The sequence below is a fragment of the Mycoavidus cysteinexigens genome (assembly GCF_003966915.1).
GTDB classification, from domain to species: domain Bacteria; phylum Pseudomonadota; class Gammaproteobacteria; order Burkholderiales; family Burkholderiaceae; genus Mycoavidus; species Mycoavidus cysteinexigens.
Genome location: NZ_AP018150.1, coordinates 2,306,860 through 2,364,530, shown reverse-complemented (window position 1 = coordinate 2,364,530; position 57,671 = coordinate 2,306,860). Strand labels below are relative to the sequence as shown.

At 51.0% G+C, this 57,671-nt stretch carries 44 protein-coding genes, 1 tRNA gene and 1 pseudogene (1 of these 46 running past the window's edge); 21 read left to right on the top strand and 25 right to left on the bottom strand.

Annotated features, from left to right (window positions below):
- Positions 1-6,050 precede the first annotated feature (6,050 nt).
- A tRNA-Thr gene (locus MCB1EB_RS10000) sits at positions 6,051-6,126 on the bottom strand.
- An 11-nt stretch (positions 6,127-6,137) separates the two neighbouring features.
- A complete protein-coding gene (locus tag MCB1EB_RS09995; protein ID WP_045364662.1) occupies positions 6,138-6,662 on the bottom strand; it encodes a disulfide bond formation protein B in 525 nt (174 codons plus the stop codon).
- A gap of 161 nt (positions 6,663-6,823) precedes the next feature.
- Here MCB1EB_RS09995 and MCB1EB_RS09990 point away from each other — a divergent pair, with 161 nt between their 5' ends.
- A complete protein-coding gene (locus MCB1EB_RS09990) occupies positions 6,824-8,584 on the top strand; it encodes a cation:proton antiporter (protein ID WP_045364665.1) in 1,761 nt (586 codons plus the stop codon).
- Positions 8,585-8,777: 193 nt separating this feature from the next.
- Positions 8,778-9,641, top strand: a pseudogene (locus MCB1EB_RS09985) (gamma-glutamyl-gamma-aminobutyrate hydrolase family protein); the annotation flags it as partial.
- 101 nt (positions 9,642-9,742) lie between these two features.
- On the opposite strand, the gene MCB1EB_RS09980 reads toward MCB1EB_RS09985, so the two are convergent.
- Positions 9,743-9,925: a hypothetical protein gene (locus tag MCB1EB_RS09980; protein ID WP_045364668.1), complete on the bottom strand. Its 183-nt coding sequence runs from the start codon at positions 9,923-9,925 to the stop codon at positions 9,743-9,745.
- 116 nt (positions 9,926-10,041) lie between these two features.
- On the opposite strand from MCB1EB_RS09980, the gene gcvT reads away from it, so the two are divergent.
- The 3 genes from gcvT (at position 10,042) to gcvP (ending at position 14,724) form a co-directional block, all read left to right on the top strand.
- Positions 10,042-11,166 (top strand): glycine cleavage system aminomethyltransferase GcvT, encoded by a 1,125-nt coding sequence (gene gcvT, locus MCB1EB_RS09975; RefSeq protein WP_045364672.1) that lies wholly within the window; start codon positions 10,042-10,044, stop codon positions 11,164-11,166.
- 39 nt (positions 11,167-11,205) lie between these two features.
- On the top strand, positions 11,206-11,586 hold the full coding sequence (gene gcvH / locus MCB1EB_RS09970) for a glycine cleavage system protein GcvH (protein WP_045364673.1): 381 nt from the start codon (positions 11,206-11,208) through the stop codon (positions 11,584-11,586).
- Positions 11,587-11,721: 135 nt separating this feature from the next.
- Positions 11,722-14,724, top strand: coding sequence for an aminomethyl-transferring glycine dehydrogenase (gene gcvP, locus MCB1EB_RS09965; protein WP_045364677.1), 3,003 nt, complete (start codon positions 11,722-11,724; stop codon positions 14,722-14,724).
- Between the two features lie 36 nt (positions 14,725-14,760).
- Here the strand turns inward: gcvP and MCB1EB_RS09960 are convergent, their stop codons facing one another.
- Positions 14,761-15,882 (bottom strand): anhydro-N-acetylmuramic acid kinase, encoded by a 1,122-nt coding sequence (locus tag MCB1EB_RS09960; protein ID WP_045364679.1) that lies wholly within the window; start codon positions 15,880-15,882, stop codon positions 14,761-14,763.
- An 84-nt stretch (positions 15,883-15,966) separates the two neighbouring features.
- Here MCB1EB_RS09960 and tyrS point away from each other — a divergent pair, with 84 nt between their 5' ends.
- Positions 15,967-17,217, top strand: a complete 1,251-nt coding sequence (gene tyrS, locus MCB1EB_RS09955; protein ID WP_026921411.1) for a tyrosine--tRNA ligase — start codon at positions 15,967-15,969, stop codon at positions 17,215-17,217.
- Between the two features lie 173 nt (positions 17,218-17,390).
- Here the strand turns inward: tyrS and ruvB are convergent, their stop codons facing one another.
- From ruvB to murU, 7 genes are all read right to left on the bottom strand, one after another.
- Positions 17,391-18,452 (bottom strand): Holliday junction branch migration DNA helicase RuvB, encoded by a 1,062-nt coding sequence (ruvB, locus tag MCB1EB_RS09950; RefSeq protein WP_026921410.1) that lies wholly within the window; start codon positions 18,450-18,452, stop codon positions 17,391-17,393.
- Between the two features lie 37 nt (positions 18,453-18,489).
- Positions 18,490-19,068: a Holliday junction branch migration protein RuvA gene (gene ruvA, locus MCB1EB_RS09945; RefSeq protein ID WP_045366300.1), complete on the bottom strand. Its 579-nt coding sequence runs from the start codon at positions 19,066-19,068 to the stop codon at positions 18,490-18,492.
- Between the two features lie 107 nt (positions 19,069-19,175).
- On the bottom strand, positions 19,176-19,718 hold the full coding sequence (gene ruvC, locus MCB1EB_RS09940) for a crossover junction endodeoxyribonuclease RuvC (RefSeq protein ID WP_045366303.1): 543 nt from the start codon (positions 19,716-19,718) through the stop codon (positions 19,176-19,178).
- A 72-nt stretch (positions 19,719-19,790) separates the two neighbouring features.
- A complete protein-coding gene (gene purH / locus MCB1EB_RS09935) occupies positions 19,791-21,374 on the bottom strand; it encodes a bifunctional phosphoribosylaminoimidazolecarboxamide formyltransferase/IMP cyclohydrolase (RefSeq protein ID WP_045364682.1) in 1,584 nt (527 codons plus the stop codon).
- A gap of 51 nt (positions 21,375-21,425) precedes the next feature.
- On the bottom strand, positions 21,426-21,659 hold the full coding sequence (locus MCB1EB_RS09930; RefSeq protein WP_026921406.1) for a Fis family transcriptional regulator: 234 nt from the start codon (positions 21,657-21,659) through the stop codon (positions 21,426-21,428).
- 423 nt (positions 21,660-22,082) lie between these two features.
- Entirely contained in the window at positions 22,083-23,294 is a 1,212-nt protein-coding gene (locus MCB1EB_RS09925; RefSeq protein ID WP_045364685.1) for a UbiH/UbiF/VisC/COQ6 family ubiquinone biosynthesis hydroxylase, read from the bottom strand.
- Positions 23,295-23,347: 53 nt separating this feature from the next.
- Positions 23,348-24,046, bottom strand: coding sequence for an N-acetylmuramate alpha-1-phosphate uridylyltransferase MurU (gene murU / locus MCB1EB_RS09920; RefSeq protein WP_081953555.1), 699 nt, complete (start codon positions 24,044-24,046; stop codon positions 23,348-23,350).
- Positions 24,047-24,291: 245 nt separating this feature from the next.
- Between murU and MCB1EB_RS12445 the strand changes: the two genes are divergently transcribed.
- On the top strand, positions 24,292-24,546 hold the full coding sequence (locus MCB1EB_RS12445) for a GNAT family N-acetyltransferase (RefSeq protein ID WP_232034107.1): 255 nt from the start codon (positions 24,292-24,294) through the stop codon (positions 24,544-24,546).
- Entirely contained in the window at positions 24,476-24,751 is a 276-nt protein-coding gene (locus tag MCB1EB_RS12440; protein WP_232034106.1) for a GNAT family N-acetyltransferase, read from the top strand. The genes MCB1EB_RS12445 and MCB1EB_RS12440 overlap by 71 nt, the downstream gene beginning before the upstream one ends.
- A gap of 37 nt (positions 24,752-24,788) precedes the next feature.
- On the opposite strand, the gene MCB1EB_RS09910 is transcribed toward MCB1EB_RS12440, so the two are convergent.
- A complete protein-coding gene (locus tag MCB1EB_RS09910; RefSeq protein WP_045364687.1) occupies positions 24,789-25,817 on the bottom strand; it encodes an aminoglycoside phosphotransferase family protein in 1,029 nt (342 codons plus the stop codon).
- 138 nt (positions 25,818-25,955) lie between these two features.
- On the opposite strand from MCB1EB_RS09910, the gene MCB1EB_RS09905 reads away from it, so the two are divergent.
- The 4 genes from MCB1EB_RS09905 to rsmA are packed head-to-tail and all read left to right on the top strand — an operon-like array spanning position 25,956 to position 30,970.
- A complete protein-coding gene (locus MCB1EB_RS09905; RefSeq protein ID WP_232034105.1) occupies positions 25,956-28,277 on the top strand; it encodes an LPS-assembly protein LptD in 2,322 nt (773 codons plus the stop codon).
- Positions 28,278-28,288: 11 nt separating this feature from the next.
- Positions 28,289-28,981: a SurA N-terminal domain-containing protein gene (locus tag MCB1EB_RS09900; RefSeq protein ID WP_052393975.1), complete on the top strand. Its 693-nt coding sequence runs from the start codon at positions 28,289-28,291 to the stop codon at positions 28,979-28,981.
- Positions 28,982-29,009: 28 nt separating this feature from the next.
- Positions 29,010-30,131, top strand: coding sequence for a 4-hydroxythreonine-4-phosphate dehydrogenase PdxA (gene pdxA, locus MCB1EB_RS09895; RefSeq protein WP_045364692.1), 1,122 nt, complete (start codon positions 29,010-29,012; stop codon positions 30,129-30,131).
- Positions 30,131-30,970, top strand: coding sequence for a 16S rRNA (adenine(1518)-N(6)/adenine(1519)-N(6))-dimethyltransferase RsmA (gene rsmA, locus MCB1EB_RS09890; RefSeq protein ID WP_045364695.1), 840 nt, complete (start codon positions 30,131-30,133; stop codon positions 30,968-30,970). The genes pdxA and rsmA overlap by 1 nt, the downstream gene beginning before the upstream one ends.
- 40 nt (positions 30,971-31,010) lie before the next feature.
- Here rsmA and MCB1EB_RS09885 read toward each other — a convergent pair whose 3' ends face one another.
- The 4 genes from MCB1EB_RS09885 to glyQ form a co-directional block, all read right to left on the bottom strand.
- Positions 31,011-31,760, bottom strand: a complete 750-nt coding sequence (locus tag MCB1EB_RS09885; RefSeq protein ID WP_045364698.1) for a lysophospholipid acyltransferase family protein — start codon at positions 31,758-31,760, stop codon at positions 31,011-31,013.
- A gap of 6 nt (positions 31,761-31,766) precedes the next feature.
- Positions 31,767-32,324 (bottom strand): D-glycero-beta-D-manno-heptose 1,7-bisphosphate 7-phosphatase, encoded by a 558-nt coding sequence (gene gmhB, locus MCB1EB_RS09880; protein WP_026921398.1) that lies wholly within the window; start codon positions 32,322-32,324, stop codon positions 31,767-31,769.
- Between the two features lie 85 nt (positions 32,325-32,409).
- Positions 32,410-34,509, bottom strand: coding sequence for a glycine--tRNA ligase subunit beta (gene glyS / locus MCB1EB_RS09875; RefSeq protein WP_045364701.1), 2,100 nt, complete (start codon positions 34,507-34,509; stop codon positions 32,410-32,412).
- 27 nt (positions 34,510-34,536) lie between these two features.
- Positions 34,537-35,478, bottom strand: a complete 942-nt coding sequence (gene glyQ, locus MCB1EB_RS09870) for a glycine--tRNA ligase subunit alpha (protein ID WP_045364706.1) — start codon at positions 35,476-35,478, stop codon at positions 34,537-34,539.
- 367 nt (positions 35,479-35,845) lie between these two features.
- Here glyQ and MCB1EB_RS09865 point away from each other — a divergent pair, with 367 nt between their 5' ends.
- Complete coding sequence (locus MCB1EB_RS09865) at positions 35,846-36,820, top strand: RpnC/YadD family protein (RefSeq protein ID WP_126354018.1); 975 nt, start codon at positions 35,846-35,848, stop codon at positions 36,818-36,820.
- A gap of 15 nt (positions 36,821-36,835) precedes the next feature.
- Here the strand turns inward: MCB1EB_RS09865 and lnt are convergent, their stop codons facing one another.
- The 5 genes from lnt to miaB form a co-directional block, all read right to left on the bottom strand.
- The gene (lnt, locus tag MCB1EB_RS09860; RefSeq protein WP_045364709.1) at positions 36,836-38,461 is read right to left on the bottom strand and encodes an apolipoprotein N-acyltransferase; all 1,626 of its coding nucleotides are present in this window, start codon (positions 38,459-38,461) and stop codon (positions 36,836-36,838) included.
- A 7-nt stretch (positions 38,462-38,468) separates the two neighbouring features.
- Positions 38,469-39,341, bottom strand: coding sequence for a CorC family transporter (locus tag MCB1EB_RS09855; RefSeq protein ID WP_045364711.1), 873 nt, complete (start codon positions 39,339-39,341; stop codon positions 38,469-38,471).
- A gap of 69 nt (positions 39,342-39,410) precedes the next feature.
- Positions 39,411-40,067, bottom strand: coding sequence for a gamma-glutamylcyclotransferase (locus tag MCB1EB_RS09850; RefSeq protein ID WP_045364713.1), 657 nt, complete (start codon positions 40,065-40,067; stop codon positions 39,411-39,413).
- A gap of 15 nt (positions 40,068-40,082) precedes the next feature.
- On the bottom strand, positions 40,083-40,541 hold the full coding sequence (gene ybeY, locus MCB1EB_RS09845; RefSeq protein ID WP_045364715.1) for an rRNA maturation RNase YbeY: 459 nt from the start codon (positions 40,539-40,541) through the stop codon (positions 40,083-40,085).
- A complete protein-coding gene (miaB, locus tag MCB1EB_RS09840; RefSeq protein ID WP_045364718.1) occupies positions 40,538-41,938 on the bottom strand; it encodes a tRNA (N6-isopentenyl adenosine(37)-C2)-methylthiotransferase MiaB in 1,401 nt (466 codons plus the stop codon). The genes ybeY and miaB overlap by 4 nt, the downstream gene beginning before the upstream one ends.
- Positions 41,939-42,123: 185 nt before the next feature.
- Here miaB and MCB1EB_RS09835 point away from each other — a divergent pair, with 185 nt between their 5' ends.
- Positions 42,124-42,957 (top strand): ferritin-like domain-containing protein, encoded by an 834-nt coding sequence (locus tag MCB1EB_RS09835; RefSeq protein ID WP_081953604.1) that lies wholly within the window; start codon positions 42,124-42,126, stop codon positions 42,955-42,957.
- Positions 42,958-42,965: 8 nt separating this feature from the next.
- Here the strand turns inward: MCB1EB_RS09835 and MCB1EB_RS09830 are convergent, their stop codons facing one another.
- Complete coding sequence (locus tag MCB1EB_RS09830; protein WP_045364721.1) at positions 42,966-44,279, bottom strand: c-type cytochrome; 1,314 nt, start codon at positions 44,277-44,279, stop codon at positions 42,966-42,968.
- 37 nt (positions 44,280-44,316) lie between these two features.
- Positions 44,317-45,051 carry a c-type cytochrome gene (locus tag MCB1EB_RS09825; RefSeq protein WP_026921390.1) on the bottom strand — a complete coding sequence of 245 codons (735 nt, stop codon included), beginning with the start codon at positions 45,049-45,051 and terminating at the stop codon, positions 44,317-44,319.
- 280 nt (positions 45,052-45,331) lie between these two features.
- On the opposite strand from MCB1EB_RS09825, the gene rplU reads away from it, so the two are divergent.
- The 4 genes from rplU (at position 45,332) to proB (ending at position 48,396) form a co-directional block, all read left to right on the top strand.
- Positions 45,332-45,643, top strand: coding sequence for a 50S ribosomal protein L21 (rplU, locus tag MCB1EB_RS09820; RefSeq protein ID WP_026921389.1), 312 nt, complete (start codon positions 45,332-45,334; stop codon positions 45,641-45,643).
- A 20-nt stretch (positions 45,644-45,663) separates the two neighbouring features.
- Positions 45,664-45,927: a 50S ribosomal protein L27 gene (gene rpmA / locus MCB1EB_RS09815; RefSeq protein ID WP_026921388.1), complete on the top strand. Its 264-nt coding sequence runs from the start codon at positions 45,664-45,666 to the stop codon at positions 45,925-45,927.
- A gap of 236 nt (positions 45,928-46,163) precedes the next feature.
- Positions 46,164-47,270, top strand: a complete 1,107-nt coding sequence (obgE, locus tag MCB1EB_RS09810) for a GTPase ObgE (RefSeq protein WP_045364724.1) — start codon at positions 46,164-46,166, stop codon at positions 47,268-47,270.
- Positions 47,254-48,396, top strand: coding sequence for a glutamate 5-kinase (proB, locus tag MCB1EB_RS09805; protein ID WP_045364727.1), 1,143 nt, complete (start codon positions 47,254-47,256; stop codon positions 48,394-48,396). The genes obgE and proB overlap by 17 nt, the downstream gene beginning before the upstream one ends.
- Here the strand turns inward: proB and MCB1EB_RS09800 are convergent.
- Positions 48,393-48,956, bottom strand: a complete 564-nt coding sequence (locus tag MCB1EB_RS09800) for an RNA pyrophosphohydrolase (RefSeq protein WP_081953557.1) — start codon at positions 48,954-48,956, stop codon at positions 48,393-48,395. The two genes, proB and MCB1EB_RS09800, sit on opposite strands and share 4 nt — an antisense overlap.
- Before the next feature lie 109 nt (positions 48,957-49,065).
- On the opposite strand from MCB1EB_RS09800, the gene MCB1EB_RS09795 reads away from it, so the two are divergent.
- The 3 genes from MCB1EB_RS09795 (at position 49,066) to MCB1EB_RS12130 (ending at position 56,727) form a co-directional block, all read left to right on the top strand.
- Positions 49,066-50,844, top strand: a complete 1,779-nt coding sequence (locus MCB1EB_RS09795; RefSeq protein ID WP_045364728.1) for a proline--tRNA ligase — start codon at positions 49,066-49,068, stop codon at positions 50,842-50,844.
- A gap of 12 nt (positions 50,845-50,856) precedes the next feature.
- The gene (locus MCB1EB_RS09790) at positions 50,857-51,453 is read left to right on the top strand and encodes a MarC family protein (protein WP_045364730.1); all 597 of its coding nucleotides are present in this window, start codon (positions 50,857-50,859) and stop codon (positions 51,451-51,453) included.
- A 5,121-nt stretch (positions 51,454-56,574) separates the two neighbouring features.
- Positions 56,575-56,727 (top strand): hypothetical protein, encoded by a 153-nt coding sequence (locus MCB1EB_RS12130; protein WP_161566219.1) that lies wholly within the window; start codon positions 56,575-56,577, stop codon positions 56,725-56,727.
- Here MCB1EB_RS12130 and ffh read toward each other — a convergent pair.
- Positions 56,724-57,671 carry the 3' portion of a signal recognition particle protein gene (gene ffh, locus MCB1EB_RS09780; protein WP_045364734.1) on the bottom strand. The gene runs 417 nt beyond the window's last position, so only the last 948 of its 1,365 coding nucleotides appear in the window; the start codon falls outside the window, past its right edge — the gene reads right to left on this strand; the stop codon is at positions 56,724-56,726. The two genes, MCB1EB_RS12130 and ffh, sit on opposite strands and share 4 nt — an antisense overlap.

Genomic DNA, 57,671 nt, shown 5'->3' with positions numbered 1-57,671 from the left:
CAAATGGTGCCGGAAAGAGGAGCCACATACCAAGTATCTATAAAGGTTAAACGCGTACTTAAATTTTGATACCTACTGAAATGCCTACATTGAGCTTGTGGCACTCGTTATGCTGTCAGTGAAAATTATTCTATTTAAGTGTTTGTTATTGTCCATGTCGATAGGTACTAGATGACTTCAATAAATAGATACTTAAACCAGCGATCAACGGATTAAAAGGCTCTCGCTAAATATAGAAAAATCAAAGAGTTAAGCAAAAATCTGTTCCGCAATTAGCTCGTAAACAGGCGATTTAGGCCTTTAATGGATTTGAATGTCGTCTTTTTTGCGGAACGTAAAAATGGAGCTTTACATGATTACTTGGTTAATTTTTTATGCCGCTATACGGCCATCCATAGCGACCCCGAAATACACTTAACTTACCGTGTAACTCCCCAGGTACCTTTGTCTACTATATTTTGTTAAATTTTTTTTGCCTATATATTGAAAATACAGCACGAAAAATGGCAGTGCAACTGCAGCATAAGCGTTGACCAAACATCTTAGCCAACAATATATTGTGCAAATCTTCCTTCCGGTGACAATATGTTGTACCTGGGGAATTATAAAAACGTTTTTCTTGTTTTTCTAGAGCATTTACACTAGCATCCGTTAAATTTTATTTACTCCGGTTGATATGTTAGGCCGGCCGGACTCAGCTTCAATTTAGCTTTTGCGCAATTTGTATCGACCATAGGCGATGGCAAAATCGCGCTAGCGGTGCACACTCAAGTAGCTTCGATCCGATCTAATGAAATCACATTAAAGAAAATGGAGAATAAATATGTTAGGGAAAGTATCTCACTCAGCGTTACCAGAAACTTTCACGCGGAATGTCGCTGAACTTTATTTAGGCCAAGCTCGCACTGAGAGGGAAAAAGGACACTTGGATGCAGCGCTGCCCCTATACAATCAGGTGAAAGATACATTGAAGTCGCTTGGAAGCGTAAAAGAGGCCTTGAGGAAAGCGCGAGATCCCCAAACATTAGTAGATGAGACATTGCGAACCATGATGGCCGATGCTTATTTCGAACGTGGGGAAGTGCTAGAGGGCTTAAATTTATTTGAAAAAGCAAGAATTAGCTATATCAAGGCTGGAATATGGGGGCGCGCTGAAGCCAAACATCGTGTGGAAGTTTCGCAATCCTTTCCATCAGGACATAGCGCTTACTCAAGCGTGTCGGCTTTGGCTCAGGCTGTCCCGGCTGCCTCAATGCTTTTGCAGCAACCTGTTGCCTCTGCCCAAGAAAAAAGTGAGTTGGTGGATTACCTTTTTAAAAAGGCGCTATTGACGCTAAGCTCCTTAGAGGTTTCCAAGAAACCTAGCTTGTTTCTAGTGTATGCCCATGACAATGCAGCGCACGGAGAAGCGAAGGCCTCTACGTCTAAATATTTAATCAATCATTTATCAAAAATCCGAGGCGTAACGCTCTATTCGGATCAAACGCCGATAGGGCAAGCGTATTCAAACTCGGATGAAAATCTGAAAGAGGATGGCAAGCTAGAAGACATCTTAACCAATCAGCTCTGTTTACTGCCCCATCAGTTGCGAGCGGATGTGAAGCCGGTCGATAAGGTGATCGTGTGTTGTTCTGATGTCTTAGGAAGCTACCTAAAAGGACAATCCTATAAAGAGTTTTGCGATGAGCTTAAAATAGCCTATGAAAAAGATCGAGAAGCCTATCATCAAGACAACCAACAAAAGGGTACTACAGCTTTACGTGAGGTAGTCAAAAAATTTTCCGAAGAGGAAAAATATATGGTGGATTTTCATCATGTATTGACGGAAATGGCCTTTTTGGAAATTCGCGCAAAGTATCGCGAAGGTCAGCACGGGATTATCCCGGTTTCATTAACGCCCAATAGCTATGACTACTGCCTGAAAGATTTTATTAGATCGACGACGGTGCGGATGGAAGATCCTCTGCGCTTTGATTGGCAAGTCCAAAAGGGGGAAGAAGTTTATCTGAACCAAGGTTCACATGGTGTGCTGTTTAAGGTGATCGAGCGGCTGTTAGCGGGTAGCGATGAAGCTAAAACGTTTCTGGACAAATTTTGGACGGGACACAGCAATGTTATATCCCGTTTAAAGAGTGATTTAAATTTTGGCAAGCTAGAATTTGCGGAACTCTTAGACGGTATCTTCGACGACATACGGACAACGCTGCACAAGCAACTGGCCTCCACCGTGCAGCAAGAACATGAACAGTTGCAGGTGTTCCGTGCCGACCCTAGAGCCGCGCTGAAGGAACAGTATTCGGTAGCTTTAACACAAAATGAGGCATTTCAAGAGACCCTAAAGCTTTATGTTGAACCGCGCTGCCAAGCGAGTATTAATGGGGAGAGCACAACCTTTGGCCTCTTACCCCAAGTTCAAGCCTTTCTAAAAGATAAAAAAGTGATCTTGTTGACGGGAGACTCTGGGGCGGGCAAAACCACCTTTAACCGCTGCTTAGAAAAGGAATTATGGGAGCACAAAAAAGAAGACGATGCGATTCCGCTGTTTATATCTCTGCCGAGTATTGACAAGCCTGAGCACGATCTCATCGCCAAAGCGTTAAAGAAAAGAGGGCTGTCAGAATTACAGATTCAGAAATTAAAGAAAGAAAAGTTTGTCTTTATTTTAGACGGTTATGATGAGATACGTCAGACGCAGAATCTGTATGTGAGCAATTCCATCAACCAGTCTGACGGCTGGCAGGGTCAGATGGTGATCAGTTGTCGCAGCGAATATCTGGGCCGGGACTATCAAAGCCGCTTTCAACCAAATCCGATTGAGAAGGACAAAGACACGGCGTTTCAAGAAGTCGTGGTTCTGCCGTTTTCAAAAGAAGAGAGCGATCGATATCTAAAAAAATATGTGGCACACACTCCGAAGGGCTGGACGGCGCAAGCCTACCAAGAAGCTTTCTCCCAACAATCTAATTTAAAAGACTTAATTAGCAACCCATTTTTGCTGCGGGTGGTGCTCGAAGCGTTGCCGTACGTTGAAAAAAAGGGGAAAGCGGGATCGGCGATCCAGTTACGGATGAACCTGTATGACCAGTTTGTCAAACAATGGTTCGAGCGTAACCAGCAGCGCTTAAGCACGCAAGGATTAACGGGAACCAAAAGAGAGATTTTTAGAGAATTGTCCGATGATGATTTTGCCGAGCATGGTATCGCGTTTGCGCAAGAGTTGGCGGTGCACCTATATACAGAGAATGCAGGTAAACCGGTTGTTGAGTATTCATTGCGTAAAGACAAGGGAAGTTGGAAGGATACCTTTTTCGGTCGAGAAGAAGAAAATCAACTGCTACGGGAAGCGTGGCCGTTGATCCGAAGTGGCACTGAATACCGTTTTATCCATAAATCGCTGCTGGAATATTTTGTAGCGCGAGAGTTGCTTGAGTCGTTTGATGAATGCATAGCATCGACCTCTAGTTCCCGCCGTGGTAGCAACGCTTCCGTCTATAGTTTTGAAAACCAACGGATTCTGCCGCGTCGAATGGTGCGAGACGTATCGTTAGCACCCAAGGATTGGATCGGGGATCTGGGTGTTGTGCGCTTGTTGACTGATCGCGTTCAGCAAGAGTCAACGTTTAAGGAACAGCTGTTAGCGATAATCGAGCGTTCCAAAACCGACGCAAGGATGCGCAAGGCGGCGGCCAATGCGATCACAATATTAGTCAGAGCGGGGGTGCAGTTCAATGGCGCCGATCTGAAAGGCATCCAAATTCCTGGTGCGGATCTGAGTGAGGGGGTCTTCGATTCAGCTCAGTTGCAAGGGGCAGATTTAAGAAAGACGACTCTTAGGGCGAGCTGGCTGCGCGAGGCGAATTTAAGCGGCGCGCAGATGACTGGAGTGCAGTTTGGCGAATGGCCGACTCTTCATGAAGAGAGCGAGGTATGGTCCTGCGCATATTCACCGGATGGAAAAAACTGCACGGTAGGGCTTCAAAGCGGTAAGATCAGCGTGTATATGACCTCGAATTGGGAAAAAATCTACACCTTACAAGGGCATACCTCCTCTGTTAGGAGCGTGGTGTATTCGCCGAGCGGATTGCAGATCGCCTCGGGGAGTTATGACAATACGGTGCGTCTGTGGGACGCGGAAAGCGGAGCGGCTGTGCACACCTTAGAAGGACATACCTCCGCTGTTAGAAGCGTGGTGTATTCGCCGAGCGGTTCGCAGATCGCCTCGGGGAGTGATGACAAGACGGTGCGTCTATGGGACGCGCAAAGCGGTGCGGCTGTGCACACCTTAGAAGGACATACCTGGGATGTTACTAGCGTGATGTATTCGCCGAGTGGTTTGCAGATCGTCTCGGGCAGTCAGGACAATACGGTACGTCTGTGGGACGCACAGAGCGGAGTCCTTGTGCGCACCTTAAAAGGACATGCAAACTGGGTTACTAGCGTGGTGTATTCGCCAAGCGGAACGCAGATCGCATCGGGCAGTAAGGACAATACGGTTCGGCTGTGGGACGCGCACAGTGGAGTCCTTGAGCACACCTTAAAAGGACATACCTTCAATGTTAATAGCGTAGTGTATTCGCCGAGCGGCCTGCAGATCGCCTCGGGCAGTGATGACAAGACGGTGCGGCTGTGGGATGCACATAGCGGAGCCCTTGAGCACACCTTAAAAGGACATACCTCCGGTGTTTTGAGCATGGTGTATTCGCCGAGCGGAACGCAGATCGCTTCGGGTAGTTATGACCAGACGGTTCGGCTGTGGGACGCGTACAGCAGAGCCCTTGGGCACACCTTAGAAGGACATACAGACAGGGTTACTAGCGTGGTGTATTCGCCGAGCGGTTCGCAGATCGCTTCAGGCAGTGATGACAAGACGGTGCGGTTGTGGGACGCGCACAGCGGAGTCCTTGGGCACACCTTAGAAGGACATACCAGGAATGTTAGTAGCGTGGTGTATTCGCCGAGCGGCAGGCAGATCGCTTCGGGCAGTTATGACCATACGGTGCGGCTGTGGGACGCGCACAGCGGAGCCCTTGAGCACACCTTAGAAGGACATGCAAACTGGGTTACTAGCGTGGTGTATTCGCCGAGCGGAACGCAGATCGCATCGAGCAATTCTGACCATACGGTGCGGCTGTGGGACGCGCACAGCGGAGCCCCTGGGCACAACTTAGAAGGACATACCTGGGATGTTACTAGCGTGATGTATTCGCCGAGTGGTTTGCAGATCGCCTCGGGCAGTCAGGACCATACGGTTCGTCTGTGGGACACGCACAGTGGAGCCCTTGTGCACACCTTAAAAGGACATACCTCCATTATTTATAGCGTGGTGTATTCGTCGAACGGGAAGCAGATCGTCTCGGGCAGTCAGGACAAGACAGTGCGGCTGTGGGACGCGGAAAGAGGAACTCTCGGGCACACTTTAGAAGGACATACCGGCTCTGTTATGAGCGTGGTGTATTCGCCGAGCGGTTTGCAGATCGCTTCGGGCAGTTGGGACAATACGGTGCGGCTGTGGGACTTGTCCTCGGGTAAATGTCTCAAGGTGATTCAAGGATTTGCCGGGGCGGTCAATAGCGTTGCGTGGAAAGCGACGCCCGACGGCACCTATCTAGTGACCGGTAGCGCAGATAAGTCCGTGCGGACGTGGGCAGTGAAACAAGACCCAGCAGGCTATAAAGTGGTGCTGCACTGGAGTTCAGGGCATGACGTTCTGACCGTGCAGGGGGCATTATTGGACAGAGTGAAAGGCTTAAGCGAGGTGAATCGAGCGCTGTTGACTCAGAGGCGCGCAGTATGCTTTGAGTGAGCCTGAGCCGACCGTCGGGCATCGACCGGTCGGCGCGAAAGACCGTTGGAAGGCCTTCCGCGCCAAATTGTCCGTCGCCGATTAAACATAATGCCCGATTATCGACAGTTTTAAAAAATTTACTCTTTATGCACCTTTAGCAGACGTTAAGACACGTACGCGTTAATAGGCCGACATTCGAGTCAACTCGTATCGTATTGTCTGTTTGGTTTTGCAGGGGAGTTTGGTGATTATTGCTGAGGATAAATGGTGCCGGAAAGAGGAGTCGAACCCCCGACCTTCGCATTACGAATGCGCTGCTCTACCAACTGAGCTATTCCGGCAAGAGCGGCGATTATAACGAGCTTTTTGCCGCTCTGCCAAGTTTGCGTGATGAAAAAAGGCTAAGACTCACCAGCGCAAAGATCGACAAATAGCCGATTAACGACCAAGTTGGCAGCGAAAGCCCGAGAATCGGCGCATAGGGCACCTCGCATAACCGGCTGGCGGTAAACGCTGATGGTAGAATCCAGGCCAGCGGAAGGTTATCGACAAGCGGGCGTAAAATATCGAAACCACAGCTAAAAAATGGATGTTTAAGTACCCAGATTTGGCGCACGGCCGCAACGATGCCGCCGATAGTTGCAATGAGCGTGAGTACGTGGAGCGCTAAGTTCAGACGGCGCTGGCGTACGCTAGCGCCGGTTAGCGCAAAAAGTGCAATCAATATATATGCATAGCGCTGCAAGATACATAACGGGCACGGGGCCTCGTTTTCAAAAAATTGAAGATAAAATGCGCCGCTTAGAAATGCGATACTGATTAGGCCGCCTAGCCCGAGTAAACGTGGTGAACGGAGCCAATCGAATCTTGGATTCATGAAAATGGATAAAATGGAATCGCTAAATTAAAAACTATTGTAACGCGAAGTGGCCACAATCACTGTTCGCTTAAGCTATAGTTCGGGAATGAGCGCTGTTTTTTAGCGCTGTGGCTTAATCTGATTACATTATTGTATCTGCCTTCAAGGACATATACTGCATGCAGCATACCATTGGTTTTATTCATGATCTGGCTGTGATCATGTTGATCGCGGGGATCGTCACCGTGCTTTTCCATCGTTTTAAGCAGCCGGTGGTGTTGGGTTACATTGCCGCGGGGGTCATTATTGGGCCCCACACGCCACCGTTTGAGTTAATTGGCGATGAGACCTCGATTCATACGCTAGGCGAGCTTGGCGTGGTCTTCCTGATGTTTTCGCTCGGGCTTGAATTCAGTTTGCGCAAGCTGGTTAAAGTTGGCGCAACCGCGATTGTTGCCGCATTGTCGGAGATTGTTTTGATGCTATGGCTCGGCTATGAAATAGGCCGTGCTTTTGGCTGGAAAACCATGGATGCGCTTTTTCTTGGCGCCATGCTGGCCATTTCGTCTACGACCATTATTGTCAAAGCGCTGGATGAGCTGGGTTTAAAGCGTGAGCGTTTTGCGCAAACGGTATTTGGTATCTTAATTGTTGAAGATATCCTTGCCATAGCGATGATTGCGTTGCTTTCAGGGATTGCGAGCAGTGGTTCGGTGGATGCGGGCAGTGTGGTGATCACGCTTGCGCGTCTCATGTTGTTTATGGTCGTATCATTGGTGCTTGGGCTACTGCTCGTGCCGCGCTTATTGCAATATGTGGCGCGTTTTAAACGCGATGAAATGTTGCTGATTACAGTGCTTGGCTTGTGCTTTGGGTTTTGCTTAATCGTCGTTAAACTGGATTATAGTATTGCGCTTGGGGCCTTCTTAATCGGCGCAATTATGGCTGAATCTCGTCCGCTACATTCGATTGAGCGGGTGGTGGCGCCGCTCCGCGATATGTTTAGCGCAATCTTCTTCGTGACGATCGGGCTGATGTTGGATTTGCGCGCGCTGGTGGATCATGCGGGGCCGATTGCGGTAATTACGGTGGCGGTGGTATTCGGCAAAATTCTCACCTGCGGGCTCGGCACCTTCGTCGCGGGATGCGATGGCCGCACGTCAATGAGAGTCGGGATGAGCGTGGCGCAAATTGGCGAGTTTTCGTTCATTATTGCGGCGTTGGGTGTGTCTTTGCATGTGACCAGTGATTTTCTTTATCCGGTTGCAGTTGCGGTTTCTGCGCTGACAACTCTGTTTACGCCTTATCTGATTCGGGCTGCCGATCCGTTGACGCAACGCATCGCAAATATTTTGCCGCGCCCAGTTGTCAGCTTGTTTTCTAATTACTCGCAATGGTTATCCAACTTGCAGCCCACGGGCGATAATGCCGCGGTGTTTAGGGTGGTGCGTAATATCGTGCTACAGATTGCGATTAACCTCGCGCTGGTTGCAGCCATATTTATTGGCGTTTCTTATTTTGCGATCCGTATTGACGACTGGGTGAACGCTCGAGTGCCGGATGAGCGTATTCAAAATGTCTTGTGGTGGAGCGCCGCGCTTGCGATCTCAATGCCTTTTTTGGTTGCCATCTACCGCAAACTTAAATCGCTGGCGCTTTTATTAGCTGAAATAAGCGTGCGGCCAGCGGTCACGGGGCGTTTTACAACCAGTATTCGCTATGCGCTGGCTGAACTTGTGCCAGCGATCGCGATGTTTGGCGTATTTTTGTGGGTGGTGGCTTTAAGCGGACGGATTCTGCCTCCGGTCGATTTATTGATTGCCGTTTTAGCCTGCGCCGCGCTTTTACTTGTGGTACTGTGGCGCTGGTTTGTGCGGGTTCACGCTAGATTGCAAATCGTGTTGCGTGAAACTTTTGATCATAATCAAGACCATGGTTAGCGTGTGGTTTTTTCCACCGGCCGCTAGAAAATAGAGAAAGCTCATTTGAATAGGCAATTTTGTAATGAACGAAAACTCAAAATCGACCGTAGTTGAACCTTCTGCGACCACCGTTGAGTCAGCTAAACCTGTGTCTGCGGCGGCTGAGTTGCCCGTCCTGGCGGTAGACGGTTCTGCGGCAGCTTCTTATGCAAAAGACAATGATTCAGCCTGGTCGGTCTTTGGACGTAGTGTCGTCGCGCGTTTGCGTATGTTATATGGCCGCGCCACGCAGCAGATTACACAACGGACTTTGCGTATCGGTATCTCGGCGCGGATTTTTCATCCAGAACCCGGCGGCAAGGGGCTACGCGGTAAAACCTTGCAATATTTAGAAGAGTCTATTGCGCACTGGGTGATGTCGCGTGATGTATTAGTGTTTATGATTCCGACCGTGGGCCAGCAGGGCATGTTACATCCTAGCAATATCCGGCTACGCGATTACGCTAAGCAATTGGATGGACTGGTGTTGCAAGGGGGCGCTGATGTTTCGCCGCAATCGTACTCGCCTGAGGCGACGCGCCCTGAGTGGCCAGGGGATCGCGTGCGCGATATGTATGAGCTGGAGCTATTGCACGAATTTATTGAGGCCGGCAAGCCTGTACTAGGTATCTGCCGCGGTTGTCAGTTGATTAATGTTGCCTTTGGCGGGACTTTATATCAAGACATTGCAAGCGATGTCCCTGCGGCTGGCGTGCATGTGAGCGATCGATACGATTTGCATCATCATACGGTTAATTTTCCGACTGGCTCATCCTTTTCTAAGCTATTTTCAGCGGGTGATGCAACCGTCAATTCAATTCATCATCAGGCGGTGAAAACGCTGGGGCGCGATCTATCGGCTGAAGCCATCTCAGCGGGCGACGATATCATTGAAGCGGTGCGTTACAACAAAGCGCCATTTGTCGTAGGGGTGCAATGGCATCCTGAGTTTCATCGTGCTTTGGGGCCGGAGTTACTTGATTGCACGCCGCTGCTGGATAGTTTTTTACGGGCTGCCCGCGAGACGCGTTTTTAGCGGCGTGCCATTTTCTGGCAGATCCAGATCGTCTTCTTCAAAACACCACATCTCTGTCTTGTGGGCATATAAATAGCAATCACGCAAAGCGTTTTCTGGCGTTAGAGCCGATAGTCCATAAAATTTTCTCTCCATGGAGAAAATTTTGCATACCAAGTGCGGGGGCGGCCAAAGGCTAGTACCCCTTCCATTTCCAGTTGAGAAGGGATTTTCAGTACTGCGATATAAAGATAGCGCGGAATCTGCGTGATCCAGCCGTGACGATGGAATGTGGTTGCGTCCATGACTGCGGCAGAAGGAAAAGGTCATAAGTAAGGATGTGAGCACAGATCATTTCTTTGGTCAGCCCTCAGCGGTATAATATTGCATACTGAATTTAAATATTCTTAGGCTGTGCTGAATGACCGATTTAAGAAAAACGCCTCTTTACGCCATGCATTGCGCCTCTAACGCCCGTATCGTTGATTTTGGGGGGTGGGCCATGCCTTTGCATTATGGTTCTCAGCTTGATGAACATCATGCGGTGCGTGCGACGGCGGGCATGTTCGATGTCTCGCATATGTGCGTGGTCGATATCGGCGGTACGGTCGGCAGTGATGATGTGCGCGTTTTTTTGCGCTATGCGCTCGCCAATAATATTGACAAACTCAAAATCCCGGGGCGCGCGCTTTATTCGTGCATGCTCAATGCACGGGGTGGTGTAGTCGACGATTTAATCGTTTACTATATTCGTGAAGATCTGTTTCGTATCGTTGTGAATGCGGCGACGGCCGAAGCAGATATAGTCTGGCTTAACCAATTAAACGCTGAAGGTGAATTTGGCGTGACGCTGATGCCGCGGCGCGATTTGGCGATGATCGCTGTGCAAGGTCCACACGCCAGTGAGAAAGTTCTGAATTTAGTGCCTGCTGTGCGTGCTGCGGCCGCAGCGCTAAAACCTTTTGGGTTTGCGCTTGCGCCAACTACGCCATATGGCGAAATGTTGCTGGCGCGCACGGGTTATACCGGCGAGGATGGTTTTGAGCTGATGCTTGCGGCGGAGGCGGCAAGCGCTGTGTGGTCGAAGCTGATTGAGGCTGGTACGCGTCCTTGTGGCTTGGGCGCGCGCGATATGCTGCGGCTTGAAGCGGGCATGAATTTATATGGCCAAGATATGGACATGGATACCTCGCCGCTGGATGCTGGCTTAGAGTGGACCGTTGATCTAGTAACAGCGCGAGATTTTGTGGGTAAAAGAGCTCTATTACACGCGGGTTGCCAGGCGGTTTTTGCCGGGCTCATACTGTGCGAGTCCGGCGGTGTTTTGCGGGCGCAGCAGACGGTGTTGACGGCAGCTGGGCCGGGGCAAATTACAAGCGGTACATTTTCACCCCTATTGCAACGGTCGATTGCTTTTGCGCGTTTGCCGTTAGGCGTGCAGGTAGGGGATACGGTGCAGGTCCAAATTCGTAACAAACCATGCGCTGCGCGGGTTGTGAAACTGCCTTTCGTACGTCACGGCAAAGCGTTAGTTAATGGATGTTAAATTTTCCGATGACGCATATTTAAGCAAAAGGAATAACAGATGAAACTCCCAGCAGATTTAAAATACACGGCATCGCATGAATGGGTGCGGGTTGAGCCTGATGGCGTTATCACTATCGGGATTACTGACCATGCGCAAGAAGCGTTGGGCGATATCGTTTTTTTAGAATTGCCGACTGAAGGCACAGAAATTGCTGCTGGCAAAGCATTAGCGGTGATTGAATCGGTTAAAGCTGCCTCAGATATTTACGCGCCTATATCTGGCGAGGTACTTGAAATAAATGAGCAGTTGGCTGATGAACCTGGCGCTGTGAATGCTGATCCGTATGCGGCTTGGCTATTAAAAATGAAGCCTTCTAGCGAGGCAGAATTTGCCTCACTCATGGATGCTGAAGCATACCGTCAATCGATTGGCGGTTAGTTGCTAGAAAATTGAACTGACTTTAAGCGTTAAAGTCAGTTTTTAAATTCGCATAGCGAGTCCCGCGTAGGATTCGCTTAATTAGTTCTGCGATAGCCTCCATCAAGCAGAATCTGAAACTCAATTCAACTCCCGATGCAACCTCTTTCCCTTAATTTAATCGACTCTTCTACTTCTCTTCAGGCGTGCGAAGCTTACGACAGCTTTGCCAAACGGCATCTTGGCTTAAGTGACGCCGAGCAACAGCAAATGCTGGCTGAGCTTGGTTTTACTTCACGTAAAGCCTTGATCGACGTGGTCGTCCCCGCTGATATCCGTCGCCATGACGCATTGCCATTAGGCGCTTTCAGCGAAGCCAAAAGCGAAGCACAGGCATTGGCTGCACTGCGCGCATTGGCGGCGCAAAATCAGGTATTGCGTTCTTTTATTGGTCAGGGTTATTACGGCACGCATACCCCCAGCGTGATTTTGCGCAATGTGCTAGAAAATCCGGCTTGGTACACGGCTTATACGCCGTATCAACCCGAAATTTCACAAGGGCGCTTAACGGCCTTGCTGAATTTTCAGCAGATGGTCACCGATTTAACCGGCCTGGCATTGGCGAATGCATCGATGCTTGACGAAGCGACTGCGGCGGCTGAGGCAATGGGCTTGTTGTGGCGTGTTAGTACAACCCAATCGAAAATATTCTACGTGGCTGAAGACGTGTTGCCGCAAACCATTGCGGTTGTGCAAACGCGAGCGCAGGCGTTAGGCATTGACGTCGTCGTCGGACCTGCCGCGGCGGCTATGCAAGCCCAAGCGTTCGGCGTATTGCTGCAATATCCAGGGGTGGATGGCGCAGTGCGTGATGATCAAGCGCTGGTGAAGGCGCTCCAGGCGGCCGGAACGCGGGTCGCCGTCGCCGCGGATTTGCTGGCTTTAACATTATTAACGCCACCGGGTGAATGGGGGGCCGATATTGCGCTCGGCAATACACAGCGTTTTGGCGTACCGATGGGGTTTGGGGGCCCGCACGCGGCCTATTTTGCCGTGCGCGATGAATATAAACGTCATTTACCTGGGCGTTTAGTCGGTGTCACGGTGGATGCGCAAGGCAACCCCGCGTTGCGGCTTGCGCTGCAAACCCGCGAGCAGCATATCCGCCGTGAGAAGGCTACCTCAAATATTTGCACGGCGCAGGCGCTGCTCGCCATTATTGCAAGTATGTATGCGCTCTACCATGGTCCATCAGGTCTGCGCGCGATTGCTTTGCGCGTGCACCGCTTAACTGACATTCTGGCCGCGGGGCTCGAGCAACTCGGGTTCGAGATGGTGAATCAGACCTCTTTTGATACTCTGACGATTAAGACGGATGCTTTAACGGAGAAAATGCATGCGCAAGCGGAGCGGCATGGAATCAATCTGCGGCGGATAAATGCAACGCAAGTCGGGGTATCACTCGATGAAACCACAACGCGTGCGGATTTGATTGAGCTATGGACGGTATTTGGCTTAGTCAGTCGAGCCGCAGAGGGTTTAGTTAAGCCCTTGAGTGCAGCAGTTAAAGACGACACAGTAGGGACCGTAGCACGATTTTCTTTACCCGAGATTGAGGCGCTGGACGCTACCACGGGTTCGCGCCTACCGACCTCGTTGCTGCGCCAAAGCAATTACTTAACGCATCCGGTCTTTAACAGCTACCATACTGAACATGAAATGCTGCGCTATCTACGGAACTTAGCGGATCAAGATTTAGCGCTTGATCGCACGATGATTCCGCTGGGTTCCTGTACGATGAAGCTGAATGCAAGCTCGGAAATGCTACCCCTGAGTTGGCCTGAATTTGCGCAGATACATCCGTTTGCGCCTGCGCCACAAACGGTAGGTTATCGGACGATGATTGAGCAATTAGAGCAAATGCTGATTGCTTGCACTGGCTATGCCGCAGTCTCGTTGCAGCCCAATGCGGGCTCGCAAGGCGAATATGCGGGGTTACTTGCGATTCGCGCATATCATGCGTCGCGTGGGCAAGCGCAGCGTGATGTTTGCCTGATTCCGGCCTCCGCGCATGGCACTAATCCAGCTTCGGCGCAAATGGCGGGGATGCGGGTGGTGGTGGTGCGCTGCGCGGCAAATGGCGATATTGATCTGGCCGATCTACGCGCGCAAGCCGCACAATACGCACAGCAGTTGGCTGCGATTATGATTACCTATCCATCCACGCATGGCGTATTTGAGCGTAATGTGCGGGAAATTTGTGAGATTGTGCATACTCATGGCGGCCAAGTTTATATCGATGGTGCGAATATGAATGCGATGGTTGGTTTATGCGCTCCCGGCCAGTTTGGCGGTGACGTTTCGCACCTTAATTTGCATAAAACTTTCTGTATTCCGCATGGCGGCGGTGGACCTGGCGTGGGACCGGTGGCCGTGGCGGCGCATCTCGTCCCATTTTTACCGGGCCATGTTACGACTCCAAGCCAGGCCGGTGAAGTAGGCGCCGTTTCAGCTGCGCCCTATGGCTCGGCATCGATTTTGCCTATTTCATGGATGTATATCGCCATGATGGGCGCAGCAGGTCTGACTGCGGCGACTGAATGCGCGATCTTGGCGGCAAATTATTTGGCGCATAAGCTGGGTGCGCACTATCCGCTGCTGTATAGTGGCCCGCAAGCAAAAGTGGCGCACGAATGTATTCTTGATCTACGGCCTTTGAAGGAGGCCACCGGCATTACGGTGGAAGATGTGGCTAAGCGCTTGATTGACTATGGTTTTCATGCGCCGACGATGAGTTTTCCGGTACCTGGTACGCTCATGATCGAGCCCACCGAATCGGAATCTAAAGCTGAACTGGATCGTTTTATCGATGCGATGATTGCAATTCGCGCTGAAATCCGTGAGATTGAAGAAGGTGGGGCTGATCGCGTAGATAACCTGCTTAAAAATGCGCCGCATACGGCTCAAGTGGCGACCGCAAGCGCTTGGGCGCATACTTACTCGCGTGAAGCAGCGGTGTGGCCGCAGCCGATAGTGTTAAAGCGTAAATATTGGCCACCTGTTGGCCGGGCGGACAATGCTTATGGCGATCGGAACCTATTTTGCTCCTGTATGCCCGTCGAAGAGAGTCTCTCTGCGGAACATAAAGAAGATGTATAGAACGGAATAAACTGCGAGTTGTTTCGCATACGCAGCCTAGCGTGGGTAAAGCGCACCCAGTACTCGCGGCCCGGCTGCGCCAGTCACTGAGGGTAAGTTGCCTGGGGCGCGTGTGACACAGCGCATGGCAAGCCATGCAAAGGCGCAGGCTTCAACCTGTTGCGCAGGTACGCCAAGCGTATCGGTGGTAGAAAGGGTGGCATGCGCCAGGCCTGCGGTGCTCAGGGCGGCGCCTAGCATTTGCATCAACGCGGGATTGCGCGCACCACCGCCACAGACGTAAATGGCTTGGCATCTACTGGCAAACTGCGCGATGGCCCGCGCAATGCTATGTGCAGTCAAGGCAGTGAGCGTGGCCTGTACGTCTTGAGGCGGCAAAGTATCGAATTTTTCTAAGCGGATATTCAGCCAAGCGGAGTTAAACAGCTCACGTCCCGTACTTTTCGGGGGCGGGAGAGCAAAATAGTGCCCAGCCAGCAAAGTGTGCAGCAAATTCTCATTGACCTTTCCGCTTAAGGCAAAACAGCCATTGGTGTCGTAGGGGGTGCCGAGATGCAAATTCGCCCAATAATCAAGGAGGGCATTGCCTGGGCCACAGTCAAAGCCACCAGTGGTTTCCTCTGCTGCGAGAATTGTGATATTACTGATGCCGCCAATATTGCAAATCACGCGAGTTTCATCAGGAGCGCCAAACTGTACTGCATGAAAGGCGCAAACGAGGGGTGCGCCCTGTCCGCCTGCGGCAATATCTCGGCTACGGAAATCGGCCACTACATCGATTGAGGTTAATTCTGCGAGCCGCGCTGGGTTATTAATTTGCCGGGTATAGCCTAAGGTAGGCTGATGGCGGATAGTCTGTCCATGCACGCCAAGCGCTTGCACTTGGCTAGGCTTTAGCGCGGCTTGTTGGAGCAGTTCGTTGGTGGTTAGCGCGTAGTCATGGGCTAATTGATTGGCGATCTGTGCTTCTCGCTCGATTTCATTATGCCCAGGAGTTTGCAGGGCAAAAAGCGCTTCACGTAACGCTGGTTCAAAACTGCGCGCTGAAGCAGCGAGTACCTGTAGGGGCTGGCCTGGTACAAACTGCACGGCTACCCCGTCCACGCCATCAAAACTTGTGCCAGACATTAGGCCCAAATAAATACTTTGTGCCAAAATGCACTCCTTAAAAAATTTGTGTCACTATACTCGATTTGGTCTATTTGGTTTTTCAATAACTTTCACTAACCCATTTGATTTAGCGTGAAGACTCAGCATTCTCCTACCCAATCCACACTTTCCGCGCCTCTTACTGATGAAGTAAAAGCCGCACTGGCTATTACGCAACGCGGTTGCGATGAACTCTTGATCGAAGCCGAGTTTATCCAAAAGCTTGCGCGTAGCGCCGCCACTGGCATACCTTTGCGGATTAAACTCGGACTTGATCCGACGGCGCCAGATATCCATTTAGGGCATACGGTGGTGCTTAATAAAATGCGCCAATTGCAGGACTTGGGGCATACCGTGATTTTTCTCATTGGCGATTTTACTTCACTCATTGGCGACCCGTCCGGGCGCAATGTGACTCGCCCACCGCTTACGCGCGAGCAAATCGAAGCCAACGCAAAAACTTACTTTGAGCAAGCCTCGTTGGTATTAGATCGAGCTAAGACTGAAATTCGCTTTAACAGTGAATGGTCAATGGCGCTCGGAGCGGATGGCATGATTAAGCTTGCCTCGCGTTATACCCTGGCGCGAATGCTTGAGCGCGATGATTTTACGCAGCGTTTTCAAGGTAATACGCCGATTTCGATTCATGAACTCTTATATCCGTTGATGCAAGGATACGATTCCGTGGCTTTAAAAGCAGATCTTGAACTAGGCGGCACGGATCAGAAATTTAATCTGCTGGTTGGGCGTGAATTGCAAAAACAATATGGACAGGATCCTCAATGCATTTTAACCATGCCTCTTCTAGAAGGATTAGATGGGGTTGAAAAAATGTCGAAGTCCAAAGGCAACTATATTGGCATTCAAGAAAAACCAGCTGATATGTTTGGTAAATTGATGAGCCTTTCAGATGACTTGATGTGGCGCTATTACGAGTTGCTGTCATTTCGCAGCTTAGCTGAGATTGAAGGGTTTCAAGGTGAAGCCAGTGCGGGACGCAATCCACGCGACTTTAAAGTTTTGCTCGCGCAAGAAATAGTCACCCGCTTTCATTCAGCAACCGCCGCTGAGCGCGCCTTGGAAGAGTTTAATCACCGCGCGCGGGGTGGCGTGCCGGACGATATTCCGGCGCTCACGCTAAACGGTGCGCCGCTGGCCATTGGCGCGTTGTTAAAACAAGCAGGCTTAGCGCCGTCAACGACAGAAGCCATGCGTAATATTGAGCAAGGCGGGGTGCGAATTGACGGCGCAGTGGTGTCTGATAAAGCGCTTAAAGTAGAGGCTGGGACCTATGTTGTGCAGGTCGGCAAGCGGCGCTTTGCGCGCGTGACAGTGTTAGCCTAAAAGGAGAAAAGCAAACCGCACGCATACGGCATCCGCGCGCTCCAGCCACCTCATGCATGCGGTGGCTTTCCGCGCCTTCGGGTAAAAAGTATTCGGATACGATTACCCGTAGCATAATCTGCGAGATGGTTTGTTTACCGCATCCTAGTACCACTTCTAAAAGTGTTAAACGGCTAAATCTTTTGTGTGTCCCAAAATTCTCGAATGGGTCCGCCGTCAGGCGCAGCGAGCCCAAAATGCCGGTAGGTGAGTAAGGTCGCAATGCGCCCACGCGGCGTCCGCTGTAAAAAGCCTTGTTGGATTAAATAAGGTTCAAGCACGTCTTCGATCGTATCGCGCTCTTCGCCGATTGCCGCGGCCAGATTATCCACGCCGACGGGCCCGCCATCGAATTTATGTAAAATGGCTTCAAGTAATTTGCGATCCATCAGATCAAAGCCCACTGGGTCGACATCTAGCATGGAAAGGGCGGCATCCGCGATAGCAGCGGTAATCTCGCCGTCTGCTTTGACTTGCGCATAGTCGCGCACGCGGCGCAGGAGACGGTTTGCGATACGCGGTGTGCCGCGCGCGCGCCGCGCGATTTCAAGTGCGCCATCGTCGGCGATGGTCACCTCGAGCAATTGCGCTGAGCGACGGACAATTTGCGTAAGTTCCGCCGCATCATAGAATTCAAGCCGCGCCACAATGCCAAAACGGTCGCGGAGCGGGTTAGTCAACATGCCCGCGCGCGTTGTTGCGCCAATCAACGTAAAAGGCTGTAAATCCAGTTTTAAGCTGCGCGCCGCAGGGCCCTCGCCGATCATAATATCAATTTGATAATCTTCGAGTGCGGGATACAAAATTTCTTCGACGACGGGAGAAAGCCGGTGGATTTCATCGATAAAAAGCACGTCATTGGCTTCGAGATTGGTGAGCAAAGCGGCTAAATCGCCCGCGCGTTCAAGCACTGGCCCCGAAGTTTGCCGCAAATTGACGCCCATTTCGCGCGCGATGATATGAGCTAGCGTGGTTTTGCCTAGTCCTGGCGGCCCAAAGAGCAACACATGATCAAGTGCTTCAGCGCGTTTTCTGGCGGCTTGAACAAAAATCTCCAATTGCGCGCGCACTTTTTGCTGACCTATATAGTCATTGAGTTGGCGTGGCCTGAGCGCGCGTTCATAGACCTCTTCATGAGGTGAGGTAGAGGTTGTAGCGACTAGGCGGGGGCCTGAAAGAGCGTCAGTTTCGATCATGATTGAGCAGGTGGTAAGCGGTTAAGGCGGATCTAAACTAGGTTTTTGAGAGCGCTTTCAAGGCAAGTTTAATGCCGTCCGACACGCTGGCGCCAGCGGGTACGTTCTTAATTGCCAGCAGTGCTTCTTTTTCCGAATAGCCTAGCGCCAGCAAGGCGTTAAGAGTATCAGCAGCGTTTGCGCCGAGCGCGTGGCCTGCTACAGCGCCTAGCTCAACGCCCAGTTTACCCTTTAATTCAAGCAGCAGCCGCTCAGCGGTTTTTTTGCCAATGCCTGGTATGCGAGTGAACAGAGCTGTATCTTGCGCGGTTACGGCTTGCGCTAAATCGTTCACACTCATGCCTGAAAGTACTGCAAGCGCCATACGCGCGCCGATACCACTGATTTTAAGCAATTCACGAAAAGTCGAGCGTTCTGGCGCAGTCGCAAAACCATACAATAAATGCGCGTCTTCGCGCACCAACAATTGCGTGAGCAATACCACTGACTCGCCTGCTGCGGGTAAAGTGTAAAAAGTGCTCATCGGCACATCGATTTCATAGCCGATGCCGTGGCAATCGATCAGTAGATGCGGTGGATTTTTTTCCAGCAAAATGCCGGCGATGCGACCAATCATGACAACAATAAAAGCGGATTTAAAAAGTAAGTGTAGCGCATTCGGGTTGAACCGTTCGCGCAGACTGAGCAATTTCTGTGACGAACGGGCTAAAAAGAACGATCTTCTCAACCGATAAGCCGACCGCGGCGTAGACGATATCCCTTTTGCGTCAATGCCGGCGCAAGCCCGCCCAGCACACTCAGCGCGCCGCTGCTATGCGCATGGCAAATGGCAACGCCAAGCGCATCAGCCGCATCCGTGCCAGGTAAGCTATTTAACTGCAAGAGTCGGGCAATCATTTGTTGTACTTGCTCTTTGCTGGCGCGCCCATAGCCCACAACCGCCTGTTTTAGCTGAAGCGCGGTATATTCATAAACCGGCATGCCCCCCGCCACCAGGGAGCAAATTGCTGCGCCACGCGCCTGGCCGAGCAGTAATGTCGATTGCGGATTCACATTGACAAAGACTTTCTCAATGGCGGCTTGCATCGGGGCATGCTCGCCAAGCAGAGTGGCGATGCCCTTAAAAATTGTGCCGAGCCGTTGTGGCAGATCGGCATTGGGGGTTTTGATAACGCCGCTGGCGATATAACTTAAGCGCTGACCGTTTTGTTCGATCACGCCAAAACCCGTAACCCGTAAGCCGGGATCAATGCCGATGATTTTTATGCTGTTCATTCAATTGCATGTTTTGCATAAAAAGAGGATGCGCCCAAAATCAGCCCGACCCGCTTGCATCCGTCAATGCCGAAAGTGGCGGGTGCCGGTAAATACCATAGCGATGTTATGTTCATCTGCTGCGGCGATCACCTCATCATCCCGTACTGAGCCGCCTGGTTGAATAACGCAGGTTGCGCCAGCGGCAACAATCACATCCAGTCCATCACGAAACGGAAAAAACGCATCTGAAGCGGCCGCGCAACCGGCTAGGCTTAGACCGGCGTTTTCTGCTTTAATGCGGGCAATGCGAGCGGCGTCAATGCGGCTCATTTGACCCGCGCCAATGCCAAGCGTCATACGCTGCGCACAAAACACGATGGTATTCGATTTAACAAACTTAGCAACCTGCCAGGCGAATAACGCATCTTCCATTTCTTTGGGCGTTGGATGGCGTTTGGTGACTACGTGTAATTCATGCAATTGAATGTTTTTTGCATCTGGCGATTGCACTAATAGACCGCCGCCAATGCGCTTCAAATCAAAGGCATGGAGTGTCTGACCCAGCGGAATTTCAAGTACTCGCAGGTTGTGTTTGGCGCTCAGCAATTCTTTCGCGCCCTCGCTAAAGGCCGGTGCAATTAGCACTTCAACAAATTGTTGCAACACCGCTTGCGCGGTTGCGGTATCGACTTCGCGATTAAATGCGATGATGCCGCCAAAAGCTGACGCTGGGTCAGTTTGGAAGGCTTTGGCGTAGGCGGCGGCGGCGCTGTCTGCAAGCGCTGCACCACACGGGTTTGCATGCTTAACGATGACACAAGAATGGGCTTCGGCGGCGTTGGCGGTAAAACTTCTAACGCATTCCCAGGCGGCGTCGGCATCGGCGAGATTATTATAAGAAAGTTCTTTGCCTTGTAATTGACGATAATTTGCGAGGGTACAGTTAGGAGGATTATGGTCTCGGTAAAACGCAGCCTGTTGATGTGGATTTTCGCCATAGCGTAGATCTTGCACTTTCTCAAAGGCTAAATTGAGCACCGCTGGGTATGGGTTACGTGTGGTATGCGTTAAATCATCGCCCAAGCTGCTCAAATAATTTGTAATCGCCCCATCGTATTGAGCGGTATGTGCAAAGGCTTTGGCAGCAAGCCGAAAATTCGTGGCGTAACTCACCGTATGCGTGTTTTGCGCGCGTATTTCATCAAGCACTATGCTGTAATCAGCCGGGTCAACGATAACGGTGACATTCTGATGATTTTTAGCAGCCGAGCGCAACATTGCTGGACCGCCAATGTCAATATTTTCAATCGCCTCGGCGAGCGTGCAATCGCCACGCGCAATGGTTTGGGCGAATGGATAAAGATTCACCACCAGTAAATCAATGGTTCCGATCTCGTGCTCTTGCAATGAAGCCATATGGGCCGGGAGATCGCGCCGCGCGAGTAAGCCGCCGTGTATTTTAGGATGCAAAGTTTTGACGCGCCCATCAAGCATTTCGGGAAAGCCTGTGTAATGAGCAACCTCAGTAACGGCTATGCCTGCTTCCGTTAAGTGTTTAGCGGTACCGCCGGTTGATAGAATGGCGACGCCAAGTGAAGAAAGTGCGCGCGCAAATTCAATAATGCCGGATTTGTCCGAAACAGAAAGGAGTGCTTGTTTGATCATTATTTATTAGAAATAGAAAGTCTAGCCGCTCAAACAGGAGCGGCTGAATGACTACAACAAATCGTGCTGTTGCAGCTTCTTGCGCAAAGTATTACGGTTCATGCCAAGGTATTTGGCTGCTAGCAACTGTTTTCCTCCTGCCCGAGCGATAATATACTCAAAAAGGGGTTTCTCGACGCATGTAATCACCATTTTATAGAGGTCATGCGGGTCTGAGCCGTCCAGATCTGCAAAGTAGCTATCTAGACTTTTGTGGACGCATCGTTCGATTTCACCTTTGCTCATACAATTCGCCACTGGGTTTGAGGAAGTAACGTGATAGGAGATGCAGCGCAACGATGCTGAGAGTGGTTAAAAGGACGCTTGAGATTGGCGCAGAGCGGGTAAAACGACATCAACGAAACAGGATTCAGCATCATATATTCAAACTTACAGCAGAAGGAGGGGCGCGGAGAAAAAAGGGGTACATTCTAACTTAACCTGCTGGCTATTTTGCATTCCTGCGCTTGAAATCTTCTATAAAAAAAATATATTGATAGTAAAGTTGAGGCGGGCCGGTGAGTGTGAAATGGCCCGCTGGATCCCCGTAAAGTGCAAGCTAGCCTCGTGAGCTTAAAGCTTGGAGTTTGGCAGATATTTTTTGTGCGGAAGCTTCGCTTAAAAACGACTTCAAGGTAAATCAGTTAAAAATTTGGCTGGGAGATTCAATTAATCCCGTTGGCCAAACATCATGTGGTGCGCCAATTTACGCTTAAATAGCGGCAAACAATTCAGTGCGGTCAGAGCGAGTCCATAACTGGGTGCAAGTAATGCGCCAAACGGAGGTGCAAAACTATGCGTGAAAATGCGCGCCAGTAGATCGGTCGCCGTGACAGTTAATTTTCGATCCGCGCGGCGGCGTTGTGCGAAGCAAGTCAGAGCAGCAGGGGTTGGACCCAGGTCAGACAGAGCCTCCGCTAACGTATAAGCGTCGCGTAAACCTAAGTTTAACCCTTGCCCGGCAACTGGATGCAAAGTCTGGGCCGCATTTCCAATGACGGCAATGCGATGGTCAGCGAGCGCTGCCGCTGTGTTTAAATTCAGAGCAAAGGAAGCACGGCCATTGATTTCGGTAAAACGTCCGAGACGCGAGCCAAATCGCGAACCTAGTTCGGTTAAGAAGTCGGCTGGGTTTGCGTGCAGCCGACGTTGTGTATTGTCGGGACGGCCACACCAAACCAGCGCATAGCTTGCGTTGCTCTCGCCCCCTAAAGGAAGCAGGGCGAGCGGGCCTTCGTCAGTAAAACGTTCCCACGCGATATAAGACTGTGGGGTGTCGACGCTGATGACGCCGACCAACGCAACTTGCTGATAAGCACGAGTATTGCCGGATGGGGCGTTGAGTGTAGCAGAGGATTGAGCGTGATATTGACCGCCCTCGGCGTGGACTAAAAGCTGAGCGCGTAGCGTGCGCGCCCCGCTGGGGGTTTCAATCGGCAGCGTGACGCCATATGCATCTTGCATAGGTGTACCGGCTTTGGTTTGGGTAAAGCGTTGTAGCGTGTGGTGCGGCAGTGCGTTTTCTAGCGTAGAGAGAAGCGCGCCGTAACGGACAACATAGCCAAGTGCTGGCAGATGATGTTCACGGCAGTCGATCAGCGTACGTCCAAAAGATCCACATTGCGAGATATGTACCTGTTTAATCGGTACCGCTGTCGTTGGCCAGCCTAATGCTGCAAGTAGGCTGCGACTTCCCTGCGAGAGCGCAAAAGCACGCGGATCGTGCTGCGCTGCGGCGGGTTGCTTTGCATCAATCAGCGCAATAGACATGGTGCGGGTTGCGCTGCGGCGCATAAGCCAGCCCGCTAGGGCAAGGCCAACTGGCCCGGCGCCAATAATGGCGAGATCGAAATCAAAGGGGATACTGAGCGAGGGGGGCATGGTTGGTTTGTTTTAGCGCGTGTTTTCAGAATAAACTGTTGGCCGGGTTTTTGTCATTCGGCGTTGAGCAGTTGGAGTTGAGCGGGCGTACCCACATTCGCCCAATTACCCTGATGCAGTTCGCCGCTTGCACGTTGTGCTTTAATCGCAGCTAAATAGTAAGGGGTGAGCGCACAACGTTTACCGGGCTTGAGGTCATAAAACATCCGAGTATCGTACACGCCGATATTGCCGAAGGTCAAACGTGCAGCATCGTGCAGCGATAGCAGGCCATTTGCAAGGGCAAAATCGCCATTCGGATGATATTCAGGGTTCTGGACCATCACTAGATGCATATGAGGTTCAGACAAATTTTGCAGCCGTTGCAGGTGTTGGTGCAGGGCACGATAGTCATAATCGGTAAAAATATCGGCGCTCACTGCAACGAAGGCGCAAGGCTGTTGTTGCGCTTCGAGCAAAGGGAGGGCCTGAGCAATCGCACCGGCTGTTTCTAGCAGCTCGGCTTCAGCGGAATAGCGGATATGTACGCCCCAGTGGGCGCCATCACCAAGCGCTGCCTCAATTTGTTCGCCCAGCCAATGATGGTTGATGATGATGGTCGTGAACCCGGCCCGCGCCAAGCGCTCAATTTGCCATACGATAAGTGGTTTGCCTCGCGCCGTGAGTAAGGGTTTGGGGCAAAAATCGGAGAGCGGGCTCATGCGTTCGCCGCGTCCAGCAGCGAAGATCATAGCGGTTTGAGAAGAGATCATTATAGAAAAAATAGCATTGTGCTTGAGGAATCGACGAACCCGTAATATTAAAGCTATGCGCCTGCTTTGGCGTTGAGAGTTATTTTATTCATGAAGCTCATATTGTAAGGTCGACGCGTGGCTTGAACAATCATCGGCGGATAGGCTTATAACTCAGGAAAAATTCGGCGCTATTTTTAAATTTGGTCGGTAACTTCAAAGTTCTGCGGAGTATTATTGATCAAGATGTCAAAGCAAGAATGAACATGAATATTACTATCCGCCATGAGCAGGCTGCCGACATCGCCACCATCACACGGCTTACCGAGTCTGCATTTCGAAGCGAGCCACACGCAAGCCATACTGAGCAATTTATCGTCAATGCCTTACGGCATTATGATCAACTGACGATCTCTCTGGTGGCAGTAGCGGGCGATGCTATCGTAGGCCATGTCGCCCGTTACCCTTTCGTCGGGCGCAACTGGATGGTACGGCCTTGGGCCAATCTCCGTACGGCCTGAACGCCAGGGCCAAGGTATCGGCTCGAAGTTGATGAAGGTGGCTCTCGCTGAATTGCAACGCCTAGGCGGCCTCGGCTGCGTAGTTCTGGGAAACCTTGCCTACTACGGTCGCTTCGGATTCAAAGCCCATCCTGGCCTGGTTTATGATAATTATATTTCTTTGCTTTATTGCTTTCAGTCAAACTTTAGACCCTGTTTTCATTAATCATTAAGTGGTGCGCTTTGCCTCTAAGTATATAAAATTATCGATTAACCTTTGCACCCTCGATTTTGTCTAAGATCTGCAACAATGGTGCTAATTCACGATAGCGTTGTGCGACATTACGCACATAAATGATAAACCTTGGTGTGTCGGCTAAATAGTTTGCTTTCCCATCCAAATAGTAAAGTCGCGCAAAAAGTCCTAAGATTTTTAAATGTCGTTGCAAGCCCATCCATTCAAGCTCACGGTAAAATTGCGCAAAATCGGTGCGCACCGGCAAGCCGGCTTTTTTTGCTCGCTCCCAATATTGGGCTATGCAATCTAACTCAAATGATTCATCCCAGCTAATAAATGCATCTCGGAATAAAGAGACGACATCATAGGTAATGGGGCCCAGCACTGCATCTTGAAAATCAATGACTCCTGGGTTGGGAGGAGATGCCATGAGATTGCGCGGCATATAGTCTCGATGCATAAAGACCTTGGGTTGCGTGAGTGCGTTTTCAACCAAAATCGTAAAAATGGAATCGAGCGTTGTGCGCAGAGTCTGATCCACCGTGATTCCCAAGTGGCGCTCAAGATACCAGGTGGGAAATAACTCAAGTTCTCGCCGCACAAAGGCTTCATCGTAAATCGGTAAAACCTCTGCGCGCGTCGCGCATTGCCAGCGGATCAGTGCATTGAGTGCAGCGTCAAATAAGGGGTAAGCTTCTAGAGGATCGGATGCGCTTAAAATAACCTTAAGGTAAGTGGCGCGGCCAAGGTCAGTGATGAGCATAAAACCATGGGTAAAATCGCTTTCATAGACCTGAGGTGCATGGATGCCTGTTTGGGCTAAGATTAACGCAATCGTGGCGAATTCAACGCATTTTTGTGGTGGTGGCGCGTCCACGGCAAGCAGGGTTGGGCCATATGATCCGGCACTGGCAAGTCGGAAATAACGGCGTGCTCCCGCGTCTGCGCTAGCGGATTCAAGTGACGTTAAATCTAATTGATAATGCTTAGGTAAAGTTGCTAGCCAATCTGAAAGGAGCGTTAGGCGAGTATCAACCAGGGAAGGGTGTGTCATCAAAATATAACGAAGAGAGAGCGATCTTGCTTATATAATACCCGATTATTTTCTGCGTTCTGTTCGGCTAAGACCTGTTTGAAACTCACCTTTAGACATTTGACTAAGCTGTAACGGCTATTAATTTCTTTGTTAACTTTGCCTCGATCTACTCATCCGCGTCTCTCGTCTTTGTTGGTTGCCTTGCTGGCGTTGCCAGCTAGCGTGCCGCTTGTTGCTTTTAGCCAGCCACTCGAGCCGGTGATCAGTGCAGGCGCGCCTATCTCGGGGCTGACGCTAGCGCCGCAGCTTGAAGAGCATCCGTTGTCTCCAGGTCAGGGTACGGCAAGATTTGTGTTGGGCGATCAAGTCGAAGCGCAGGGCGAGCAAGAGGTGACTGTTTCGGGCTCGGCTGAGGTGCGTACTTCAACTACAGTGATCAAAGGTGATCGGTTGCATTATGATGCGACCACAGATCAAGCTGATGCTTACGGTAATGTGCGGATTATCAATAAAGGGAATACTTTTAGCGGACCTGAAGCGCACTTAAAGGTCAAGGCAAATGAGGGCTATATGCTTTCGCCTAGCTATCGCTTTATTGCTGGCGGTTCAGGGAGCGCGCAACGGATTGATGTGCTGGATCCAGAGCGCACAGTCATTACGCGCGGCACCTATACGGGATGCCCATGTTCGCAGCCGGCATGGAATATCAAGGCGAGCCGCGTTGAATTTGATAAAGCGAATAACTTAGGCGTGGCGCGTAATGGTGTGCTGTTCTTTCAGCAAGTCCCGCTTTTTGCGAGTCCTTATTTGTCATTTCCATTGTCCAATCAGCGGGTTTCTGGTTTGTTGCCGCCAGTGGTTGCATTGGGTTCGACGGCGGGGGTTGATGCGACGCTACCGTATTACTTTAATATTGCGCCAAACCGTGATTTGACGCTTTATCCACGTTATATGTCACGCCGCGGCATGCAGCTTGGCGCAGATTATCGTTATTTGTCCCCCACTTATTCAGGCTCGCTCAACGTTGAATATTTGCCTCATGATGAAGTCATGCAGAGCCGGCGTTATGCGATTCATGCGCAACACGCCCAAGAGTTGGGTAATAGCTTAGGGGCTTATTTCAACTACAATCGCGTATCGGATAATACTTATCCAGAGGACTTAACCGCCGGTAATATGTTTATGAACGGCATGCAGTTGCTTTATCAACAAGAAGCTGGCTTGACGTATAATCGCGGGCCTTGGTCCGCGCTGGCGCGTGTGCAGCGTTGGCAGACCTTGCCGCCATCGGCCGCACCGTATGGGCGGGAACCCGAATTAGATGTTAAATATGAGCGTTATGACGCATATGGCTTTGATTTTGGCGCGCAAGCGAATTATTCGCGGTTTAAAATCACGACGGCAGATTTAACGGAAGGTGATCGGGTTTTTTTGAAGCCCTATCTAAGCTATCCGTTGCTTAGCTCAGCTTATTTTATTGTGCCAAAACTGCAATATCATTTGGCTGCGTATAACCTGAACACGATTGCGTCGACGGCTAGCGCGTCCCAACCGCGCCATATTAATACGGCAATTCCAACCTTGAGCTTAGATAGCGGACTGATTTTTGAGCGTCCGGTACGCTTTTTCGGAAAAGAATATATTCAGACCCTTGAGCCACGACTATATTATGTGTATACGCCTTATCGGGAGCAAAGTTTTATGCCGCTCTTTGATAGCGCGGAGTCTGATTTTGGCTTAGCTGAAATTTATACCGAAAACTCCTTTGTAGGAAATGATCGGATTGCTGACGCCAATCGCTTGACGGCAGGTATAACCACGCGTTTTACTGATTCAGTAACGGGTGATGAGCGCGCGCGTTTAGTGGCGGCGCAGCAGTATTATTTTCAGCAACAGCGCGTGGCCCTGCTGCCCAATCAACCGAATATGCGGGCCAATCATTCTGATTTATTATTAGGCGCGGCGTTTAAATTAGGGGCGGGTTTCAGTTCGGAAACCGCTGTGCAATTTAATGCGGATGATAATGAGCTGATCCGTTCCAACCTTGGCTTTGGCTGGAGTCCAGCCGATCGCAAGGTGTTTAATCTGGCGTATCGTTATACGCGTGCTAATCCAACGCTCAATTATCAGCCGATTAAACAAGCAGTGATCTCTGCGCAGTGGCCATTGAGCCGGCGTTTATATGGAGTGGGGCGGCTTAATTATGGTCTCGATAGCCACCGTGTAGTCGATAGTCTATTAGGTTTTCAGTATGATGCGGATTGTTGGGCGTTTGGCTTGGCGATTCAGCGCTTTGCTAATGGGATTGATCCAAGTGGCGCGAATGCGACCGGCACACGCGTGCTAGCGCAGCTTGAGTTTAAAGGGTTGTCGAGAATTGACAATGGGTTAATTGAGCAATTGCGCGCGAGTGTGCCGGGATATGTTGGACTGCCACCGCCACTGCCACCGCCCTCGCGTTTTTCAAATTATGAGTAAGTGAATTGTTTATGCGAATTTTTGATTGGGTTAAACCATCTGTTGTAGTGCTTTTGACGGTTTTGTCTGTATTTCCTTCGCTTACTGTAGCGAAAACACAAAAGCCTTTATCTTCTGCGGTTCAGGAAGTGGATCGGGTGCTGGTGGTTGTAAACCATGAAGTGATTACCCAACGCGAGTTAGCGGCCCGCTTGGAGCTCGTGACACGCCGCCTACAGCAGACTAAGGCGCCGATTCCGCCTGCTGCACATTTAAAACTCCAGGTGCTTGAGCAGATGGTGCTAGAGCGCATGCAATTGCAAACGGCAAACCAGGAAAGGATTACGGTTAATGATGAAACCATTGATCGTACGCTTGAACAAATCGCGCAGGCCAATCGATTATCGCTTGAACAGTATCGTGAGTGGTTAAAAAAACAGGGCGTAGCCTGGTCTGTTTTTGTCACGGATGTAAAGAATGAGCTGATTCTCAGTCGTTTACGCCAGAAAGAGGTGGAGCAAAAAATCACTGTCTCGGATGCGGAGGTGGCTAATTATCTGGCTAATCACCAAGGCACTGAGGGCGCTGAAAAATCTCTCGCCCAGCCAGAACAGGTGCGGCAAGCTCTGGGCATGCGCAAAGCTGAACAAGCCTATGCCGATTGGTTGCGGGAGTTGCGAGACAGCAGTTTTATTTTATATAAAACGGATAGCGCAGCGTTTTAATTGGATCCGCTTGGTTTCGGCTTAACTCATGCATACAGACGCTGCGCTTAAAATTGCAATTACCACGGGTGAACCAGCCGGAGTCGGCCCAGAACTCACCCTGTTGGCTCTGGCTCATGCGCTGTTAGTTGAGCCCCCTATCTGGCCTGATGTGTATTTTACTGTGCTGGGCGATAGCCCATTACTGGAAATGCGCGCCAAGGTGGTTGGCGTTGACTGGTTAGCGCTCTTAGCGACTGGGCGGATCGCGTTGCGCCATGAGGCACTGAGCGCGCCGGTCACAGCCGGCCAGCTCAATGCAGCGAATAGTCGTTATGTACTTGCGTTGCTTGATGTGGCTATCGCAGGTGCCTTGGCCAAGTCCTTCGATGCGATCGTGACAGCTCCGCTACAAAAAAGCGTGATCAATGAGGCGGGTATTCCCTTCACTGGCCATACTGAATATTTGGCGGTTCGCACGGGGACTGAGCAGGTGGTGATGATGCTCGCGGGCCAGCCCAATGCACGGGCGGAATCCGCTGCACTGACCACATCAATCACCTCAACTTCAACCCAGCATAGATACCACCCGTTTAAAAGCTCGTGTCGGCCAGGCCAGGCTTTTCGGGTGGCGCTGGCAACCACCCATCTGCCGCTCAAAGAGGTGGCTGCAGCGTTAACGACAGACAAATTGATTAGCACGCTACGCATTATGGATGCCCATTTGCGCCGTGACTTTGGCATTAAAAAACCACGCATTTTAGTGACCGGATTGAATCCACATGCGGGTGAGCAGGGCCATCTGGGGCGTGAGGAAATTGAGATTATTATCCCAGCGCTAGAGTATGTGCAGGGCTTAGGAATTGATGCGCGTGGTCCTTATCCGGCAGACACATTGTTTCAGCCGCGTTATTTAGATCAGGCAGATTGCGTACTTGCGATGTATCATGATCAAGGGCTACCGGTGCTGAAATATGCAACCTTCGGCACAGGCATTAATGTGACGCTTGGTTTGCCCATTATACGAACTTCAGTCGACCATGGCACGGCCTTAGATTTGGCCGGTACCGGTCGGGCTGATCCGGCGAGTTTGCTAGAGGCGATTGACGCTGCGGTTACAATGGCGCGATATCGCCGTTTCCCGGAGTCCAACTTGGGTATTTCAGTTTGATGCAGAAGAACCGCGCTTGCGCAGAGAATAATCAGAGGTATCAAGGGCATACTGCTCGTAAACGCTTTGGGCAGAATTTTCTGGTAGACACCGGCATTATCGAAAGGATTGCGGCGGCCATTGCGCCGCAGCCAGATCAACGCTTGGTCGAGATTGGCCCTGGTTTAGGGGCTTTGACCGCACCTTTGTTGGCGCGCTTAGGCCAAAGCGGCATTTTGCATGCGATTGAGCTGGATCGCGATCTTATTGTGCGTTTGCAAAAACGTTTTGGCGCTAGACTAATCTTGCATTCGGCGGACGCCTTGACGTTTGATTTCCAAGCTTTCGCAATGGCGCAGACGGTCGCGCCGGCCCTGCTGCGGATTGTGGGGAATTTGCCCTATAACATCTCAACCCCATTATTATTTCATTTACTGAGTTGTGCGGACTGGGTGGCGGATCAGCATTTTATGTTGCAAAGCGAATTGGTTGAACGTTTAGTTGCCAGTCCAGGGAGTAAAGCGTATGGGCGTCTTTCTGTCATGTTGCAGTACCGTTATGAGGTCGATAAGCTGATTGACGTTCCTCCTACTGCGTTTGCGCCCGCTCCCAAAGTAGATTCCGCCGTCATTAGAATGGTGCCGCGCCCGTTAAATGCTTTGCCTGCAGTGGATTGGGTCTGTTTTTCGGAGCTGGTGGCGGCGGCTTTTTCGCAGCGGCGCAAGATGTTGCGGAATGCGTTGGCGGCTTATCGCGCGCGGATTGATTTTGATGCCGTGGGTTTTGATCTTGCGCGTCGTGCAGAAGAGGTTGCCGTGCCTGAATATGTAGCGCTTGCGCAGCACTTATCTGCCGCTTGAACTGTGGCGGATGTAGCCGCTTAAATGCGCAGGCGCCGATTTATGACCGAGGGGCCATAGGGGCAAGGCGCAGCATCTCGGTTTCAATCCAAGTTTCAACTTCTGCGTTGACCTCGGCTGGTGTACGGCCTGTGGTCTGGATTGGTTTGCCAATTGAGACCGTGACGACGCCTGGATATTTTATGAAAGAATTGCGAGGCCATACATAGCCGGCATTATGCGCAATTGGAATCACAGGAACGCCGGCGCTTACGGCAAAATGTGCGCCGCCTACTTTATATTGACCTCGCGTGCCAACTGGGGTGCGGGTGCCTTCTGGAAACATAATAACCCATGCGCCTTCGGCCAGCCGCGCACGTCCTTGGCGGAGCATCGAAGCAAATGCGCTATGGCCTTTGCGGCGATCAATTTGCACCATCTTTAACATGCCTAGCGTCCAGCCAAAAAAAGGTATAAATACCAACTCTCGCTTAAAAACAAAGCATAGCGGACGTGGTAAGAGAGCGGGAAAAGCGAGCGTTTCCCAGGCGGATTGGTGCTTTGATAATAATACGGCAGGGCCGTTAGGCAAGTTATCAAGGCCTTCTAAATGGTAGCTAATGCCGTTCAAAATACGCAGCATCCACAGGGTCACGCGGCACCAAGCGGCAATCATTGCGTAACGACACTGCGTATTCATCAAAGGGAAGGCTAAAAAGCACGCTAGTGCGTACGGAATAGTGAAAAGAACCAAATAAAGCGAGAAAAATAATGAGCGCAGCAAGATGCTGAACGGTTGAGCAGGCCACATAGTGATTTAAACGGTAGAGTTGGCTAGAAAATCAAGCGTAAAAGCCCATAGATCTTGATGGACTTTGGTGCCGCTGGGTAGCGCGCCCGCCTCATAAGTTGCGCGCCCTTTTCCGGTTAAAACCAGATGCACGGGAAAACCGAGCGCGGCCCCAGCCGCTAGATCGCGTTGCGCATCGCCCACTACAGGGGTAACTGCGGGTTCAATATTAAAGCGCTCGATAATCATTTGCAGCATACCGGGTTTGGGTTTGCGGCAATTGCAATTGTCATGAGCGGTATGGGCGCAAAAGAATACGGCATCGATGCGGGCGCCAAACGCAGCAGCGGCTTGATGCATTTTAAGATGAATTGCATTTAAAGTCGCCATATCAAACAGACCGCGGCCAACGCCTGATTGATTGGTCGCGACGACGACTCGATAGCCGGCTTGATTAAGCCGGGCAATGGCCTCAAGGCTACCCGTGATCGCGTGCCATTCGTCAGGTGATTTGATAAATTCATCGGCGTCATGATTAATCACGCCGTCACGATCGAGGATAACGAGTTTTTTAGCTGTGCTCATGGTTAGACGGAGTGATTTCTCATTTTGTGACGGAGTTAGGCTGCGCTAGGTGGCTTGGCGTTAAAGGCCAATAGATATTCATCGACTACCCGGTCGCCAGTTTTGCAAGATCCGCCACGCAATTCATTAGGGCCCAGAGCTGTGCCAGCAGAGCGAGTCGGTTCGTCCGCAAAGCGTTATCTTCTGCGTTCACCATCACCTCATCAAAAAATGTATCGACGTTGGTGCGCAATTGCGCCAGCGTTATCAGTACTTGAGTGTACTGTTGGGCGCTCAATTGGGTTTGTACCACGGGTGCGAGGGTTTCGAGCTGCGCATAGAGGGCTTTTTCGACGGCTTCAATGAGTAAGGCCGGCTGTACTGTGGTAGGGGTCTCGGCGGATTTTTTTAAAATATTCGTAATGCGTTTATTAGCCGCAGCAAGCGCCTGTGCTTCCGGCAGTGCAGCGAATACGCGCACGGCTTCAAGCCGCGCCGGCAGGTCGTCAATTCGCGTTGGCGCATGGCTAAGTACCGCTTCGATTTGATTGGCGTGATAGCCGCGCTCGCGTAATAAACCGCGTAGCCGGTCTAGCAAGAAAACCAATAGCGCAGCAGTTGGATCGGTGACTTCGGGCACAGCAGAAAATGGTGCAAAACCCATGCGTAAAAGTTGCGCCAGATCAAGTGGTAAGGCTTTTTCCAGTACGATGCGCAAGATACCCAGTGCGTGACGGCGTAATGCAAATGGGTCTTTGTCGCCACTCGGCGCAAGCCCAATGCCCCAGATGCCAACCAAGGTTTCAAGTTTGTCGGCAAGCGCTACAATGGTGCTCGTGATTGAGGTTGGCAAGGTGTCGCCGGCAAAGCGCGGCTGATAATGCTCGGCGCAGGCAAGCGCTACTTCCATAGGTTCGCCGTCGTGGCGCGCATAATATTGCCCCATGGTACCTTGCAGCTCGGGAAATTCATTCACCATCGCGGTTAATAAATCCGCTTTTGCCAAACGCGCAGCGCGCGCCACCTGTGTCGGGTCGGCTTTAAGTTGAGAGGCAAGGGCTGTGGCGATGGTTTCGATGCGCTCTACGCGCTGTAATTGCGAGCCCAGCTTATGATGGTAGATAACGTTAGCAAGCTGCGCTACCTTCTCGCTAAGCGGCTTTTTGCAGTCTTGCTCAAAGAAGAATTTTGCATCTGCTAAGCGTGCCTGCACCACGCGCTCATTGCCTTTAATAATTCTCTCAGGAGTGGCAGTTTCAAGATTTGAAACCACTAAAAAACGTGCCTGTAGAGTACCGTTGGCATCGGTGAGGGCAAAATATTTTTGATTTGTTTGCATGGTCAAAATCAGGCATTCTTGCGGCACTGCAAGAAAAGCCGGATCGAACTGGCATAAATACACGGCAGGCCATTCGACGAGTGCGGTGACTTCATCCAATAAAGCCTCGGGTAAGTTAATGTGTGCAGGGCCAGCTTGTTTAAAAAGTTGGCTGTGGATGGTTGCGCGCCGGGTTTCAAAGTGGGTCAGTACGCGACCCTTTTGTTTGAGGGTATCGCTATAGGCATCCGCGTCCATCAGAGTGATTTCATGCGTGGACAAAAAGCGATGCCCTAACGTTGTGCGTCCGGCGTTAAGCCCGAGTGCGCTGACTGGTACCACGGTTGCGCCATGTAAAGCCAGTAGCTTATGCGCGGGCCGCACGAATTGTACGAAAGAACCATCAGGCGCTTGATAGCGCATCATTTTGGGAATCGGGAGTTGGGCTAAGGTCTCATTCAGCGCTATTTGCAATGTATCGCTTAGCACGGCGCCAGGTACCGTACGGTTTAGAAAGAGGGCCTCGGTTTTACCATCGAGGGCGCGCTCAAGTTCGGCTAAGTTTAAATCGGCGACGCCGAGCTTAGCCAGTTTTTTGGTGAGAGCGGGGGTCGCTTGTCCAGCCGCATCAAGTGCAATTGAGATGGGCAGGATTTTCTGGCGCACGAGCTTAGGAGGAGCGGCGCTGCGCACTTGACGGATCACTACCGCTAAACGGCGTGGGCTTGCATGCGGCTCAAAATCAGGAGTCCCAGCAATCAGGTCAGATGCGTTAAGTTTTTCAACTAGGCCGTTGGCGAATGCATCAGCAAGGCGCACCAGCGCTTTGGGTGGCAGCTCCTCGGTGACCAGTTCAATGAGTAAAGTATGGGTAGCGGATTGACTCATGGGGGCGTGAATAAATACATGGCCCACTTAGGCCGAGGTTGAAATGGGAGTGCGCGTGAGCATCGGGAAGCCCAGTTTCTCACGAGAATCATAATAGGCTTGCGCAATTTGTCGAGACAAGGTTCGGATGCGGCCAATATAGGCGGCTCGCTCAGTCACTGAAATTGCACCGCGTGCATCAAGTAAATTAAATGTGTGAGCCGCCTTCATAATCATTTCATACGCGGGTAGCGCTAATTGGAGTTGAATCAGGCGTTTTGCTTCCGTCTCATAATGGCTAAAAAAGCTAAATAGCAGTTCAACATTCGAATGTTCAAAATTGTAAGTGGACTGCTCCACTTCATTTTGGTGAAAGACATCGCCGTAGGTCAGCGTATGGGGTTTATTTTGAACTCCGTTGGGGTCAGCGCTAGCAGGTGGCGCTTCAGTCCAAACCAGATCGTAGACATTTTCGACTTGTTGCAGATACATCGCGAGCCGTTCGATGCCGTAAGTGATTTCTCCTAACACAGGTTTACAATCGAGACCGCCTACTTGCTGGAAATAAGTAAATTGCGTGACTTCCATGCCATTGAGCCAAACTTCCCAGCCTAAGCCCCAGGCGCCTAAAGTTGGATTCTCCCAATCGTCTTCCACAAAGCGCACATCATTTTGGGTGAGGTCAAGGCCAAGCGCTTTAAGCGAGCCAAGGTATAAGTCAATAATATTTTCCGGCGCGGGTTTTAACACCACTTGATACTGATAGTAATGTTGTAAGCGGTTTGGATTTTCACCATAGCGGCCATCTTTAGGGCGGCGTGATGGCTGGACATAAGCTGCGCGCCAAGGTTCGGGGCCGATGGCGCGCAAAAAAGTAGCCGTGTGCGAGGTGCCCGCGCCTACTTCCATATCGTAGGGCTGCAACAAGGCGCAGCCTTGTGCATCCCAATATGCTTGCAAAGTCATGATGATGTGCTGAAAAGTAAGCATTTAAAAATCCGGACGTTCGTATATCGGCAAGGGCCTAGAAAAGCGCAAAACTCACCACGTTAAGCGGACTCTACCGCAGGTAAGCTAAAACGCTAGATTTTAACGTTTATTGTTTGGCTTGGCGATTTTTGCTTAACTCAAATGCAGCAGGTCAAAGAATTTGATGCTATGTCTTTTGATAGATATGCAATCTAAGCCAAACTGGCTAGAGTAAACGACATCGGTGAAATTGCTGAGAGAGTTAAAAATAAGCCAGTGTCGGGTGCCGTATGCAGAGTTGTTTCACGCGTTTTTAAAACGGTCAAGGGCGCAACAGCAGTGAGCCGGATCGATTTTAAATAGATGGATTTCAATTTAAAGGATTGTCATGGCTGCACAATTAGCTAATCCACCCTTTCACGCAGATGCGGCGTGGAAGAACGCACTGAATGCGTATTTCCCAGAATTTATGCAGTTTTTCTACCAAGAACTGGCGCAAAAAATTGCTTGGGAAGCGAAATACGAAATGCTCGACCAAGAATTACAACGCTTCACTGAAAAGAGCCAAATCGGCAAACGGCTGGTCGATAAACTGATCAAAGTACGTTTAAAAAATGGCGTGGAGTGTTATTTGCTGCTGCATATTGAAGTGCAAGGCAATTATGTAACAGGCTTTGCGCAAAGATTATTTGAATACTTTTATCGTCTGCATGAACGTTATGGTCAGTGGGCATTGACGCTGGTGATTTTGGCTGATGATCGCACTGGCTGGCGACCTCAGGATTTTTCGATCCAAGCATGCGGCTATCAAGTGAACCGCTTTCAGTTTCTGACGAGCAAGCTACTCGATTATCGCGGTCAAGAAAAAGGGTTGTTAGCGCAGGCAAATCCTTTTGGCATGATGGTTGCAGCGCACCTTGCTGCGTTGCAAACGCGGACTGACCCGAACGCGCGTTACCGGCATAAATATCGGTTAACGCGCTTTCTTTACGAAAAAGGCATGGCGCGCGAAAGCATACTCAACCTTTATCGGTTTATTGATGCCGTCTTAACCTTGCCCAAAGAGTTTGAAATTATCTATAATAGTTCAATTAAACAATTTGAGAAGGAGTCTGAAATGGAATATGAATATATTACGAGTGCTGAGCGTATTGGTATGGAGCAAGGGGTTAAAGAAGGACTTGAAAAAGGTCGACAAGAAAACAGGCAGATATTGAGTAATTTGTTGATAGCCCAACTACAGTGTAAGTTTAAAAACTTAGCCGAACCTTATCTGCAGAAATTGAATGAAGCCGATGTAGATACTTTGCGTCAATGGGGCGAACGGATTTTTATGGCGCAAACACTTGATGAGGTTTTTTAAAATTAAAGCACCATATCAGCGAATATACGGCACCTTGATGCGTTGTGCGGCAAAAAGCGCGAGTAGCGCAAGCGAAACAATCAATACGGGCATATTCCCATAAGTAATATAGGGTGTGGCTCCGACTCTGCCCTGCACACGCGCCTCAAGTGAACCAACGCTGAAAGTTGCTAATTTTTTTTCAACCCGGCCGTCAGGGCCAATGATTGCGGTGGCTCCGGTATTGGTTGCGCGTAGCACTGGGCGGCCGGTTTCAAGTGCGCGCATTTGTGCAATTTGTAAGTGTTGGTCAAGCGCAATGGTGTCGCCAAACCAGGCGAGGTTGGTTGCATTGACGAGGATGCCCGCTGGTATTGGAGTTCGACGTAAAGTACGGGCAATTTCCTCGCCGAAAATATCTTCATAACAAATATTGAGCGCCAACGGCTGTGCACCAACGAAAAAAGGCTGCTGAATTGCCGCTCCACGCGCGAAATCGCCTAGTGGGATCTTCATCAGTTCAACAAACCAGTGAAAGCCCCACGGAATGAATTCGCCAAATGGTACGAGGTGGTGTTTGTTGTAGCGGTAAAGAATGGGTGAACGTGGGGTGACCCCAAGCAGACTATTGGTTAAATCAACCGGACCCGTGGGCGTGAGAGTTGCGCCGACTGAACCGAAAATGATTGCAGAACCGGTTTTGTCAGCAAAATCTCGTATCGTGTTGGCAAAAGATTCGGGTATATCTTCCTCTAGAACAGGGATTCCAGTTTCGGGCGTGATGATTAAGTCAGCCGGTTGGGCGGTGATAAGTTCTTGATAGAGCGCAATAGCCATATCAATGCCTTGCTGCTCAAATTTGATTTCTTGCTGTACATTCCCTTGCAAAAGACGCACGGTAAGAGGCGCGTGAGGGGCCGGCTTTGTCCAAGTAATTTGGGTCGTGGCAATACCTCCAGTGATACACGTGACAAGCATGATCAAAGGCGCTAGCAGAGCCCATTTGCACCGCCTAGATGCAGCCATAAACGTTTGTCCGATAAGTGCAGCGTTAAAAGCCAGCAGCCAACCTACCCCATAGACGCCAATGACTGCAGCATAACCCGCGAACGGACCTGCAACTTGTGCATAACCGCTGGCTAGCCATGGGAAGCCAGTAAGCACCACGCCGCGCAACCATTCACTGAGAGCCCATGCGCTGGCAAACGCTAGGCTACTGCGCCAGGGAATGAGGGGGGGAGTGGTCGCTACATCTGAGCGCGCAGCACCGCAAAAATACCATAGAGCCGCCGCCAAGATCGGCCAGGCGGCTAGATACAAAGCGAATAAAATCAGAGCTGAGAGCGCGATTATAGCGGGCATGCCGCCATACACGTGCATACTGATATAGAGCCAAAATACGCCGCTCACAAAATGGCTAAAGCCGAATGCGCCGGCACTGGCTAAAGTGGCGCACAGTGTGCGCCGATTGGCAAGCAGTGCAAAAAAACAGGTCAAAGTGACGATTTCAAGCCAACCACCATATGGGGTAGGCGCGAATGATAAGGTATGAGCCAGCCCAGCTAATAGCGCGAGAAATAGGGGCCAGGGCTCTCGCCAATCTGGCGTAGCGCGTGGTTGAGCTAGCCGCGTTAGAATTAAAGCGCGGCAACTGCCAGCCATAGGGGGCTTAATGGCGTTCAGTCTCGGATGGGGCTGTCTGCGGCGTACGGCGCACAAGCAGCATATGCACCTGGCGCGCGTCGCTACGCAAAACTTCAAAGATCAGGTTATCGATGCGCACTGTTTCGCCACGATGCGGCACACGGGCAAAGCGATGGGTAATTAAGCCGCCAATCGTATCGACTTCTTCATCACTATATTGCGTGCCAAAGAATTTATTGAATTGCACAATTTCAGTCAGAGCGCGGACCCGGCAGCGGCCATCTGGTGAGCCAATGATATTATCTTCTTCTTCCTCGAAATCGTATTCATCTTCAATATCTCCAACGATCTGTTCAAGCACATCCTCGATCGTAATTAAGCCGGCGATACCGCCATATTCGTCAACCACCATGGCAATATGATTGCGGTTTACTCGGAAATCGCGCAGTAGCACATTCAGAGGCTTCGATTCAGGAATAAAAACCGCCGGGCGCAGCATCCCGCGCACATCAAAATCCTCTTCGGCATAAAAGCGTAGTAGATCCTTCGCCAGTAGAATGCCGATCACATGATCCCGGTTACTTTCATAGACCGGATAGCGCGAATGCTCTTTTTCAAGAACGAAGGGAATAAAGGTTTCTGGACTATGCGCAATATTGATCGCATCTATTTGCGCACGTGGCACCATAATGTCGCGCGCGCATAAATCGGTTACTTGAAAGACCCCTTCGATCATTGACAGCGAATCTGCATCGATTAGATTGCGGTTATGTGCATCTTGGAGGACTTCGAGTAGTTCGCTACGCGAATCAGGTCCAGGAGAAATAAGATCCGTTAGACGCTCAAGCAATGAGCGAGGTTTGCTGGCGAATTTGCGACTGGGGGAGACATCGTTCATAGGGATGCGTTGCAGTTATAGGCTACGCGTAAAAGTAAAAATCGTAAAAATAAAAGCTAAAAGGATACACTACTCCTCCGCTTTTTTACATTGACAACGCTTGAGCAGTGCTTCCAACGTCCGGTCAGGGATGCCGCTCGCGCGTAGCGCTTCCACTGTGCGCGCTACGTAATCAAGCGTTGTGCCGCAGCGGCCTTGAGCGCGTTCAAAAGCGGTGCGTACAATATGATCTGGCAGGCGTCCAGCGTACGTAGGTTTATCGCGGTGCATCGCAAAGGTGAGGGCGCGCACACGGCGGCCATCGTGGAGTTGGCAGGTGAGCCAAACGGGACGGTAGGAACCCATCGCCATTTCACGTTGCCACAGTTTTTCTAAATAAGTCATGGCGCCATCGGTGGCGATTCTAAGAGCCTGGCCAGCGCATGAGCCGCCCCGGTCAAGCGCGAGCACGAGGCCCGGGATCTGCGGCGTGCCGCGGGTGAGGCAAGACCACAAATATAGCCCGCGATGATAGCCATAGACACGGGCGTTGCATGCTTCGGCAGCGGGCAAATCAGGCTTCCAGATCAGCGAGCCATAGGCGAAAAGCCAGAGGTCGGAGGTTCGATCCCAGTGTTGCAGCGAAGTGTGTAGCGAATGCTCCAGTTCTTCACTGGTGAGAGGGCAGACTTCGCCCAGCAGTGATGGGTAAGCTGGCGTAGCAGGCGCATTACTTGGTTGGTTCATCATTTGCAGTATTTATTAGCAATATGGGTTATCAAAGCCAAGTTTGGCCAGCAGTTCGGTTTCCAAGGTTTCCATAATCAATGCTTCCTCGTCAGCGTCATGTTGATAACCTTGCGCATGTAAAACTCCGTGCACAATCAGGTGAGCGTAATGCGCCGCCAGCGGTTTTTTGTGTGCGCTGGCTTCCTGCTCAATGACTGGGCAGCATAGCGCTAAGTCGGCAGTGACAGGGTCACCCAGGTTTTCTGCATAATTAAAAGTCAAAACATTGGTTGCATAATCTTTGTTGCGCCAAGTGCGATTCAGCATTCTGCCTTCTTCTTCGTCTACAAAGCGTAACGTCAGAATAGCATCGGCAAAAAGCGCGGTCTTAATCCAGTGTATGAGCGTAGCGCGTGGCAGTAACGCTTGATGCGATGCGCTGTTGCTGGCAACGAATTGTACGGTAAGTTGCAGGCGATGGGCTCGTTTCATGATGTCACGAGTTTGCCGCGTAGAGAGTTCGTATAAGCATCTTCGATGACTAATTCAAGGCTTTGCCCAATCAGACGTTGATGCGTGTGAAAGGGCGCTGGAAAGTTGACGACGCGGTTATTTTCTGTGCGCCCGCAAAGCTCAGCCGGATTTTTGCGCGAGGGTCCTTCCACTAATATGGCTTGGGTAGTGCCGACCATGGCGGCGCTGATTTTTTGCGCATTGGCTTCAATCGCCGCTTGTAAGCGTTGCAAGCGCGCCAACTTAATTTCATGGGGCGTATCATCCGCTAAATTGGCGGCCGGAGTGCCAGGACGGGGACTATAAATAAATGAAAAACTCGTGTCGTAGCCGATTTCGTCAACCAACGCCATCAGTTGTTTAAAATCCGCCTCGGTTTCGCCTGGAAAGCCGACGATAAAATCCGTCGAAAGTGAAAGATTGGGGCGAATCGCGCGTAAGCGGCGCACAATGGATTTATATTCAAGTACGGTATAGCCGCGCTTCATGGCGGCCAGGATGCGGTCAGAGCCATGTTGCACAGGTAAATGCAAATGATCGACCAGCTTAGGCGTGCTGGCGTACGCATCAATTAAGCGTTGGCTAAATTCTTTGGGGTGGGACGTCGTAAAGCGGATACGTTCAATCCCGGGAATCTCGGCAACATATTCAATTAAAGTAGCAAAATCTGCGGCTTCAAAGGGTTCTGTTTCTGCCGCGGAAGCTACTTTAGGCTCACCTAGCGGATTGTGCCAAAGCCCCCGATAAGCATTCACATTTTGGCCTAGCAGCGTGACCTCGCGCACGCCTTGGTCAGCCAGGCCGGCGATTTCAGTTAAGACATCAGGCAATGGCCGCGAGACTTCATCGCCGCGGGTATAGGGTACGACACAGTAGCTACAATATTTGCTGCATCCTTCCATAATCGACACGAAAGCGCTCGGGCCGTTGACCTGAGCCGGTGGCAGATGGTCGAATTTTTCGATTTCTGGAAATGAAATATCGACCTGAGCGCGGCCCGTGCGGCGGCGTTGTTCGATCATATTGGGGAGTCGATGTAACGTCTGTGGTCCAAAGACCAGATCGACATAAGGTGCGCGGGCCACAATCGCTTTACCTTCTTGGCTTGCCACGCAGCCGCCGACACCAATAATAAGATCCGGTTTGGCCTCTTTTAGAATGCGTGCGCGACCTAAGTCTGAGAAAACCTTCTCTTGCGCTTTCTCGCGTACCGAACACGTATTAAATAAAATAATATCAGCTTCTTCGGCCGAGGTCGTTTTAACCAATTCTTGCTCGAAAAGGTCAGTTGCGTTTGTCAGTACATCGGCCATTTTGTCAGAATCATATTCATTCATCTGACAGCCGAAAGTTTTAATATAGACTTTCTTGGTCATAAAAAAGCGCCGTTCTCAGAGGTAAAAACTGGGGGCGGTTAGAGCTGGCGCTTAACTGCATTTTTTATACATGAACTAAACTAGATATTGATAACGCAGCCGCACCAGGGCATATTTGCACAAAGCGCGTATTATAACTGCCTATTGGTTTAATGTAGAGGAGTCGGATTTTGGAGAGTCAGAAAATACAAGCGGATGAAATTGATCGGGTGACGCTGCCATGGCGCGTTGAGGATATCGACTTTAGCCAAATTAATTATACTGCGGTGCGGGCCAGCGAAGAGTTGATGCTCTTGTTGTGCGCGTCATCGTTTATCGAAAGTGGCTCTGATTTATATACTAAAAATTTAGTCGATTACTTCGGTGAGGATGCGGAGGTGTCCGAGTGGCTTAGGAAGCACTGGGAGCATGAAGAATTGCAGCACGGTCGCGCGCTTAAAGCGTATATTCACCATGTTTGGCCGCAGTTTGACTGGGATCGTGCATTTGCGAATTTCTTTGCTGAATATTCCAAATTGTGCACCGTAGACGAATTCGAGAAAACGCATGCCCTTGAGATGGTGGCGCGTTGTGTGGTTGAAACGGGCACGGCTACGTTGTATCGAGCGATCAATGAGTGCTCAAATGAACCGGTACTCAAAAAAATCACCCATAATATCCGCACAGATGAAGTGCGGCACTATAAATACTTTTTCAAATATTTTAAGAAATATAATGAAACTGAGCGAAATAGCCGCTGGACTGTACTGCGCGCACTGGTGCGGCGGCTCTTAGAAATTCGTAATGATGATACGGAAATTGCGTTGCGCCATGTACTGGCGATCCGTTATCCACAGCAGGCGGGCGACTTAGCTTATGCGCGGCAAATGAATGCGCGCGTGAATAAACTAGTTCGCCGTCACCTATCAGCGGATATGTGCCTGAAGATGCTGCTTAAGCCGCTTGATCTGCCGGCGCGTATTCTGCCAAGCGTGCATTATCCGTTGACCAAGCTCACGCAACACCTATTTTTTCGCTAAGCAGGTGGTTAGAGTGGCGCCGAGCGCAAGTCATTGACCTGTTGCGGCGATACTGGCGTACCGTGGTTGTTCCATGCCATGCGGATATAGGTGACCACCGCCGCGACTTCCGCGTCAGACAGATGCTGAGCAAAGGGCGGCATTCCGTATGGGCGCGGATTATTGGTGGTGGAGGGCGGGTAGCCGCCATTGAGCACCATCCGAATGGGGTTAACCGCTGAGTGCATTTGAATCGACTGATTGCTCGCTAGCGGTGGATAGGCTGGGGGTTGCCCGCGCCCGTCTGCTTCATGGCAGCTTGCGCACTGTTGGACATAGATTTTTTCGCCTTGGGCAAAAAGCTTTGCGCCAAATGCCGCTGAGGTAACTAGCTGCACAGGTTCAGGCGGCTCGCCCTTTTGTGGCAATGATTTTAAATACACCGACATCGCGCGGATATCTGCATCAGAGAGATATTGCAAGCTATTATGCACGACCTCAGCCATTGGCCCAAAAACCGCGCCGCGTTGCGAGACGCCGGTTTTTAACAGATCGTCAATATGCTGGAGATTCCAATCGCCCAGTCCAGTTTCTTTGTTTGAGGTTAATGAAGGCGCATACCAATTCTGCAGCGGAATTAACCCTCCGCCAAAGGCTGCGCTTTGGTCGGAACCGCCCAGCGCATTAATGCTGGTATGGCACATTGCGCAATGACCTAAGCCTTCAACCAGATACGCACCGCGATTCCACTCAACGGATTGCTTTGGATCGGGTTTAAAGTCGCCTTCAGAGAAAAAAAGCGTGCGCCACCCGATTAGGAGGCTGCGATTATTGAACGGAAAGCGCATTTCATTAGGCCGGTTCGGTTGCTTAATTGCTGGCACTGAACGGAGATATACGTAGATTGCGTCGGAATCGTCGCGGGTCACCTTAGTATAGCTGGTAAACGGAAAGGCGGGATAGAGCAAGCTGCCGTCTTTGGAGCGCCCGTTGTGCATAGCGCGATAAAAATCGTCTGAACTCCAAGTGCCGATCCCAGTTTCATTATCCGGGGAGATATTGGGCGTATACAGAGTGCCAAATGGCGTAGGCATAGGGAGGCCGCCGGCAAACTGTTGGCCGCCGCGTACCGTATGGCAAGCGATGCAATCTCCTGCGCGCGCCAGATAATGGCCGCGCTCGATCACTTCCGCCTGCTTCTCGGGCGTTATTATCGTAGGTGCGTTGTGACTAACTGCCGGTTTACTGTTTTGCCAGAATATGGGAAGCAGCACAATCGCTGTAACGAATATGAGCGCTGCGACTGCGCCGGCTAACAATCCAAATAAGGTCTTGCGTTGCATGCTGAGTTCCTTGATTTTCTGAAATGGCGCTTTTAACTCAGTGAGGCTGGCTGCCGCAAGTGAGCGGCAGTTTGAGCGAGCCTGCTGGAGCGGGAGTGGCGTCGGGCGGCGCTGGCTGCATCGCAAGCCAGGTAGAGACCGCGCGAATATCGGCGTCAGAGAGCTGGATGGCAACCGTATGCATGCAATCGGGCGCAGCCGCATGGCGTACCCCTGAGCGCCATGCGCCAAGCTGCGCGCTGATGTAATCAGCGTGTAAGCCCACTAAACCTGGAATGGCGGGCTCCGCCCCAGTCAGTTTTGCACCATGGCAGGCAATGCAAGCGGGTACGTTTTTAGCCCGGTCGCCCTCTAACGCAATTTTTTTGCCTTGCGCAAGCATTGACTGCGATATCTTAGAAGGCTCAGGCGTTGGATAAGGCGGCCGCAGATTGGCGTAATACACTGCGATTTCGCGTAAATAATCATCAGAAAGATACGTCACGAGGTAATTCATCGGCGCATATTTACGCCGTCCCTCACGAAAATGCTTCAACTGATTGTATAGGTAATCGGCTGGTTTGCCGGCTAAACGAGGAAAGTAGTCGTTGTCGGTGCCTTCCCCTTGATTACCATGACAGATGGCGCAGGCTTGTACGCGCGCAGCAATTGTATCTGGGGCTTGTGGCGTTGGAATTTCAGCGTGCGCGCTATTGAATAACCCGCCGCTACTGATTAGCAAGGCCGCTAAGATGCGGTGAAAAATATGTTTTAAAGCCACCCGGGACTCCATTTGTATCAATAGGGGTAGACTAGATTTTATCTAGCCGACGGATATGATAATTCTTTGTGGCGGGTATTTTATCATTGAGTGATTCAGTTGCTAAATAGAGTTGTGGTAGATGCGCCTAAGGTTTTTTATAAAAGATAAAGCCGGCATGGCCGGATGTGTTTGACCGTCCGTCCTAATTTGTCTTTTTGACTCCTTTTTCAGATCACGTTACAATAGCGCGTTTTTCGCGTTCAAGAAAGGCGAAGAAACTAAACGTTTAATTTATTCATGAGGTACAACAATGTACGCGGTCATAAAAACCGGTGGCAAGCAATATAAAGTTGCGGCCGGTGAAAAATTGAAAATAGAACAGATACCGGCAGACATTGGCGCAGAAGTGACTCTCGACCAGGTATTAGCAATTGGCGAAGGCGAATCAATCCGATTCGGCGCGCCACTGGTGAGTGGAGCTAGCGTCAAGGCTACCGTGGTTGCCCAAGGGCGGCATCAGAAGGTTACCATCTTCAAAATGCGCCGTCGCAAGCACTATCAAAGGCATGCTGGCCATCGGCAGAACTATACCGAAGTGCGCATTGACGCAATTAACGGTTAAAGCGGTCTAAGGAGTTACTCATGGCACACAAAAAAGCAGGCGGGTCATCACGTAATGGCCGCGACTCAGAGTCAAAACGGCTTGGCGTTAAGGTATATGGCGGCCAAGCAATCAATGCAGGCGGCATTATTGTGCGCCAGCGCGGAACGCGTATGCATCCAGGCGAGAATGTTGGCATTGGTAAAGATCACACGCTGTTTGCGTTGACTGATGGTCACGTACGCTTCACGATTAAAGGTAAAGCGAGCAAAAAGATGGTCAACGTGGTTGCCGTAGCTGCTTAACGCAGATCACGTTATCATCCGGTTTTTCCGGCTCAATGCAAAAGGCTCCGCCAGTAGGTGGGGCCTTTTGCATTAATGCAGTCAACATAATCCGTGGCGGGTTGTACTGTAGCGAGTCGCCCCGCGAGGCGTAGGCGGGCCAAATGATGCAAACTATGGTCAATTTTAGAACTACAATGGATTGGTAACCTATTTTTTTAGGTGCATGGGTAATTAAAGCGGATTGAATAAAAGCAATGAAATTCATTGATGAAGTAAAGATAGAAGCCTTCGGTGGCGATGGTGGTAACGGCAGCGCATCGATGCGGCGCGAGAAATTCATCCCATTTGGCGGGCCGGATGGGGGGGATGGTGGGCGAGGCGGCAGTATCTATGCTATTGCCGACCGTAACATTAATACTTTGATTGATTACCGCTATGCTAAAAAGCATCAGGGGGGCAGAGGCCAGAACGGGCGTGGCGCGGATTGTTATGGAAAAAGCGGCGAAGATATTACGCTGCGCATGCCTGTGGGTACGATCATTACGGATCTTAACACCGGCGAAACCATTGCTGATCTGACTGAGCATGAACAGCGCGTCACGCTTGCTCAAGGCGGGAGTGGCGGGTTAGGTAACCTTCATTTTAAATCAAGCACGAATCGCGCGCCGCGCCAAAAGACCGAAGGCAAAGAGGGCGAATATCGCCTGCTTCGCTTGGAATTGAAAGTCTTGGCGGATGTCGGCCTATTAGGTATGCCGAATGCGGGTAAATCGACTTTTATCGCGTCAGTTTCCAATGCTCGCCCAAAAATAGCCGACTATCCATTTACCACGCTTGCACCTAATTTAGGCGTGGTGCGGGTTGGTCCTAGTAAAAGTTTTGTGATTGCGGATATTCCAGGCCTGATTGAGGGCGCCGCTGAAGGGGCTGGACTCGGCCATCGTTTTTTGCGGCATTTGCAGCGCACTAGCGTGTTATTGCATTTAGTGGATATAGCGCCTTTTGATGAAGGCGTAGATCCGGTTGCAGAAGCACAGGCGATTGTGAATGAGCTGCGTAAATACGATGCGGAGCTTTATGCTAAGCCGCGTTGGTTGGTGCTTAACAAAATTGATATGCTGCCAGAAGATTTGCGCGCGGCGCGGATTGCAGAATTTGTGCAGCGTTTTGGCTGGGAAGGGCCGGTGTTTGGCATTTCTGCGCTGAATGGGCAAGGATGTGAAGCACTGACTTATGCCGTTTATGATTATCTGGCCAAGTATGGACCCGCTGGCCGCGCTGCTGAAGCAGCGCAACTAGCGCAGGATGCGCGTTTTCGGGACGGGGCGCCAATCGATGACGACGATGCAGGCGCTCTCTAAGCCTGCATCCCAGCCGGCGCTTGCTGCCGCCAAACGCTTGGTGGTTAAGGTAGGCTCAAGCCTAGTTACCAATGACGGGCGTGGACTTGACCATAGCGTGATGCGGAGCTGGGCTGAGCAAATCGCGGATTTGCGCAGGCTTGGCAAAGAAGTGGTGCTGGTGAGTTCAGGCGCGATTGCCGCAGGGATGCAACGTCTTGGTTGGAGCCGCCGTCCGCGTGAGATCGACGAATTGCAGGCCGCCGCTGCAGTCGGCCAAGTCGGGTTGGCGCAAGCGTATGAAAGCCACTTCAACGCGCATCAGTTGTGTAGTGCGCAAATTCTTTTGACGCATGCTGATTTGGCCGAGCGTGAACGTTATTTAAATGCTCGTTCGACCCTGCTGACCCTATTGCGGCTAGGAGTGGTACCGATTATTAATGAAAACGATACCGTCGTGACCGATGAAATTAAATTCGGCGATAACGATACACTAGGCGCTTTAGTCACCAATCTCATCGAGGCGGATGCGCTGATCATTTTGACTGATCAGCGTGGTTTGTATACAGCTGACCCGCGGCAGGGCGCAAATGCGACTTTCGTTGCGGTTGCAGAGGCTGGCGATCCGGCCCTTGAAATCATGGCGGGAGGTGCGGGAACGCAGCTTGGCCGGGGTGGCATGCTGACTAAAATACTTGCTGCTAAGCGGGCCGCGCATAGTGGGGCAGGCACGGTGATTGCAAGTGGACGCGAACCCGATGTGCTAACCCGGCTAGTAGCGGGTGAAGCTATCGGCACTCAACTGACTGCGCGCACGCCGCGCATGGCTGCGCGTAAACAATGGATGGCGGATCATTTGCAAGTGCGCGGTCATGTGGTCGTAGATGACGGCGCATGCACTAAGCTGAAGCAAGAGGGGAAAAGCCTGCTGCCAATCGGTATTCTGAAAGTACAGGGCGTGTTTGCGCGTGGTGAAGTGATTGCGTGCTTAAGTCCAGCGGGCCAAGAAGTGGCGCGCGGACTCACCAATTATAGCAGTGCCGAAGCGCGGCTGATTCAGCGTCGACCCAGTAGCGACATTGAAGCTATCCTGGGTTATATGCTGGAGCCTGAGCTGATTCATCGCGACAATCTTGTCTTGAGTTAACCTGCTCCGCTGCGCGAGGGTTGGCATCCGTTTTCTACTAGGGTGGATGGTGTCGCATCGATTAGCCGATTCTCTGCGCGTGCGGGCAAATGGTGGATAAAGCGCGCTAACTCAACTAACGCCAGTTGATACACGTCGCGTTTAAATTCAATCACCGCCTCGCGTGGTACCCAATACTGATGCCAGCGCCAAGCGTCGAATTCTGGGTGTCCGGTGGCGCGTAAGCAAATATCGCAGTCGCGCCCGACCATGCGCAACAAAAACCAAATTTGTTTTTGCCCACGATAATGGCCACGCGCTTCGCGCTTAATATATTTGTCTGGCACCTCATAACGCAACCAGTCGCGTGTGCGGCCGAGGACTTTGACATGTTCGGGTTTTAGGCCAATTTCTTCATATAACTCCCGATACATTGCTTGTATTGGAGTTTCGCCATAGTGGATGCCGCCTTGCGGGAATTGCCAAGAATGCTCGCGGATCCGTTTGCCCCAAAACACGTCATTGCGTGCGTTTAAGAGAATGATGCCGACGTTTGGACGAAAGCCATCGCGATCCAGCATACAACTACCCTTGAATCCTTTAAAATAACGCGATTATAAACAATCGCAGGCGCAGTGCACGATCTTAGTCTACTGTGCTTGTTTTTAACCCTACTGCTGGGAAATTTAAATGAAGGCCTCTGGTTTTTTTATCCATACACTTAAAGACGCGCCTGCCGATGCGGAGATTGTCAGTCATCAGCTTATGCTGCGCGCGGGCATGATTCGGCGTATCGCGGGTGGTATTTATACCTATATGCCACTGGCTTTACGTTCGGTGCGTAAAATTGAAGCGATCGTCCGTGAGGAGATGAACCGAGCCGACGCGCTGGAATTGCTGATGCCTGCCGTACAGCCTGCTGAACTATGGCAAGAATCGGGGCGTTGGGCGCAATATGGGCCGGAGTTGCTGCGCTTGAAAGATCGCCATCAGCGCGATTTTGTGATTGGGCCTACGCATGAAGAAGTCATCACGGATATTGCCCGTAAGGAAATTAAGAGTTATCGGCAAATGCCGGTGACTTTTTATCAAATCCAAACCAAATTTCGCGATGAAATTCGTCCCCGCTTTGGGGTGATGCGCGGCCGTGAATTTATCATGAAAGATGCGTATTCGTTTGACCAGGATAAGGCCGGCTTAGAGCGTTCATACCAGAAAATGTATGCAGCTTATGAACGTATTTTTAAGCGACTTGGCTTAGTGTTCCGGGCGGTGGCGGCTGATAATGGCTCGATAGGCGGGTCAGGCTCGCATGAATTCCATGTGATTGCGGACACCGGCGAAGACAGCATTGCTTATTGCCCAACGTCGGACTACGCTGCCAACGTTGAAGCAGCTGATGCACTGCCATTAATTGAGCAACGCGCCGCGCCGCAAGAGACCCTGACTAAGGTGGCTACACCGGCTGCAGAAAAATGTGAAAGTGTCGCTGCGCTGCTTGGCGTTCCGCTGGAGCGTACAGTTAAATCGATTGTGCTGGCTATCGACGCCCCCGCGCAGGCTGAGGCTAATCCACTCACAGCTAAGCAAAATGGCGCTGCAGCGCCGCACATTTGGTTGTTGCTATTGCGTGGCGATCATACGCTGAATGAAGTGAAATTGGGCAAACTGCCAGGCGCTACAGGCTATCGCTTGGCGAGTGAGGCGGAAATTATCGAATACTTTGGTGCAGCGCCAGGCTATTTGGGGCCGCTGGGCATGCAAAAGCCGGTCAAAGTATTGGCCGATCGTACGGTCGCTATGATGAGCGATTTTATTGTTGGGGCGAATGACGCGGGCTTTCATTTAACCGGGGTGAATTGGGGCCGTGATTTGCCGGAGCCCATGGTGGCTGACCTGCGTAATGTCGTGGAAGGGGACCCTGCGCCAGATGGGAAGGGGACGCTAGCTATTTGTCGAGGCATTGAGGTAGGACACGTTTTTCAGCTTGGCACCCGTTATTCAGAGGCATTGAACGCGACCTATCTGGATGAATCAGGGAAGGCGCAGCCTGTGGTAATGGGATGTTATGGCATTGGCATTACCCGCATTCTGGGTGCGGCTATCGAGCAAAATTTCGATGCGCGCGGCATCCTCTGGCCGGAGGCGATGGCGCCGTTTGAGATCGTTATCTGTCCGATTGGCTATGAGCGTAGCGAAACGGTACGGGTGGCGGCACAACGCTTATATGCAAGTTTGCTTGAGATGGGCATTGATGTGATTTTAGACGATCGCGGCGAGCGTCCAGGGGTCATGTTTGCGGATTGGGAGCTGATCGGGGTACCGCACCGGCTGGTGATTAGCGAGCGCAGTCTTAAAGAGAGCAAGTGTGAATATCAAGGGCGGCGAGAGGCCCAACCGATATTCATGGATAGTTTGGCGGCAGCAGAAATTGTCGCCGCTAAAATTCGAGCAGCGCTTGAAGATTAAAAGGAAAAGATTGTGCAATATGATTTTTTGACAGCAACCATTTTATTGATTTTGATTGTTGATCCGCTGGGTAATATTCCGATTTTTATTAACGCGCTACGCAACGTTGCGGCCGAGCGGCGCGGATGGGTCGTATTGCGTGAAGTTGGCATTGCTTTTATGACGTTGCTGATTTTTCTGCTGCTGGGCGAGCACTTTTTGCGTTTAATGCATTTGACGGATATATCGTTGCAATTGGCGGGCGGCATTATCTTGTTTTTAATTGCGCTGCGCATGGTTTTTCCGGCAGCCGACGATCGCATGAATTTGGAGGTGGTGGGTGAACCGTTGATTGTGCCACTGGCGATTCCCGCCCTGGCTGGGCCCTCCGCAATGGCGACGGTTATGTTGCTCTCTTCTCAGGGGCCTGGACAGACCATTGAATGGATTGGCGCATTGACAGTCACCATGGTGGCCTGTGCCTTTGTGTTGATTTTAGCTGAACGGATTCAACGTCTGATGGGGCCGCGCACCGTGATCGCGTTGGAGCGTTTGATGGGGTTGGTGTTAATTGCGATTTCGGTGGAAATGATCCTAGCTGGAATGCGGAGCTTTATTCGCCAACTTTGAAGTCAGCCTAGCCTTGGGCTGAACGCACAAGGCTAGGTGTAACAACCTGCAATCGTGCCGTATTACAATCCCAACCATAGAAAATAACAGGATAACACTATGTTGGATAGCATCTTATCGTCATCGCGGAGCGTGCTCTCGCTACAAGAAACGCTGGATCTCGCGAGCTCTTACTTAGAGACTGCTAGCAAGGCTAAGGATCTCAAGATCGCGTTAGTATTATGCGACGACGCAGAAGCCTCGTTATCCCAGATGAAAAAAGCCGTGAAAAAGGCGCACGCTCCTGAAACCCTAGCAGATCAAACCTTGCGGGATAAAATCGCCACCGTGTATTTTGAGCATGGCAAGGTGTTGGACCAGTTAGGGCAACCCGATAGGGCGCAGGCGAGCTATAAAAAGGCGCAAAAGTGGGGCTATGATGAGACTAAGTCGGCCACTACTATGACTATGCCGGTCATGTCGCTGTTTACGAGCATTGCGCCAACTGTGACTCAGACGGCCACATTGACCTTAATACCTTCCCCGCCATCATCTGCTCATGAAAAAAGCGATCTGGTGGAGTATCTGTTTAAAAAGGCGCTGTTGACGCTGAGTTCCTTAGAAGTGTCGAAGAAACCCAGCCTTTTTTTAGTGTATGCGCACGACAATCCAGATCCAAAGCACGGAGAAGCGAAGGCCTCGACGTCTAAATATTTAATCAATCATTTATCAAAAATCCGAGGCGTGACGCTCTATTCGGATCAAACGCCGATAGGGCAAGCGTATGCAAATTCGGATGAAAATCTGAACGAGGATGGCAAGCTAGAAGACATTTTAACCAATCAACTCTGTTTGCTGCCCCATCAGTTGCGAGCGGATGTTAAACCGGTGGATAAGGTGATTGTGTGTTGTTCTGATGTCTTAGGAAGCTATCTAAAAGGGCAGTCCTATAAAGCGTTTTGTGATGAGCTTAAAATAGCCTATGAAAAAGATCGAGAAGCCTATCATCAAGACAACCAACAAAAGGGTACTACCGCTTTACGTGAGGTAATCAAAAAATTTTCCGAAGAGGAAAAATATAGGGCGGAGTTCCATCATGTATTGACGGAAATGGCTTTTTTGGAAATTCGCGCAAAGTATCGCGAAGGTCAGCACGGGATTATCCCGGTTTCGTTAACGCCCAATAGCTATGACTACTGCCTGAAGGATTTTATTAGATCGACGACGGTGCGGATGGAAGATCCTCTGCGCTTTGATTGGCAAGTACAAAAGGGAGAGGAAGTCTATCTGAACCAAGGTTCACATGGTGTACTGTTTAAGGTGATTGAGCGGCTGTTAGCGGGCAGTAATGAGGCGAAAACGTTTCTGGATAAGTTTTGGACGGGGCACAGCACTGTTATATCCCGTTTAAAGAGTGATTCAAATTTTGGCAAGCTAGAATTTGCGGAGCTCTTAGACGGTATCTTCGATGACATACGGACCACGCTGCACAAGCAATTGGCCTCCACTGTGCAGCAAGAACATGAACAGTTGCAGGTGTTCCGTGCCGACCCTAGGGCCGCGTTGAAAGAACAGTATTCGCTAGCCTTAACGCAAAATGAGGCATTTCAAGAGACCCTAAAGCTATATGTTGAACCGCGCTGCCGAGCGAGTATTAATGGGGAGAGCAAAACCTTTGGCCTCTTACCCCAAGCTCAAGCCTTTCTAAAAGATAAAAAAGTGATTTTGTTGACGGGAGAGTCTGGGGCAGGCAAAACCACCTTCAACCGCCTCCTAGAAAAGCACTTATGGGACCATCAAAAAGCAGACGATGCGATTCCGCTGTTTATTTCACTGCCGAGTATTGACAAGCCTGAGCACGATCTGATTGCCAAAGCATTAAAGAAAAGAGGGCTGTCAGAATTTCAGATCCAGAAATTAAAGAAAGAAAAGTTTGTCTTTATTTTGGACGGCTATGATGAGATTCGCCAGACGCAGAATCTATATGTGAGCAATTCCATCAATAAGTCTGACGGCTGGCAAGGTCAGATGGTGATCAGTTGTCGCAGCGAATATCTGGGCCAGGACTACCAAAGCCGTTTTCAACCGAATCCGATTGAGAAGGATAAAGACACGGCGTTTCAAGAAGTCGTGGTTCTACCGTTTTCAGAAAAAGAGAGCGATCACTATCTCAAAAAATATGTGGAGTACAACCCAACGGGCTGGACGGCACAAGCATACCGAGAAGCTTTCTCCAAACAATCTAATTTAAAAGACTTGGTTAGCAACCCATTTTTGCTGCGGGTGGTGCTAGAAGCGTTACCGTACGTCGAAGAAAAGGGGAAAGCGGGATCTGCGATCCAGTTACGGATGGACCTGTATGATCAGTTCGTCAGACAATGGTTTGAACGCAACCAGCAGCGCTTAAGCACTCAAAATTTAACGGGTACTAAAAAAGAGATCTTTAGCATCCTATCTGACGAAGGATTTGCCCAGCACGGCATTGTATTTGTGCAAGCATTAGCGGTGCAAGTGTATATCGAGAATGCAGGTAAACCGATAGTTGATTATTCGTCGCTCAACGACAAGGGGAGTTGGAAGGATGCCTTTTTCGGTCGAGAAGAAGAAAATCAACTGCTGCGTGAAGTGTGGCCGTTGATCCGAAGTGGGACTGAATACCGTTTTATCCATAAATCGCTGCTGGAATATTTTGTGGCGCGGTCGCTGTTTGAGTCGTTCGATGGGTGTATGGAGGTAAGCGCCCGCCAACGTCGAGGCAGCGCCGCTTCAGTCTATAGTTTTGAAGAGCACGCTGTTTTACCCCCCAAAATGCAGCGGAACCTATCGTTAACGCCAAAGCATTGGATTGGCGATCTGGGTATTGTGCGCTTGTTGACTAATCGCGTGCAGCAAGAGCCCATATTTAAGGAACAGCTGTTAGCGATTATAGAGCGCTCGAAAGCGGATAAAAGCGTACGCCAAACGGCGGCGAATGCCATGACGATTTTGACCAGAGCGGGAGTACAGTTTATTGGTGCTGATTTAAAGGGGATCCAAATACCCGGTGCAGATCTGAGTTTTGGGGTGTTCGATTCAGCGCAGTTGCAGGATGCCGATTTAAGAAAGGCCACGCTTCACATGAGCTGGCTGCGGCAGGCGAATTTAAGCGGAGCGCAGATGTCTGGTGTGCAGTTTGGCGAATGGGCGTATCTTGAAGAAGAGAGCGAGGTGAACTCTTGTGCCTATTCACCGGATGGGAAAACCTGTGCCATAGGACTTAATAACGGTAAGATCCGTGTGTATGCGACGTCGAATTGGGAAAAAATTCACACCTTACAAGGCCATACCGACTCTGTTTTGAGCGTGGTGTATTCGCCGAGCGGCGCGCAGATTGCATCGGGGAGTTTAGACAAGACGGTGCGGCTGTGGGACGCGGAAAGCGGAGCCCCCGGGCACACCTTACAAGGACATACTCACTGGGTTACTAGCGTGGTGTATTCGCCGAGCGGCGCGCAGATCGCATCGGGGAGTAGGGACAATACGGTGCGGCTGTGGGATGCGGAAAGCGGAGCCCCCGGGCACACCTTACAAGGACATACCGACTATGTTTTGAGCGTGGTGTATTCGCCGAGCGGCGCGCAGATCGCCTCGGGCAGTGATGACAAGACGGTGCGGCTGTGGGATGCGGAAAGCGGAGCCCCCGGGCATACCTTACAAGGACATACCTCCTCTGTTAGGAGCGTGGTGTATTCGCCGAGCGGTTTGCAGATCGCCTCGGGCAGTGATGACAAGACAGTGCGGCTGTGGGAGGCGGAAAGCGGAGCCGCCGGGCACACCTTACAAGGCCATACCGACTCTGTTTTGAGCGTGGTGTATTCGCCGAGCGGCGCGCAGATTGCATCGGGGAGTTTAGACAAGACGGTGCGGCTGTGGGATGCGGAAAGCGGAGCCGCCGGGCACACCTTACAAGGACATACCTCCTATGTTTTGAGCGTGGTGTATTCGCCGAGCGGCGCGCAGATCGCCTCGGGCAGTTTTGACCATACGGTGCGGCTGTGGGATGCGGAAAGCGGAGCCGCCGGGCACACCTTACAAGGACATACTAACTGTGTTAATAGCGTGGTGTATTCGCCGAGCGGCGCGCAGATCGCCTCGGGCAGTTATGACCGTACGGTGCGGCTGTGGGATGCGGAAAGCAGAGCCCCCGGGCACACCTTACAAGGACATACCGACTATGTTTTGAGCGTGGTGTATTCGCCGAGCGGCGCGCAGATCGCATCGGGGAGTAGGGACAATACGGTGCGGCTGTGGGATGCGGAAAGCGGAGTCGCCGGGCACACCTTACAAGGACATAATAACCGTGTTAATAGCGTGGTATATTCGCCGAGCGGCGCGCAGATTGCATCGGGCAGTTCTGACGAGACGGTGCGGCTGTGGGAGGCGGAAAGCGGAGCTCCCGGGCACACCTTACAAGGACATACTCACTGGGTTTTGAGCGTGGTGTATTCGCCGAGCGGCGCGCAGATCGCATCGGGGAGTTTAGACAATACGGTGCGGCTGTGGGATGCGGAAAGCGGAGCCCCCGGGCACACCTTACAAGGACATACTAACTGTGTTAATAGCGTGGTGTATTCGCCGAGCGGCGCGCAGATCGCATCGGGCAGTTCTGACCATACGGTGCGGCTGTGGGATGCGGAAAGCGGAGCCGCCGGGCACACCTTACAAGGACATACCTCCGATGTTTTGAGCGTGGTGTATTTGCCGAGCGGCGCGCAGATCGCATCGGGCAGTGATGACAATACGGTGCGGCTGTGGGATGTTGCCTCGGGTAAGTGTCGTGCGGTGATTAAAGGTTTTGGCGGAAGAGTCAATAGCGTAGCCTGGAAATCGACGCTCGAGGGTATCTATCTATTGACTGGCAGTGATGATAAATTAGTTCGTCAGTGGCAGGTGGTAGGAGGTGGTGATGAAGTTCAGGCGCGTCTGAATTGGATGTCACCGCATAGTGAGTTGAATGTGAGGGATAGCGTGCTCGATGGAGTGAAAGGCTTAAGCGAGGTGAATCGATCACTGTTGAAGCAGAGGGGTGTAGCGCCTTCCTATTAATAAACTTTTAGCAGGAGTTAAGCCAATTACGTGCTAATAATCCGACATTTCAGTCAAATGGAACCCGACTTAAATGCCCGCGCCGGCCTATCTTCTCTGCATGTGAGTCCATTGCAAATACTGCGGGTTTGCGGCAATGGAGTGCAGATCGGGGCGTTTTCGATTGTAGGTGTTGCTACAGCTAGGGTCGCGGCCGTGCTTGAAACTTAGCGCATCCCTGGTAGCATACCTTTTACGCTGCGCATCATACTCGCTAAGTTACCGCCTTTAAGCTTTTTCATCATGGTGCGCATTTGATCGTATTGCGCCAACATTCGATTGAGTTCTTGCACTTGGACTCCCGCGCCCGTGGCGACACGGCGTTTGCGGCTGGCTTTAAGTAGCTCGGGCTTGCGCCGTTCAAGGGGTGTCATCGCGTTAATCATGCCTTCCATCCGGCGTACTTGGCCTTCGGCTTGATTCATCTTCTGTGGGTTGTTGGCGGCTTGAAATTGCGCCGGTAATTTATCCAGTAGCGATGACAGGCCGCCCATATTTTTCATTTGCGCGAGCTGCGCTTTAAAATCATCGAGCGTGAAATTCCCTTGTTTAACTTTATGCGCGAGCTGTTGCGCCGCTTGCAGATCCACTTTATGTTGGGCTTGCTCAACTAAAGCAAATAGATCGCCCATGCCGAGAATCCGGCGCGCCATGCGATCTGGATGAAAGGTTTCAAGACCGTCAAGTTTTTCGCCAACCCCGACAAATTTAATCGGCAGACCCGTAACATGCCGCACGGATAAAGCTGCGCCACCCCGCGCATCGCCATCGAGTTTGGTTAGAATAATGCCGGTGAGCGGTAGTGTAGTATTAAAAGCTTGGGCGGTATTCACTGCATCTTGCCCAAGCATGGCGTCAACCACAAACAGGGTTTCAGCGGGATTTAAGGCGGCATGTAGGGCAGCGATTTCTTGCATCATCGCGGTGTCGATGCCTAAGCGGCCAGCCGTGTCGACGATTAATACATCGTGATAGTGGCGTTGCGCCCAATTGAGCGCAGCCTGCGCAATTTCAAGTACGGATTGTTCAGCTTGTGCTGGAAAATAATCTGTCTGGGCTTGTTCGGTCACGGTTTTGAGCTGAGCCATGGCGGCAGGTCGATAAATGTCGCATGA

Bases quoted from the DNA above. Each gene is read 5' to 3' on its own strand.
- MCB1EB_RS09995 (WP_045364662.1), bottom strand. From the start codon at position 6,662: ATGAATCCAAGATTCGATTGGCTCCGTTCACCACGTTTACTCGGGCTA.
- MCB1EB_RS09990 (WP_045364665.1), top strand. From the start codon at position 6,824: ATGCAGCATACCATTGGTTTTATTCATGATCTGGCTGTGATCATGTTG.
- MCB1EB_RS09980 (WP_045364668.1), bottom strand. From the start codon at position 9,925: ATGGACGCAACCACATTCCATCGTCACGGCTGGATCACGCAGATTCCG.
- gcvT (WP_045364672.1), top strand. From the start codon at position 10,042: ATGACCGATTTAAGAAAAACGCCTCTTTACGCCATGCATTGCGCCTCT.
- gcvH (WP_045364673.1), top strand. From the start codon at position 11,206: ATGAAACTCCCAGCAGATTTAAAATACACGGCATCGCATGAATGGGTG.
- gcvP (WP_045364677.1), top strand. From the start codon at position 11,722: ATGCAACCTCTTTCCCTTAATTTAATCGACTCTTCTACTTCTCTTCAG.
- ruvB (WP_026921410.1), bottom strand. From the start codon at position 18,452: ATGATCGAAACTGACGCTCTTTCAGGCCCCCGCCTAGTCGCTACAACC.
- ruvA (WP_045366300.1), bottom strand. From the start codon at position 19,068: ATGATTGGTCGCATCGCCGGCATTTTGCTGGAAAAAAATCCACCGCAT.
- purH (WP_045364682.1), bottom strand. From the start codon at position 21,374: ATGATCAAACAAGCACTCCTTTCTGTTTCGGACAAATCCGGCATTATT.
- MCB1EB_RS09930 (WP_026921406.1), bottom strand. From the start codon at position 21,659: ATGAGCAAAGGTGAAATCGAACGATGCGTCCACAAAAGTCTAGATAGC.
- MCB1EB_RS09925 (WP_045364685.1), bottom strand. From the start codon at position 23,294: ATGCCCCCCTCGCTCAGTATCCCCTTTGATTTCGATCTCGCCATTATT.
- murU (WP_081953555.1), bottom strand. From the start codon at position 24,046: ATGATCTCTTCTCAAACCGCTATGATCTTCGCTGCTGGACGCGGCGAA.
- MCB1EB_RS12445 (WP_232034107.1), top strand. From the start codon at position 24,292: ATGAATATTACTATCCGCCATGAGCAGGCTGCCGACATCGCCACCATC.
- MCB1EB_RS12440 (WP_232034106.1), top strand. From the start codon at position 24,476: ATGTCGCCCGTTACCCTTTCGTCGGGCGCAACTGGATGGTACGGCCTT.
- MCB1EB_RS09910 (WP_045364687.1), bottom strand. From the start codon at position 25,817: ATGACACACCCTTCCCTGGTTGATACTCGCCTAACGCTCCTTTCAGAT.
- MCB1EB_RS09900 (WP_052393975.1), top strand. From the start codon at position 28,289: ATGCGAATTTTTGATTGGGTTAAACCATCTGTTGTAGTGCTTTTGACG.
- pdxA (WP_045364692.1), top strand. From the start codon at position 29,010: ATGCATACAGACGCTGCGCTTAAAATTGCAATTACCACGGGTGAACCA.
- rsmA (WP_045364695.1), top strand. From the start codon at position 30,131: ATGCAGAAGAACCGCGCTTGCGCAGAGAATAATCAGAGGTATCAAGGG.
- MCB1EB_RS09885 (WP_045364698.1), bottom strand. From the start codon at position 31,760: ATGTGGCCTGCTCAACCGTTCAGCATCTTGCTGCGCTCATTATTTTTC.
- gmhB (WP_026921398.1), bottom strand. From the start codon at position 32,324: ATGAGCACAGCTAAAAAACTCGTTATCCTCGATCGTGACGGCGTGATT.
- glyS (WP_045364701.1), bottom strand. From the start codon at position 34,509: ATGAGTCAATCCGCTACCCATACTTTACTCATTGAACTGGTCACCGAG.
- glyQ (WP_045364706.1), bottom strand. From the start codon at position 35,478: ATGCTTACTTTTCAGCACATCATCATGACTTTGCAAGCATATTGGGAT.
- MCB1EB_RS09865 (WP_126354018.1), top strand. From the start codon at position 35,846: ATGGCTGCACAATTAGCTAATCCACCCTTTCACGCAGATGCGGCGTGG.
- lnt (WP_045364709.1), bottom strand. From the start codon at position 38,461: ATGGCTGGCAGTTGCCGCGCTTTAATTCTAACGCGGCTAGCTCAACCA.
- MCB1EB_RS09855 (WP_045364711.1), bottom strand. From the start codon at position 39,341: ATGAACGATGTCTCCCCCAGTCGCAAATTCGCCAGCAAACCTCGCTCA.
- MCB1EB_RS09850 (WP_045364713.1), bottom strand. From the start codon at position 40,067: ATGAACCAACCAAGTAATGCGCCTGCTACGCCAGCTTACCCATCACTG.
- ybeY (WP_045364715.1), bottom strand. From the start codon at position 40,541: ATGAAACGAGCCCATCGCCTGCAACTTACCGTACAATTCGTTGCCAGC.
- miaB (WP_045364718.1), bottom strand. From the start codon at position 41,938: ATGACCAAGAAAGTCTATATTAAAACTTTCGGCTGTCAGATGAATGAA.
- MCB1EB_RS09830 (WP_045364721.1), bottom strand. From the start codon at position 44,279: ATGCAACGCAAGACCTTATTTGGATTGTTAGCCGGCGCAGTCGCAGCG.
- MCB1EB_RS09825 (WP_026921390.1), bottom strand. From the start codon at position 45,051: ATGGAGTCCCGGGTGGCTTTAAAACATATTTTTCACCGCATCTTAGCG.
- rplU (WP_026921389.1), top strand. From the start codon at position 45,332: ATGTACGCGGTCATAAAAACCGGTGGCAAGCAATATAAAGTTGCGGCC.
- rpmA (WP_026921388.1), top strand. From the start codon at position 45,664: ATGGCACACAAAAAAGCAGGCGGGTCATCACGTAATGGCCGCGACTCA.
- obgE (WP_045364724.1), top strand. From the start codon at position 46,164: ATGAAATTCATTGATGAAGTAAAGATAGAAGCCTTCGGTGGCGATGGT.
- proB (WP_045364727.1), top strand. From the start codon at position 47,254: ATGCAGGCGCTCTCTAAGCCTGCATCCCAGCCGGCGCTTGCTGCCGCC.
- MCB1EB_RS09800 (WP_081953557.1), bottom strand. From the start codon at position 48,956: ATGCTGGATCGCGATGGCTTTCGTCCAAACGTCGGCATCATTCTCTTA.
- MCB1EB_RS09795 (WP_045364728.1), top strand. From the start codon at position 49,066: ATGAAGGCCTCTGGTTTTTTTATCCATACACTTAAAGACGCGCCTGCC.
- MCB1EB_RS12130 (WP_161566219.1), top strand. From the start codon at position 56,575: ATGGAACCCGACTTAAATGCCCGCGCCGGCCTATCTTCTCTGCATGTG.